The sequence below is a fragment of the Prevotella sp. P5-64 genome (assembly GCF_002251285.1).
Taxonomy (GTDB): domain Bacteria; phylum Bacteroidota; class Bacteroidia; order Bacteroidales; family Bacteroidaceae; genus Prevotella.
The window spans coordinates 1-57671 of record NZ_NPJK01000009.1 but is presented as its reverse complement, the minus strand read 5'-3'; the positions used below and the strand labels follow the sequence as shown (position 1 = coordinate 57671).

Sequence of the window (57671 nt, the reverse complement as noted above, 5' to 3'; positions counted from 1 at the left end):
GCAGAAGCGGTGCGCTACTTTTTTGCGAATTATTTGGCACTGACTGCCGATAATCCATCTTTTATCGTTAATTTTGCAGAAACATATATCAGTAGCATGAGAAAAATCTGTATTTTCCTATATGCCCTCCTGCTCTGTCTGTCGTCATACGGACAGGCCCGCAGGAACACGCTATACCAACAATATATCAACCAGTATAAGGACCTGGCGATACAGCAGATGCTGCGCTACCGCATCCCGGCGAGCATCACGCTGGCTCAGGGACTGCTGGAGAGCGGCGCCGGACGAAGCGACCTGGCCATCAAGGGCAACAACCACTTCGGTATCAAGTGTCACGACTGGACCGGTGCCACCACCTATCATGACGACGACTTGAGACAGGAGTGCTTCCGCGCCTACAACACGGTGCTGGAGAGCTACGAGGACCACAGCCGTTTTCTCTCTACCAAGCCCCGCTACCGCAAGCTCTTCTCGCTGAGCCAGACCGACTACCGCGGATGGGCACACGGACTAAAGGCAGCCGGATATGCCACCAACCCGCAGTATGCCTACAAGCTCATCAACATCATCGAACTCTACGGGCTCGACCAGTATGACCGTGCCAAGACCTACGACCGCTACATAGCCCGACACTCGGGTACGGAGCGCATCACTCCCGACAATCCTACGCTGCACCCCATCTACTATTTCAACAAGAACTACTACATCTACGCCCGTGAGGGAGAGACGTTCAAGATGCTGAGCAAGGAGATTGGCATCAGTGCGCGCAAGCTGGCCAAGTACAACGAGCGCGACAAACGCGAAACGCTGCACAAGGGCGACATCATCTATCTGAAGAAGAAGCAGAAGCGCGCGCCCAAGGAGTTCAAGCACCGTCCCCATGTGGTCAAGGCCGGCGACAGCATGTATCTCATAGCTCAGAAATACGGCATGCGCCTGGAGAGCCTGTACAAGAAGAACGGCCTCGGCCCCGACTACCAGATACGCGTGGGCGACACGCTGAGGGTAAGATAGCAGAAACGAATAAAGCGTGGCTCGGGCCACGCTTTATTCGTATATATCGTCGGGGGTTGTCATCGCGGTGCGCGGTCAGAGGGTCAGCCTCAACCCGTCGTAGGCAAAGGCGAAGCCCTCGGGCAACCGGGCATTGGCCTCGTCATGGAACCCTAACTGGTGGGTCATGTGGGTGAAGTAGGTATGGCTGGCGCCGACGCTGCGGGCAAAGGCTATGGCATCATCGACCAGCATGTGGCTGTGGTGGGGCTTCTCCCAGCGCAGGGCGTTGACCACGAGCGTCTCGACGCCGCTGAGCAGCTGTCGGTCTTCGTCGGAGATGGTCTTCATGTCGGTGATATAGGCCAGGGAGCCAAACCGATAGGCCATGATGGGCATCTTGCCGTGCATCACCCGCAGGGGCAGCACGTCGATGTCGCCCACGCGGAAGGGCTTGTGAGGCTCGAGCGTGTGTACGTTGAGCCGGGGCACTCCGGGGTAAAGATGCTCGGTGAAGCAGTAAGGCATGGCGCGATGGATGCCACCGACGGTGGTCTCGTCGGCATAGATATTGATGTCGCCAAAGGTGGAAAAAGGACGCAAGTCGTCGAGTCCGCCCACATGGTCGTAATGGACATGGGTGAGGAGCACCGCCGTGAGCGGGCGGAAGTCGAAGGGCATAAGCTGCTGGCGTATGTCGGGGCCACAGTCTATCAGTATGCGCGTATCGCCATGCTCGAGCAGCGCCGCACTGCGCAGCCGATGGTCGTGAGGGTCATGGCTGCGGCACACAGCACAGCTGCAACCCAACGAGGGCACACCACCCGAGGTGCCTGTGCCCAAGAAAGTGAACGTAAGAGGCTCGTTCATGGGCGTATACGGGGTTATTTCACATTGACTTCGGGGTGGATGTCAATGCCAAAGCGGTCTTTGACATCGCGCTGGATGGTCTGGTAGAGCGCCACGACCTCGGCACCGGTAGCACCGCCACGGTTGACGAGCACCAGAGCCTGGCATGCGTGTACCCCGACATGACCTACGGTACGTCCACGCCATCCGCACTGGTCTATCATCCATCCCGCAGGTATCTTGACATGGTCAGCATCGATGCGATAATGAGGCATATCAGGATAGAGTGCAAGAAGTTGCTCGAAATGGTGCTGGGAAACAATGGGGTTCATAAAGAAACTGCCGGCATTGCCCTCAACTTTTGGGTCGGGCAGCTTGGCATGGCGTATATCGATGATGGCCTGGCGCAGCTCGTGGGCTGTGGGCACGTCTATGCCCCGCTCGGTAAGCGTAGCCCTGATGTTGCCATAATCGAGACGCGGTGAGAAGCGGCGCGAGAGGCGATAGACGACAGAGGTGATGAGGTAGCGGTCGCGCCACTCATGCTTGAAGCGGCTCTGTCGATACCCATACTCGCAGTCGGCGGCAAGGATTTCGACCACGTTGCCCGTGGCTATCTCTACAGCCTTGACGCGCACGATGATGTCTTGGGCCTCGGCTCCGTAGGCTCCGATGTTCTGCACGGCAGAGGCTCCCACCTCGCCGGGGATAAGCGACAGGTTTTCGGCGCCGTGCCATCCGTGGTCTACGGCATAGGCCACCACATCGTCGAAGGTGGTTCCTGCCCAGCACTCTATATCTACGGTCTCTCCATCGGGGGCTTCGGCAACCACCTGCACATCAAACCTCGCCTCGGGGGTAATGACCGTGGCGGGATAGTCGGCAGTGAGCAGCAGATTGCTACCCTCGCCGATAATCAGCAGTGGATAGTCGGTGGCGGAGAGTTGGCGGCAGATGGTCTGGGCCTCATCTACACTGGCATATTCGAGGTAGCGACGACAGCGCGCATCGATACCAAAGGTATTGTGCGCCAAGAGTGAATGGTCTCTGATATCCTTCATCGGTATAGGGGGTATAAGAAGATTAATAACTGAAACTTGACAGACGCCAACGGCCCTGACGGCGGTTGAAGGTCATCTCCATCTCAAGCCCATTGGAAATGCCACGCACGACAAATATCTTGTGTCTGCTCTCGGTGTAATGCTGGCCGTAGAGAATGTTATAGATAGTACCGTGGGGGAAGAATGTAGGCTTGAAGGCGTCCCACTGCTCGGGGAGCATGGTGCCGGTAATGGTGGCAAAGTCGTCATCAGGGTCGGGGGCGGTAAAGGTAACCTCGTCTTCAAGGCTGCGGGCCTGGAAGAGGGAATCTGTGGCAAAATGGTTGTAGAAGGCCAGGAAGCTGGCGTTGTATCCGCGGCGCGCCGAGTGGTGGACAATCTTCGTAAGTTTCCACAGGCCGTTGATGCGGTCAAAGACATACTGCTTGACCTGCTCGTCGGCGAGATGAATCTTCTCGACCACAGCATGGTGGATGGTGGTATCCTTGACCAGGTTCATCTGGCTGCGCGAATCGAAAATCAGGGTGTAATACTCCTGGTGCATAAAGAAGTGGTCGATCTTCCACTGGCGCGCAGAGATATTGTGGAGAAACTCTTCCTCGGCATACACGGGCAGGGGGAAGACAATACGCTTGCGCTGGAGCTTCTTGTTTCCGGCAAAGTTGAAGAAGAAATCGTCGAAGAGTTCGTCGGCGGCCTTGGGCATAGGCTGCTCCTCTATCATGGTCACCAACGTGTCTTCGGGCACAGTGTCTATGGTATCAGACACAGCCACACTGTCAACAGCTTCAGGCTTCTTGTCTGTACATGCCGTAGTGGAAAAAGCGATTGCCAGAACGACAATCACCAACATCATCAGTAAGGAACACTTTCTCATGTTCAAAATCTCTTTTATAATAATCGTAAAACCATACGGGACAATAAGTACACTATCTCAGGTCCCGGGCTCTCAAATCGCTGCAAAAGTACAACTTTATTTCGATATATTTTTTATTTTCCACCAAAAATATTACCTTTGCAACGAATTTATAATATATTAATGTAATTATGATAACCGACAAGATAGAAGAACTGCTGAAGGAGGTGGAAAACCTGAGCGCAAAGAGCGCCGAGGAGGTTGAGCAGCTAAGGTTGAAATACCTGAGCAAGAAAGGCGCCATCACCGCCCTTATGGCAGAATTCAGAGATGTCCCCGCCGACCAGAAAAAGACGGTGGGTATGAAAATCAACGAACTGAAGCAGACCGTACAAGGCAAGATAAACGAACTGAAAGAGCAGATTGAGAATACTGAGGACAGCTGCTGTCATGTAGACCTCACCTGTACTCCCTACCCCATCGCCCTTGGCGCGCGCCACCCGCTGACTATCGTCAAGAACGAAATCATCGACATCTTCTCGCGTATGGGCTTCACCCTTGCCGACGGTCCCGAGATGGACGACGACAAGCACGTGTTTACCATGCTCAACTTTGCCGCCGACCACCCCGCCCGCGACATGCAGGACACTTTCTTCCTGGAGCAGCATCCTGATGACGTGACCAAGAATATCCTGCTGCGCAGCCACACCTCTGGCGACCAGTCGCACTATATGGAGTGTCACGAACCTCCAATCCGCATCATCTGCCCTGGTAGAGTGTATCGCAACGAGGCTATCTCTGCCCGCGCCCACTGCTTCTTCCATCAGGTCGAAGGCCTGTATGTCGACAAGAATGTCAGCTTCACCGACCTCAAGCAGGTGTTGCTCACCTTCGCCCGCGAAATGTTCGGCGCCGACACCAAGATTCGTCTCCGTCCCAGCTACTTCCCCTTCACTGAGCCCAGTGCAGAGATGGACATCAGTTGCCACATCTGCGGCGGCAAGGGATGCAGCTTCTGCAAGCACACAGGATGGGTCGAGATTTTGGGATGTGGCATGGTCGACCCCAATGTCCTCGAGGCGTGCGGCATAGACAGCAAGGTCTACACCGGCTACGCATTCGGTATGGGTGTAGAGCGCATCACCAACCTCAAATACCGTGTGAGCGACCTGCGCATGTTCTCCGAAAACGACACCCGTTTCCTCGAAGAGTTCACATCGGCACACTCATAACGCCGAGAGAAACAATAGATTCAACAAACCGCCAGACTGAAGAGCAGAGATACGCTACAGTCTGGCGGTTTTGGTTTTGGGCTACTTCGCATGCACCTCGGCTCACGCCTGCGAAGCCATGAAGAATAGATAGTCTGAAAGGCGGTTGATGTAGATTATCACGGTGGGGTGCAGAGGTATGACGGCATTGACGGCACATAGCCTGCGCTCCACTGTGCGTACCTTCGCGCGAACCAACTGCATCAATGCTTCTATGGGCGAGTGTCCCGGAAGCACAAAACGGAAACAACCCTCTGTGGGAGTCTCGTTCATGTAGCGTTCCATATCGTCGATGTCGGCCTGGAGGATGTCGACCTGCGTAGCACCCGAACTCGCCACATGCTTCATCACTGCCATCAGCATCATCTGGATATGCTCTATCTTGATACGCATACTCTCGGGCAACTCAGGCTTAGCTTTGAGCATTCCCAGGAGAGCCATGAGTTCGTCTATCTCGCCGTTGGCCTCGATGCGGCAGTCGGTCTTGTTCACACGCTGGTGGTCTAACAGGTCGGTCTGACCCTTGTCACCACGTCGGGTGGTTATCTTGTTCATAGTCTAAAGGTTTATCGTTTACGGATGATGACATATATGATTACCGGAGCACCGATGAGCGGTGTCACGGCATTGAGGGGCAACATGCCTGCCTCTCCGGGCACAAAGCAGAGCAGATGACAAGCCATGGTGACCACCGCCCCAGTGAGCATGGTTATGGGCAGCAGCCGGCGCATATCGTCGGTAACCGTCAGGAGCCTCGCGATATGCGGCACAGCCAGTCCTATAAACGCGATAGGACCACAATAGGCTGTCACCACAGCCGTAAGCAGTCCGGTGAGCAGTAGGGCATAGTTGCGGGCACGCCGCGTGTTGAGCCCGAGATTGCGGGCATAGTTGTCGCCAAGCGAGAGGAGGTTGAGGGGCTTCACCATGAGCAGACTGAGCACGAGTGCCGCCAGCGTGATGGTGACATAGAGCGGCAGAAGCAACGGGGTGACGCCATCCAGACTGCCCATGCCCCACAACATGAACGAGCGTATGCCCTGTTCGGTGGCGCTGTAGTTGAGCAGAGTGACGACCGACGACGACAGATAGCCCACCATGATACCGATGACGAGCAACATCACGCCGTCGCGCACCAAGGTAGAGCTGAACAGGATAATCGCCATCACAGCCATGGCTCCGGCAAAGGCGGCAGCGAGTATCGCCACATTGCCCGTGACTCCGAGCGTACCCAGAGTCACACTGCCTCCAGCCAGAAGCATCACCAGCGCCACGCCCAGTCCGGCACCACCATTGATACCGAACACGTCGGGGCCAGCTAATGGGTTGCGGAAGACGGTCTGCATCATCAGTCCGGCAGTGGCCAGACAGGCACCGCTCAGCATGGCAGTGACCATCTGGGGCAGACGCGACTCAAGGATAATGAACCTCCAGCTCTCGCTCACGGCTGCCTTGTCGCCCACGAGTACATGCCACACCGCCGAGCAGGGTATAGACACGCTGCCCGTCATCAGTCCGGCCATGAAGAGACATGCCATAGCCGCTGCCAGTCCTATGTAGATAGTCTTAGTCAATGCGCTTATAGTATCTTAGCCCGCCCTTTCCCGCTCCGGGATGGACTATCTGTATATAGTCGCGCAGCAGGTAATCGGGACGGAAGGGAATTTCCTCAAAATAATTGACGCTGTCGGTATTACAGCCATAGACCTCGCCGTGGCGGAAGGCGTCGAGGATTTTGTAACCCGCATACTCGCCCGCCAAATCACGCAGCGTGATGGGCTTGCCCGAATAGACAAACATCCAGGCATCGGTATGGGCGCCGCGCTCTACCACCTGCTCGGGAGCGAGCGTGAGCGAACCGCTATGGTCATCGCCCATCCAGGGATAGCGTCCGTGGGCGTCGGCGATGAGCGTGCCCACCGTACTCCGGCCACCAGGACAATACCACACGCTGCCCGTCTTGCGCTCTATAAGTAGAGAACGGCCCTCGGGGAGTTTTATTGCCTCGCGACGCAAACTATTATACGTGCTGTCAACGACATGGAAGAGCGAGTCGGCCTGCTCTTCGCAACCGAAGAGGATGCCATAGAGCCTCATCCATTCAGCCCGAGCCAGCGGCGAAGGCTCCATATAGTCGGCGGCTTCGATGATGGTCACGCCGGTCTTCTCCAACCGCCCGTAGCCACCGCTGTGCTCAAAGGGCGATACGATGATGGCATCGGCGCCTATCTCTGCGATGCGCTCCACGTCGGGGTTCATCGAGTTGCCACAGTCGACAGTCTTGCCAGCGGCCAGTCTCTTCCTCACTTCGTCCACTCCGATATAGCGGCTGTCACACACACCGGCGATGGCCGCGGTCTTGCCCAACCACGTCAGCAACTGGCAATGTGCCGTGGTGGTCACCACCGCCTTACCCAGCGGGCGGGATATGTCATAGCTCCGCAGCACGCTTCCCTTGACCCACGGGTTGGCTATCTCCACATGGGTATGGTCGCTATAGCGTACCACGGTGAGCAGAGTGGCGTAGTCAAACCTCACCGTGTCGCCCTTCTCGAGAGTCGCAACACGATTGTTGCCGCCTTGACACGACGTCAGGACGGCAACAATACCTATTATATATATTATAGAGCGCAAAGGGTTCATCGCGACAGTTTTAGTTGTCGAATATGGTCTTCACACCTACATTGAAGAACACAGCACAAGGACCTACGCCAGTGTCATAACTGTACATATAGCTTCCGTTCTTGCTGTATCGCTTCACATAACCATTGCTGTAATAGTCGGCATAACCATTCTCACCCTGGTTGTAAGAGAGAACAAAGATTTCACCTGTGGCAGGGTCAACATCGATGCCGGCAGGAGAGAAGACGCCCTCAGAGAGGTTGAGCGGAGTGGTAGTGCCCTGATAGGGATTGCTGTTGAGGTCGCATACGCTGTATTTGGCCTCACCGTAGGGATTGCTGATGATATACAGCTTGCCGTTGAGCATGCTGGCATAGTAGGCATCGGTCACCTTGGTAGCCTTGTTTCCGGCGAGATACTTTATGGCGCTTTCGCCCTTCTCTACTGAGTTGGGATACTCACCCTCATAGTACACCCAGTCGAGGATATAGACATTGCCGTTGTTGATGAATACCTTCTGGGGATTGTTGATGCCCTCTACATTGCGGGTCTCCACTTCGCCGGTACCGAGGTTGATGATAGAGATATTGCCGTGACCCTTGGCATAGTCAGAGTTGGCCACGACGATGCTGCTGGCATAACCAGCCAGACCCTCGGGAAAAGAGCCAACCTTGTACTTGGCTGTGAGCTTGAAATTGACAGTATCGACAGCAGCCACATAACCGCCATAGGTGGTGAAGAAGATGTGGCCGTTGCCAGCGATGATGTGGCGGGGCGACTTGCCTTCAGCGGCACCCAGCAGTTCGGTAGTCTTGATCTGCTTGATACGCTGCATGGTCTTCTTGTTGATTACCTCTACAGTATTCGAGCCATCGACTACTACATACATCTTGTCGCCATACACCAGTCCGTCGTTGGGGGTTGAGCCGAGGCTCTGTCCACCGTTGTTGGCAGCAAACACCTTCTGCACCGCAACATTAGAGGCATAATTGATGCCTGTCAGCGAACCGTCAATAGATGAGTACATATTGCCGGAGTTGACGATAAAGGCACCGTCAGATACTACCTCGTAGTGAAAGGATGGGCCGTTGTCGTCGTTACATGATGTGAAGAACAGCGGAGCGCTTACGAGGAGCGCCACCATAGCTAAGAAACTTTTTTTCATTGTCATTGTTGTTTATAGTTGTTGTTATAATTCCATTTTGACACTCATGCGCCAGTGGGTACGGGGCATGGGGTAATGCGCCACTATCTCATACTGATGGCCCAGGATGTTTTCGACATCGGCGCGCAGCTGGAGGCGTGTCTTACCAACCATCATATTGCGATAGGCGGTAAGTCCCACGTCGGCATAACCACCGATGTGCGTACCCTCATAGTGGTTGGGCGTAGCCCATCGGCCGCTGGCGGCCTGACCGTGCAGGGAGAGCGAGATCCAGGGGTTCTCCCATCCCACCGAAGCGCTGCCCTGATTGAGGGGCTGGTAGGGAACCTGCTTGCCATAGTGTGGCGACGACGCATCGGTGCGGTTGGCCACACGCTGATAGGTGTACGATGCCGACAGGTCTATGCGGTGACCGGCAGAGGGAGTCCACTCTACTCTCGCTTCGCCATCGACGCCCATACCACGGGCTTTGGCCATATTGATGGTGCGCCAGATAAACATATTGTAGGGCACCGCCACTATCTTGTCGCTGATGCGGTTGAGATAGGCGTCGGCTGCCACCTGGGCGACGAGCTTGGGGCTCCAGGCGTGGCGCCATGTGAGTCCTATGTTATACTGCCGCGTGTTTTCCGGCCTTACGTCGGGGCTGCCGTAATGGTGGAAATAGCACTCATTGAACGTGGGCACGCGGAAGATGTCTTTCATCGACGCGCGCAGATAGAGTTCCTCGTCTTCCATCAGCCGATACGAGAGCGAGAGCGAAGGCGACCACCGCCGCATGTCGCTCTGGGCCTCGCCGCGATGGGCTCCGTTGAGACAAAGTGTCCACAACACGCGAGCCAGAGCCGTAAAGCGCTGGCGCTGAAACTTCACCGCCGCCGTCTGCCATAGTGTATGGCGATAGGGTCTGCGGTCGGTGGCCAGACTGCTGCTCAGGTTGTTGTAGCAGTAGTCTGCCGCATAGTTTATCTCCACATCTCTGCAGGGAGCATAGAGCATGGATGCCGAGCCATAATACTCATGCTGCTGGTAGGTAGCATCATCACGGCGGTCGGGCAAGAGTGTATCGCGATACGCCGATGAAGCCCAGTTGGCCTTGGCTGTCAGCCGGAGCGACAGCCGCTGTGATGCCTGGTACAGCCAGCGTGTCTGGGCAAACCAGTTGCGGTCGTGCAACTGCTGTCCGCACACATTGGTGTAATATTGCACGATGCCGGGCAGCTGGCGGTCGTTGTCATAGTAGTATATCTTGGCCCAGAGACTGCTGCGGTCGTTGGGCGTCCAGAGTCCGCTTACCTCGGCATGACCGCTGCACATGCGGCTGTTGGAGCGCCGCTCTATGGTGGTCACATTGCCGTTGCGCAGACGGAAGGGATAGTCGTTGTCGGCATAGACATAGTCGCCCACGGCGCTGAGTGCCACGCTGCGCCCCATGCGTTGGGTGTAGCGCACAAAGGGGTTGGCATAGCCCCACGAGCCCAGCCTCATCTGCGCCGTGAGATGGGGCTTGAGGTCGGCTGGCAGCCGCGTGAGACTCTGGATGGCAAGCACAGCAGGCGTGGTGGCTTGGCGCGCGGTGACGAAGATGTCGTCGCCATCGCCTATGGTGAGACTCAGACTCTGCACATTGTCTATCGAGTAGCGCGACACATCGATTTCGCCGCTCTGAATCTCGCTAAGCATCACGCCGTCATAGCTTACTCCGGTATGTTGCGCTCCATAACCACGCACCGACACGGTCTTCATGCCGCCAGCACCGCCATAGTCGCGCAGCGTGACACCAGCCAGACGGTTCAGGGCATCGGCGACATCGGTGACACCAAGGCGCAGATAGTCGGCACTGCCAATGACGCGCACGGGAGCCGAGTTGTCTATGCGACGCTGCTGGCCGTCGACCACCACGTCGGGAAGCCGATGCACACGCGTCGTATCCTTCGGCTGGGCATACACCGAGGTGGCTCCTGTCATCAGGAGCACCGTCAGGATTAGAGCCAAGTTGCGTTTCACTGTCATTGTCATTACTGTCGGTATGTCGCCTGTCCTCGCAGACCATACACCTTATTATATATATAGCAACGGCAGGTATTCTGACTCACACCTCTGTCATCGCAGTGATGACCACTGGCAAACCGTCTTCCCGAAAAAATGTCAGTGACGTGATGGTTTGCCTGCCTCGCCTGCCGAGGCCGGAGGTGTTCACAGCAGCGGGACTGTTCGGGAGTTTCACCCGATTCCCTTTTTAATCAATCTATGAACCAATTGCTTGTGCAAAGTTAATGCAAGTCATAGACAATACAAAGGAAAACCGTAGTTTTTTTTCATTTTCCATTGTCCACACCCCGACAGCCTCTGCCCAAGCCATTGTTGTCCAGCCTTTCACAGCATACGCCGCCAGTGCGTCAATTGCCGTCACCGCCCGCATGGTCACAGTCGCAGAGACGCATATTGGCCATATTCTCCACATAGGAAACGGCTTTATTGATGTCTATCATTATCGCCTCGAGCTCTATATGGATTTCCACAACGCTGATGAAGAACAGCTGCAGGTCGGCATCGTCGGTCAGCGACTCGCAGCATGTCAGGAAGTCTTCGTCAGATAGGGTTAGGCTAAAGCCTTGGTCTGTATAGGGCAGCAGGGTGAGCATTGCCTTGCAGGTCTCGCGGCGTATGGCGGCAATGGCACCAAGCGGACTCATGGCACTCGTGGCCTCACCGGCAGCGCCTGCCAACGGGCTGCCAGGACACAGCGCCTGTATTGCTTTGCTGGCATCCATAGGACTGAGCTCGCTATCTGCAAGACTTGCCACATACTTGTTGTACGACATACACAGGTTGGCATAGGCATTGACGAGGTTTTTCACTTCATCTTCATCAACCTGGCCCGACGCAAGGGACTCTTGCTGGTGCTGGCGGGCCAGACTGTAGAGGCGCCCAAATGCCGGGGATGCACCAGAGAATACATCCACCCACACCAGCGGGCAGTAATACTGGAGATAACGCTGGACAGCCGACGGCTGCCTCCACGAATACTCGACTCCTTCGACCTCTCTCACCTCATCGGGAGAGGCCAGGCTCCGGCAGACTTTATCTATGCTGGGCAGATGGGCAAAGGTGAGTCTGTCCTTGATGTCATCAAACTGCCGTTGATCCTGCTCGCGCCACCAGTGAGATTGCGGGGCGCCATCCAGCACTTGATGTCATGTTGTTCGAGCAGATGGCAGACGGCTTGGGCTGCGTCAGACTGAGCCGACGAATAGCTGATGAATATATCGTGGGTCATAGCGGCAAAAATTGTGGTTGATAGTTATGGTTCTACAAAAGTAAAATTTTTTCAGTAGAAACAGGCTTAAACGGAGAGAAATATTACAACGCGGGTGAAAATAATTGGAATGACGGCAACCGCTGTTACAGCAAGAGGGGTGGCAATGACGGTGGCTGCCAGTCTTTTTTTCAGCAAATCACTTGGTGCATACGCGCATAATCACTACCTTTGCATAGACAATAGACAACGGCAAGAATGATGAAAAGTAGAATTGCGATAATCGGCATAGCCCTGGCAACGATGGCCATCATGGCCTGCTCGGGCAACAGTGACAACGGCACCAAGGGAGCCAAGTTGGGCGCCTCTACCGACGAGCTCAAACTCAGCGGCGACAAGACCGTATATGGTCTGGCGTGCGACGGATGCACCGACTCGGTGGTGCTGCTTCTGCCCAACGACGGCAGCGACCCCATACGTTTCAACGTGATAGAGGCCACACGCCGCGGCAAGATTATGGGACAGCTCAAAGTGGGCGACTGGATAGGCGTGGTGACCAACAAGGAAGACTCTACCGTGGCAGACATGGTGATAGACCTGGACCAGCTCAAGGGAATATGGTGCTATATCGTCATGCCCAAGCTGAAGGACTATGAGCAGATGAGCCCTCGCCTGCAGAAGCGTATCATGAGAGATATGCCCGATTCCATCAAGAAGACTTACCTTATACCACGTGAATACGGGTTCTGGATGAAGCGCCAGTGGTCGTGCATGAGCGTGGGATATGTGCGCGAACAGACTTCGCTCGAAGAGGAGAGCCCCGTGGTCTATCCGCCATTGGGTTACTTCACCGCATGGCACATCTGGAACGGCTATCTGGTCATCACCGCCGGCACGCCGAAGATGGGCAAGGACAACAAACTGGAGGTGACAGACCTGGTCAATGACACCTGCACCATAGACTACTTCAAGGGCGACTCGCTGGTGCTGACCAGCGGCGGAGTGACGCGCAGCTACTATCGCAAGAACAACATTGAGGACATCAACAAGAAGGCCAAGGCGATAGCCAGCATGCAGGCCAAGAAGGCGCTGAAGGAGGCGACCACAGCACAATAGACTGGGCACAGGGAGGCCATCTCCCCTACCCCCGCAGCCTCATCGCAATCAGAGCACTACCCATCGGGTGGTGCTCTGATTGTTTATGGCGCGGCAGAGACCGTCACGACGCATAAGGAGCACGCAGACTGCGGCGTAGAGGGCGCGGTTGCCGGCTCGTAACGGAAGGTACGTGGGCTCGTGACTTACGATACGTAAGCACGTGCCGTAAATCACGAGCCCACGTAACATAAGATACGAGCCAGCCGATGCCACTGCCACGCCGCCAGCGCGGGTAGCGAGAAGAGGCAGAGACGCCCCAGCCACAAACGACAATCGCCGCAAGCAATATGAAGAATGCTTGCGGCGATTGGGATAGTGTGGTTGGCACGCTGTTATTTATCACCCATGTCGTGATGGATGAAGCGCTGCTCGGCCAGTTGCTCATACTTGGTGCCGGGCTTGCCATAGTTGGCATAGGGATAGATGCTTATGCCGCCACGGGGAGTGAAGAGACCTGTCACCTCGATATACTTGGGCTCCATCAGGCGGATGAGGTCTTTCATGATGACATTGACACAGTCCTCATGGAAGTCGCCGTGATTGCGGAAGCTGAAGAGATAGAGCTTAAGGCTCTTGCTCTCTACCATCTTGATATCCGGGATATATGAGATGCGTATCTCTGCAAAGTCGGGCTGCCCTGTAATGGGGCAGAGTGATGTGAACTCGGGGCAGTTGAACCTTACCCAATAATCATTGCCCGGATGCTTGTTGACAAAGGTCTCCAACACCTCTGGGGCATAGTCGTCGGCATACTTGGTAGCCGATCCCAGCTGTTTCAGTCCGTCTTTAGTCCTGTCCATTAGAAATTGAAAATTTTTAATACGTTATAGTCTACGCCCTCGTCATAGACATCCTCGCCCTCATAGGCCTTGACCCAGCGCACCACGCGGATGGTAAGAGGCAGCACCACAATCTCGTAGGCAGTCTTGAGCACCACCTGCATAAGCATCAGCACGGGTATCTCGCTCAAGGGTATCACGCCCCAGAACGCCAGCGGGAAAAAGATGAGGGAGTCGGCACTCTCGCCAGCCACCGTGCTCAGGATGGCGCGCAGCGAGAACCGATGGCCGTTGGAACTAATCTTCATGCGGCTCATCACATAGGCGTTGGCAAAAGAGCCCACGATGAAGGCGGCAAACGAGGCCGCTGCCACGCGCGGAGCCAAGCCGAAGATGGCATGGAAGCCCTGGTCATTGGTCCAGTAGGGTGCGCCGGGTATCCAGTCGCACAGGGCACCCACCAGGGTAAAGAAGAAGTTCATGGCGAAGCCTATCCAGATGAGGAGGCGAACCTTGCGGTAGCCCCACACCTCGCATACGCAGTCGTTGATGATATAACTGATTGGGAACACAAGCAGTCCACCGGTAACGCTGAACTCTCCCATCGCTATCTGCTTTGTCGCAAACACGTTTGACGCAATCAGGCAAACGCAGAAGAGTATGCCGAAAAGCATAAAGAGCATACTCACACTCTGTCTTTTATTATTCATATTCTTGTTTTGATAAAGGGGGTTGAGCAAGTACCCCTGTCTGTTACGGAGTGCAAAGTTACGAATAAAAGATTGGACTGTCAAGATTTCGGCCTACTTTTTTCATTCGCTATAGCAAACTCTGATAGAAGTCTTCGTACTGGCGCGCCACCTTAATATAATCATGGTGGCGGTGGATATAGTCTACGCTCTGCTCTCTGAGCCGGACAACCTCGTGGGGATGGGTGACGAGATATTCGAGCTGTTCGACCACACTCTCGTAAGTGGGCTGGACATTGACGATGGGTCGCAGCTGGGTCTCGCCCAGTATCTCGTAGTGTTCGGGTTCGCCTCCGCCCACGCACACCACGCCGTGGGCCATCGCCTCAAGGGGATTCATCGACGGCGTGTAGCTGTAGAGCTGGTCGAGCAGCACATCCTGGTCGTGCAGAAGGCGCACATACTCGTCGAAAGGCAGGCTCTCGGCCACGGTCAGCGTCATCTCCTCGGGGTGACGGGCAGCCACGTCCTGCGCAGCACGCAGCATGATGTCGGTGCCCTTATAGACCGAGCGGCTGCGGTTGATGCCGATAAAGACCTTGAGCCTGTCGTGGGGGTGCAGAGCAGGCTGAGCGTCGCAGCGTATGGGGTAAGGGATGAAGGAGAGTTTATGGGGGAAGTGGGGATGATAGCATACCCAGTCTTCATAGAGACCGGCGACGATGCCGTCGCAGTCTGCGGCTATCATCTGGTTGAGCCGCCCCTTGGCGGTGTCTATCCAGTCGTCGATATGCACCTGTGCCTCGGGGTCTGTACGCACCTGGTCGCCGAAGTTGAAGTCACTATAACGCAGCGGCTTGCGGGTAATGCACTCGTGGACCCAATAGTAATCCATGCCAAAGGCACCGAGGACCACCCTACGGTTATGGCGGCGCAGATAGCGATAGACGGGCAGGATGCGCTCGGCCTTGAGCTCAAGGAACATGGGGTTGATAAGCTGCACCACATCATAGCCCCGCAGCCGTGGCAACAAGGTGCAGAGTCGCATAAGGTAACAGAGGCCTCCCCACCAGCCCGGACGACGCACGAGGGAGAGGTCGCGGGGATAGTCTTTCCAGAAGTCGCCGTTGGACAAGACGGTGACCTGATGGCCCAACTGGCGCAGGCCGCAAGCCAGGGTCCAGTGTACATTGCTGTATTCGCCGATGAGGAGTATGCGCATAATCGTTATCTTACTATATGTAACAGCAGGCTGCGTCCCATCTTGGACTGGACGAGCCGGCGGAACATCCAATACTTGCGGGTGTAACGCTTGTCGGGCAGCGGATAGAGTCCCTGCTGCTCGAGCGTGGCAATGGCGTCGTCGAGGCGCTGGCGGCTGTGGGTAAGCTGGATGGTATTGTAGAGGTAGTCCATCGTGAGCTGGGCGACGCGACGGGCGAGAGCCTGGCGGTCGGTCTCGGGCATGGTGGCAGCCATCTGCTGCAGGCGCAGGATGACAGCCAGCGAGTCGGAGAGCCGCTTGTCGATGTGGTTGGCGGCATCGGCGTGCATGATGGAACCTCGGCGCTGACGGTAGTAGTATGCCTTGGCGTCGGTATAAAACAGGCGCTCGGCACGGAGGATGAGCTGGGGCGTAAATTCCTCGTCTTCGTGCAGGATGCCGGCTGTGAAGCGCAGAGAGCCCAACAGCTCGCGGCTGAAGATATAGCCACAGGCTGTGCCGTGGAGGTTGTGACCCTGCATATACTCGCTGCCCGACATGGGACCTTCATAAGAATAAGGTGTAGCTACCGAGGAGCGGGTGGAGAAGTCGAACAAGACCATGTCGGGGTTATGATAACGCACGAGGTCGAGGCAATGCTCGTAGGGAATACGCAGAAGATAGTCGTCGCCATCGACAAACTGGATGTAGCGGCCGGTAGCCACTCTGATACCCATATTGCGGGCGCAGGCAAGGCCGCTGTTGGGCTGGCGCAGATAGATAATCTGGTCTTTTACGTCATCGATATCGGTGATGGCGGGCAGCTTGGAGCCGTCGTCGATGACGATGACTTCGCGCTCGCCAGGCTGGAAAGCCAAGGAGAAGATGGCGGTGACGCACTCGCGCAACATATCGGCGGGCAGGTCGTAGCAGGTGATGACAAAGGTCATCAGTGGCGTGGCCGGAGCAGTTGGTGTAGTCGGCATAAGAATCTGAATCCTAATAATCGGTTAATCAATAACTTGGGAGTATGCCAGTAAGGCAGCCGGGGCAGCAAAGGCACACGCCCGGTGGCGTGGTAAACATCGAGGGCGACATTGACCACATGGGCATAATAGTCAGCGTTGCTCACCAGGGGCAGCACATAGCAATGGGCAGCAAGCAGCAGGGAGAGGTCGGCACCGGTGGCGGTGCGGGTGATGCCCTGCGGATTGTCGTAGTAACGATAGAGGCCCGTGGTGACGGTGGCTATCGCGCGGCAATGGGGCAGCAGGCGCGGCAGAAGCCAGGCGTCTTCAAACGTAAGTCCTTCGGGGAAGAGGCAATGGTCGAAGAGGCTGCGGCGGAACACCTTGTTCCAGGCGTATGTATGGGTATAGGCACGGGCGTCAAGCCAGTAACGGCGCCAGTCGGTATAGACGGCATCGGACAACGCAAGCTGGTGGCAGCGCGGCGAGCCATAGTGTATCTCTACGGGATATTCGACGAGGTCGTAGTCGGGATGGGCGGCGAGCAGGGCAAGCAGCGGGGGCAGCGTATGGGGCTGGAGCACATCGTCGCTGTCGACAAAGGTGACGTAGGGCGCATGGCTGCGGGCGATGCCGGAGTTGCGGGCGGCACTGAGACCGCGATTGGGTTGGTGGACGACGCTGATGCGGTCGCTACGCTCTGCCCACCGGTCGCAAAGGTCACCACAGGAGTCGGGCGAACCATCATCGACGAGGATGAGTTCACAACCGTCAGCCTGGCTGAGCACGCTCTCGACACAGCGGTCAAGGGTGGCAGCGGTCTTGTAGACGGGGATGATGACTGTGAGGACAAGGGGTGTCATGGGCGTATGTATGTGAGCTGTATATATCGTCGTGTGTCGGCGGTGATGCGGCCACGGTGGTCGGGGCGTTCGCCCACAAGCCACACCACACGGTCGCGGGCATCGGTAACGACCAGCTGGCGCCGCTTCTCGATGAGATTGCGCTTGCGGTCGGTGAGGTAGTCGCTTACGAGCTTGCTGCCGCGCATGCCAAGGGGCGTGAAGCGGTCGCCCTGGCGCACTCGGCGCAGGGTGAGGGGCAGTTCGACGGCTGTGGCATCGAGCATCACGCTCAGCGGGTCACGGGAAATGGGCATATCGGGGGTGTAAGGCGCCAGCTCCAGCCTCAACCGCTCGCCCGAAGAGATGAGGTATGTACCTGCCTCGGGCATTACCACGGACTGGGGAGCCTGGGGTTCGAGCGGGGCGATGACCAGGGCGTCGCGAGAGGTCACCACGGTGTGTGTAGACGACTGCCACTCCATGCCGGGGCGGCCGTCGATGGCTGCCGCCATATCCTCGACCTGCACGGGGGTAAAGCCGAGTGGTGCCAGGCGATGCCAGAGCACATACTCGGCAGACGCCTCGCTGCGCAACATGGCAAAGGGGAGCGTGTCGCCCTGATAACGGTCGTGGATGACAGGGGAATTGGCCATGCGGGCAGCCTCGGTGAGGCGGAGCGAGGTCTGGTAGATGCTGTCGACGACCGAGGGGTTGATGGTCTGCAACAGGGGGATGACATCGAGTCTCACCTTGTTGCGCTTGACGTCGTTGACGAGATTGGTGCTGTCGGTGACATATCCCTCACCCTGCTCGCTGAGCCACGCTTCGATGTCGCGGCGGCTCACGGAGAGCAGCGGACGCACCACATGACCATTGCGGGGAGCGATGCCGGTGAGTCCGTCGATGCCGGTACCCCGGATGAGATTGAGGAGCACGGTCTCGACGCTGTCTTCGCGATGGTGGGCCACACACACGGTGGCGGCACCGATGGAGAGGCGCAACTGCTCGAAATAACCATAACGCAAATCGCGTGCAGCCATCTCTATGCTCACCTTATGGAGGTCGGCATAGGCACGGGTGTCAAAGTGGGCAAGATGAAGAGGGATGGCGTGACGGCGACAGAGGTCGATGCAGAACTGCTCATCGCGATTAGACTCATCGCCACGGAGGTGGAAGTTACAGTGAGCCGCCTCAACCTGATAACCCAGCCGTCGGAGCACCAGCAGCAGACAAACACTGTCGGCGCCACCCGAGAGGGCTATCAGATGTGTGTCGCCCGGAGACAGGAGGTCATGGGCGGCGATGAATTGGCTTACTTCTTTATTCAACATAGAGTACCAGTCCCTTCAGGTATTCACCCTCGGGGTGATAGATATTGATGGGATGGTCGGCAGGCTGGTGCAACTGATGCAGGATGCGCACCTTGCGGCCGGCTTGGGCGGCTGCCGTGAAGACAGCGTTGCGGAAATTATCTTTGGTAACGACCTGCGAACAGCTGAAGGTGAACAGGATGCCACCTGGCTTTATGCGTTCGAAGCCCTTAACGTTAAGTCGGGTGTAGCCTTTCAATGCATTATGGAGCGCAGCACGATGTTTGGCAAAGGCAGGAGGATCAAGAATGATGAGGTCGTACTTCTTGTCGTTGGCATCGAGATACTTGAAGGCGTCATCGCAGAATGCCTCGTGACGGGCGTCACCAGGGAAGTTGAGGGCGACATTGCGGTTGGTAAGCTCGATGGCCTTGGCGCTGCTGTCGACCGAGTGGACGGCTTGCGCACCGCCTCGCATGGCATAGACAGAGAAGCCTCCAGTGTAGCAGAACATATTGAGAACCGTGCGGCCACGGGCATACTGCTCGAGAAGTGAACGGTTTTCGCGCTGGTCGACAAAGAAACCGGTCTTCTGGCCCTTGAGCCAATCGACATGGAAGCGAAGGCCGTTCTCGACAGCGGTATTGTCGTCGCTGCCACCATATATAAATCCGTTCTCCTGACGCAGGTCGGCCTTGAAGGGCAGCGTGGTCTCGCTCTTGTAATAGACATTCTCGATGCGGTGGCCCATCACGCGGACCAAGGCGTCGCACACAGCCTGGCGGCTCACGTGCATACCCACACTGTGGGCCTGCATCACGGCGGTGGCACCATAACAGTCGATGACGAGACCAGGCAGATTGTCGCCCTCACCGTGTACGAGTCGGTAGGTATTGTTGCGCTCGTTGTCGGCTATGCCTATGGCTATACGCATCTGCAGCGCCGAAGCCAAGCGGCTCTCCCAGAACTCGGCGTCAATCTCGACCTGACGGAAGGACAGCACTCTGACGGCGATGGAACCTATCTGATAGTGGCCACAGGCGAGGAAATCGCCCGATGAAGAAAAGACGTTGACGATGTCGCCCTCGCCTATCCCCTCGTCCATGCGCATGATAGCGCCCGAGAATATCCAGGGATGGAAACGGCGCAGGCTTTCTTCCTTGCCTCGCTTGAGTATGACGGATGGGTATTGTGGCATTATGCTTCTGTATTTATGGGTTTGCGTTCTTGTTTCGGAGCGGGCTCTTCGACGGTCACCAGCTCATAGTCGCCGGTCTCGGCGAGACGGCAGATTTCCTCGTAGAGGCGGATGCAGGTCCAGGCGTCGGTGGCGGCATAGAGACACTGGCGGTTGGTAAGCGCGTCGGCCTCCCAGTTGGTGAGCCGCTGGCGCTTGCTGATCTTCTCGTGGAAGAGGTTGGCATAGAGCTTCTGCAGCGACTGGTCCTGGATGCCCAGGCGACCTACCTCATTCTGCAAATCGACAAACATACCTGGCTTGAAGTCGGCGCGGTGGTGCAGAGACAGCAAGTCGTTGCTCAGCGACAGTCCCACCATGGGCACCGTGGTATTCTCCAACAGACGAATGATAGCTGGCGTCACGCCGATGCGGTTGAGACGAAACAGAAAACAGGTGTCGTGGGTCGAAACCTGAAGCAGCGCCACCTTGTAGGTCTTTCCCTTGCGGAAGGCGGGGCGTGTCTCGGTGTCAATGCCCAATATGGGCTGCGTCAACAAATAATCGACGGCGCGCTCGGCCTCACCCGCTGTGAGGATGGTGATAATGCGCCCTGGAAACTCGACCACGGGAAGAGCCATAATCAGAGTTTTGTCAAACTTGGTATAAATTGTTTTCTTCATTCTTGGTTTGTCTGTCAGTTATGTAAGACTCTGCCGCCACCCTGACAAGGGAAGACGAGGCGTTCCTCATCTGCGGCACTCTCATGGATAAAGGGATGCCCACGGCAAAAGTCGCCGCAAAGTTACTCATAAATTATGAGAAACAGGGAGGAAGCGACTATTTTTTTATAAATAAAGCCACGGCAGAGGGCGACAGCGAGGGCAAGAAGGGGGATAACCCGCCTGCAACGCGGCACAATGGGGGCGCTGACGATAACAAAAACAAGGAGAAAAGAAAGCCAAATGAGCGGGCTGGAAGTCAACAATGGAAGCGAAATGGGACAATTAAATTCCACCAAAGAACAAAAAAAAGCAGCAATCATGAGCTAATTGGTTTTTTTTGTATAATTTTGCACCTTGAAATATAGTGATATTAAAAATATTATCGATAATATGAAGAAGAAAATTCAGTTCAGTCTCGTGTATAGAGATATGTGGCAGAGCTCTGGTAAGTTCCAGCCACGCAAGGATCAGTTGGAGCGCATCGCTCCGGTAATCATTGAGATGGGTTGCTTCAGTCGCGTGGAGACCAACGGTGGTGCCTTTGAGCAAGTGAACCTTCTGGCCGGCGAGAATCCTAACGACGCCGTGCGCGCATTCTGCAAACCTTTCAATGAGGTGGGCATCCAGACCCACATGCTTGACCGCGGTCTCAACGCGCTGCGCATGTATCCCGTGCCCGACGATGTACGCGCTCTGATGTACAAGGTTAAGGCCAAGCAGGGTACCAACATCACCCGTATCTTTGACGGTCTGAACGACGTTCGCAATATCAAGCCCTCTATCAAGTGGGCCAAGGAGGGCGGCATGATTCCCCAGTGCGCTCTGTGTATAACTACATCTCCCGTACATACTCTTGAATATTACAACAATATCGCCGATGAGTTGATAGAGGCTGGTGCCGAGGAAATCTGTTTGAAGGACATGGCCGGTATCGGTCAGCCCGCATTCCTGGGCAAGCTCACCAAGATGATTAAGGACAAGCATCCCGAAATCATCATCCAGTATCACGGCCACTCTGGTCCCGGCCTGTCTATGGCCAGCATCCTTGAGGTCTGCAACAACGGTGCCGACATCATCGACGTAGCCATCGAGCCGCTGTCATGGGGTAAGGTGCATCCAGACGTAATCTCTGTCATCAGCATGCTCAAGAACGAGGGCTTCGAGGTACCCGAAATCAACATGAGTGCCTACATGAAGGCTCGCGCTCTTACCCAGGAGTTTATCGACGAGTGGCTCGGCTACTTCATCAACCCCGGTAACAAGATTATGTCTTCGCTCCTGCTCGGCTGCGGTCTGCCCGGCGGTATGATGGGTTCTATGATGGCCGACCTCGGCGGTATGCGCACCACCATCAACAACGTACGCAAGAAGAAGGGTGAGGACGAGCTGTCTATGGACGACCTGCTCATCAAGCTCTTCGATGAGGTTGAATATGTATGGCCTCGCGTAGGCTATCCTCCACTGGTTACTCCTTTCAGCCAGTATGTCAAGAACATCGCGCTGATGAACCTGCTGACTATCGAGCAGGGCAAGGGCCGCTTTGTGATGATGGACGAGGCTATGTGGGGTATGATTCTCGGCAAGAGTGGCAAGATTCCTGGCACCATCGCTCCCGAGCTGGTAGAGCTGGCTCAGAAGCAGGGCCGAGAGTTTACCGATGTCGACGCCCACACACTGCTCACCGACGCCCTCGATGACTTCCGCAAGGAGATGGACGAGAACGGTTGGGAGTATGGTCAGGACGATGAGGAGCTGTTCGAGTTGGCTATGCACCCCGAGCAGTATCGCAACTTCAAGAGCGGCCAGGCCAAGAAGAACTTCCTCGCCGACCTGCAGAAAGCCAAAGATGCAAAGATGGGAAGCCAGTTGAGCGCCGAGCAGTTGGCTGCTTTCAAGCACGCAAAGGCCGATGCAATCGTATGTCCGGTCAAGGGACAGCTGTTCTGGGAATTCCAGGGCGACGGCGAGGCTGCTCCTGCTGTTGAGCCATTCATCGGCAAAGAATACAAGGAAGGCGACGCATTCTGCTACATACAGGCTCCTTGGGGCGAGTTTGTTGAGGTCAAGGCAGACCTTGGCGGCAAACTCGTAGAGATTAACGCCAAGCAGGGCGCCAAGGTTCGCAAGGGCGACGTGATAGCTTATATTCAGCGCCCCGAGGCAGATGCATAATCAGATAATAGACAAATACTATCCGGAGGACAACGACCTCCGGAATATACTCATTACGCACAGCACGCTCGTTATGCAGCGTGCTGTGCGCATTTGTGATGCCCATCCCGAACTGCACATCGACCGCCAGTTTGTCATCGAGGCTGCCATGCTCCACGACATCGGCATCTTCCGCTGCCATGCGCCGTCGATACACTGCATGGGCGACGAGCCCTACATCTGTCATGGACGGATAGGAGCCGAACTCATGCGCGCCGAAGGTTATCCGCGACACGCCCGGGTATGCGAGCGCCACACCGGAGCCGGACTTACCAAGCACGACATCATCAGCCAGAAGCTGCCGTTGCCCGAAGAGGACTTTCTGCCCGAAACCATCGAGGAGAAGGTCATCTGCTATGCCGACAAGTTCTACTCCAAGACCCGTCTCAACCACGAAAAGAGTTTCGAAGAGGCCCTTCGCAGTCTCCAGAAGTTCGGAGAAGAGGGCGTTTTGCGCTTCCGCGAATGGAAAAATCTCTTCGAATAGCGTTAAAATTGAGAAAACAGATAGTAATTAGTCATTAATTCTTTAACTTTGCAGTCTTAATGAAGACTAAAACGCTTATAGTAATCTTCCTGTTTGCCATCATCTTTGTGATGGCCAAGACCACCACACCCTCGGGTCAGAAGCGAAACAGGAAGGTGAAAAACGACACCATCGCCCTGAAAGACTCCATTAAGAAAGACATCACCCCCACCCTTCCCGCCATTGATACCACCAAGATGGACTCGCTCCAACTGGCCATATATCACCACAACAAAGCCATCGACGACTCGATACGCCTCGACTCTATCAACCGAGCCAAGAAGAACGGTATCGACGCACCGGTAAGCTACAAGGGCAACGACTCGCTGGTCTACGACGCCAAAGCCAAGCGTGCCTATATCTACGGCGAGGCCAATGTGAAGTACGAGAACATGGACCTGACCAGCGACCGCATCGCCTTGAGCATGGACAGCAGTCTGGTACACGCCGTGGGTACCCCCGATTCGCTCGAGAAGGGCGGCATACGCAACAAGCCGGTATTCAAGATGGGCGACACCGAATACCAGAGCGATACCATGGCCTTCAACTTCAAGACCAAGAAGGGCTTTATCAATAATGTGACCACCCACCAGGAGGAAGGCTATCTCAGCAGCCAGTTGTCCAAGCGCAACGACAAGGGAGAAATCTTCCTCAAGCATGGACGTTACACCACCTGCGACGCCGAGCACCCCGACTTCTACATCGCGCTGTCGCGAGCCAAGGTGCGCCCCGGCAAGGATGTGGTGTTCGGTCCCGCCTATCTCGTGGTGGCCGATGTGCCTCTGCCGCTGGCCATCCCCTATGGTTTCTTCCCCTTCAGCAAGAGCTATTCTTCAGGTTTCATCATGCCGAGCTATGGCGACGAGCAAGACCGTGGTTTCTATCTGCGCGATGCCGGTTACTACTTCGCCATGAGCGACAAGTGGGACCTCAAACTCTTGGGTGAGATTTATACCAAGGGCTCATGGGGACTCAGCGCAGCCTCCAACTACCGCAAGCGTTACAAATACAACGGTAGTTTCTTAGGTAGCTTCCAGGACACACGTACCGGCGACAAGGGAATGCCCGACTACTCCCGACAGACCAGCTTCAAGATACAGTGGAGTCACCGTCAGGATGCCAAGGCCAATCCGTTCAACACGCTGTCGGCAAGCGTCAACTTCGCCACAAGCAGCTATGAGCGCAACAACCTGTACAGTATGTACAATCCGCAGACCATGACGCAGAGCACGCGTACATCTTCGGTCAACTGGAGCACCACTTTCTCGAGCATAGGCATGACGCTGAGCTCGACAGTGAACCTCAACCAGAACATGCGCGATACCACCATCGCACTGACGCTGCCCGACATGAACATCTCCATCAGCCGCTTCTATCCCTTCCGTCGCAAGAACGCAGCCGGAAAGCAGCGCTGGTACGAGAAGATTTCGATGAGCTATACCGGACATATCACCAACTCCATCGACACCAAGGAAGACAAACTCATGTCGTCCAATCTGGCCAAGGACTGGCGCAACGGTATGCAGCACAATATCCCTATCCAGGGTACCTTCACCTTATTTAATTATATAAACGTCACCCCGGCGTTCAACTTCACCGACCGTACCTACCTGCGTAAGGTCAACAAGTCGTGGGACGAGGCCACCGGCACCGTGGTCAACGATACCATCAACGGACTGCACAACGTCTACAACTGGAACTTCGCCATGAGCGCCAGCACCAAGTTGTATGGTTTCTATGTGCCCAGCCGCAAGATTTTCGGTGACAAGGTACAGGCCATCCGCCACGTCCTCACCCCACAGGTCAGCTTCAGCTACGCCCCAGACTTCGGTGCGGCGCGCTACGGCTATTACCAGACCTACCAGCGCACCAATGCCGACGGTAGCGTAGACCTTGTCGAGTATTCTCCTTACGAGGGCTCGGCCTTCGGATACCCCACACGCGGAAAGACCGGCAACCTGTCGTTCAGCCTTGCCAACAACGTCGAGATGAAGATGAAGAGCGACAAGGACAGTACCGGCTTCAAGAAGGTGAGTATCATCGACAACTTTGCCCTGCAGATGTCTTACAACATGGCAGCCAAGGAGAAACCCTGGAGTGACCTGGGCATGGATATCCGTCTGAAATGGTGGAAGAACTATACCTTCAACATGCACGCAGTCTTCGCCACCTACGCCTACGAGCTCGACAAGAACGGCCGGCCTTACGTGGGCAACCACACAGAGTGGGGCTACGGACGCTTCGGACGCTTCCAGGGTATGTCGCAGAACTTCTCATTCACGCTCACACCAGAGAAACTGCGCAAACTCTTCAACGGCGGTGACGACGAAGAAGACAGCAAAGAAGAGAAGGAAGGCATCGACACCGGCATCGAAAGCAATGTCGACGACGACATGATAGAAGGACAGCGCGGAGCCAAGAAGCGCAAGGACACCGGAAAGGCTGCCACCGACGACGATGGCTACATGCTCTTCTCCATGCCCTGGTCGCTCACCGTGGGCTATGGTGTCACCATGAGCGAGAACCGCGACATCAAGAAGTTCAACTACAACAAGATGCGCTATCCCTACAAGTTCACGCAGACCGTCAACATGAGCGGCAACCTTCGCATCAGCGACGGGTGGAATATCAGCTTCTCGTCGGGTTACGACTTTGAGAACCACAAGATAAGCATGACCACCGCCTCGTTGCAGCGCGATTTGCACTGCTTCAACATGAGCTGTCAGGTGGTGCTCGCGCCATACACCAGCTATAACTTCTCGTTCCGTTGCAATGCCGCCACGCTTACCGACGCGCTCAAATACGACAAGCGCAGTGGTTATTCCAACGCCGTGCAGTGGTATTGATGTCACATTGACACCCCATAAGCATACACAATGCCTGTTCAGAAGAAAGGACATTATCCACGCGTTTTTTCTTCGGAACAGGCATTATAAATATCATCAAATACAAAAAAGCAGCTATTATTCAAAATTTTTTACTGATTTGGTATAGAAAGTATATAAATAATCGTATATTTGCAGTTGACTATAACCAAACTAACTCATTATGCAAAAGAAATCTTTACTCATTCTGATGCTTGTGCTCTTTGTGAAGCTGGCGGCTATAGCCGGTCCACGCTCATTCGTACAGGCGCAAAAGATTGCCGAGAACCAGGCTTCCCGACTCGGCATAGTGATAGACAGCAAGGCACGAGCCAAGGCCAGAGCCATCAATGGCGTTGACAGCCACCTCAAGCAGGTAGTCGACTACTACGTATTTCCCAACGGCGCCGACAAGGGTTTCACCATCGTGTCGGGCGATGACCGTATGCCCGAAATCGTGGGCTATGCCGACAGCGGAACCTACGACGAAAACCAGATGACCGAGGGTATGGCCATGTTTCTCGATAGTTACAAAGCTATGGCCGAAGCCGTCAAGGCTGGAGCCCCCGCCGCACTGAGTTTGCTCAACGAGCACCGCGCCATGACCGCCTCACCCAAGCGCGCGTCAGCAAAGGTAGCACCTCTGTTGGGCCAGATACAGTGGAACCAGGGCTATCCATACAACATGATGTGTCCCAAATACAACGGCAACGACCGTTCGGTGACAGGATGTGTAGCCACTGCCATGGCGCAGATTATGGCGTTCTGGAAATATCCCAAGAAACTCATGGCCGACATTCCCGCCTACACCACCAGAACCAACAAAATCAACATGCCAGGTATCTCCCAAGGCGCGACTTATGACTGGGACAACATGTTGCCACGATATGTAGAAGGCAACTATAATAATACACAAGCAGAGGCAGTAGCCAAGCTGATGCTGCATTGCGGCGCAGCGGTAGAGATGGACTACGGCAGTTCGTCGGGAGCCGTAGTGAACTACTACCATTTGACCAAATACTTCGGTTACGACGTCGACCTGATTGCCAATGTTTTCCGTGCCAACTACAGCATAGCCGAATGGGCCGACCTCATAGACCGTGAGCTCAGCGCCGGACGTCCTATACTCTATGGAGGTTTCTCTTCCACCAGCGGCCATCAGTTTGTATGCGACGGCAGCAACGGTTCAGGACTGTACCACATCAACTGGGGCTGGGGCGGCTATCAGAACGGATACTTCGACATTACCATCCTCAATCCCAAAAAGGGTGGCGCCGGTTCGGGCAATGCCCCCGACGGATACAACCGCAACTGCGATATGATTATCGGCATCCAGCCCGACAATGGCATCGTAGACGAGCCATTGGTATTTACACCCTCGTTGGAGATAAACAAATATACAAGCGAAAACCTAAACACGTACTTCAACATCACCAAGGACACACGTGCCAATGAGTCAGAGGCATTCAGCCTGTCTTTCGGCGATGCGTTGTTCTCCACCACCACAAATCCATTTAACGGCAAGTTTGCCTACGCCATCAACGACGGCAAGGGCGGATATACCTTGATTTGCAATCCCAGGAACCTGAGCATTCCAACCGGTGAATTTGTCGAGACCAACTTCAACTTCGCACCCAAGAACGGCACCTACACCATCTACGGCGTCTATTGCAAAAAGGGCGAGACCACATGGCACAAGTGTTTATATACCAACGGCATGAAGCCCATTACCCTAATTGCTACAACCGACAAGCTGGTCAAGGCCAACTCCTTGCTCAGCGCCACCATAACACCCGCAGGTAAAATAGTCGGTCTGAAAAGGCCACCTTCAACGTGGAGGTGACCAACAATGGCAACGAAGACTACATCGGACTTATAACGCTACATTCCGGCAGAAACGACCAGGATTACAATAACACCCCCGGAGGCGACTGCTACATCAGTGTGCCTGCCCACTCGACGATTACACGCCAGATCACTATACTTGTAGAAGTACCAGAAGGCGACTTCTACCTCAGGGTCAAGGACGATGCGGGCGAAGAAATCTCTGCGCCCCAGAAAATCACCGCCGAAATGACCACAAAGCCAGTCCTGGTACTTACGAACGTGGAGACCAACGTCACACCGGGCGACTACGAGACCGAGAACGCTTTCCGTTTCGGCAATAGGGTCAAAGCCCCCAAGATAAATGATGACTACGCCCTATTCAGGTATAAATTCAAAAATATAGGTGGTGCCGGTAAGGTGCAATACTTCATCTATTGCGAGGATGCAAGCGACGGCAGCAAAAAGTATTGGAAAGGTGGCTACAAGCAAATTGATGTGCCCAACGATGGTAGCGAACTCTATGTAGAAGAGACATGGAGCCCAGCAGAGGTAGGGTTTAACTTCATGATGGGCGGCATCGAGATGTCATATATCGACAACAACCTCAGCCCATTAATGTACGTAAACATGGAGAACTACTTCTATAATTTGGTGCTTGTAGAGGACGAGAGTCGGGGGTACAGACTGCCAGCCAATCTCCAGATTGTCTATGTGGCAGGCAAGCCCGTAGGCATCGACCATGTTGAGACCACCGGCGGCAAGGCAATCACTGGCGGCGAAGGCGAGATTATCATCCGTGCCGACAAGGCCGAGACCGTGGCCATCTACGGTATCGACGGCCGTCTGGTGCATCGCGTAAGTACCGAGGCTGGTGACACCAAGCGCGTAAGCGTGCCTGCGGGCATCTACATAGTCAAGGGTGCCAAGGTGGTGGTGCGCTGACCACATACGGCAAGACCATAGGCAAGAATCGAGGGCACCAACAGCAGCCCTCTCACAAACATAAGACAACAGCAGGCTCACCCGCCAATCAGGGAGAGCCTGCTGTTTCTGTTTATAGTAAGAGACGCCACCGTCGCCATGACCTCCGCACGAGCCGAGGGTACCTCGGCAACTCTGCTGACCATCTCTGCAGATGCGTATCGGACGATGCGGATATACGTATCGGACGGCACGGATGCGAGTTTCAGCCGATACGGATGTGAGTATCGGCCGGTTACAAGCAGCAAGGATAATGAGCATGAATGTGTAGGCTATAATGGCAAACCAGTAATAACACCTTAGGCTAAACGCAACCCTTTACCTTTACAGCAACGCACATCTCCACGCCATCAGGCTTGGAGCAGACGGTCAATACTGTCTCGCTCGCCCACCACCCAGATGACGTCGCCCTGCTCGAAGGGACGCTTGGGATTAATCATCGTAAGGTTCTGCTGCCCCTCTTCTACTCCCACGACCATGCAGTCATAGTTCTCGCGTATGCCGCTCTCGCTGAGCGTCTTGCCGACAAAGGCGCTACCGGCGTGGATGACGAGACTGTGCAGCCCCATCTCCCGCTTCTCTATATTGGGGTCTTCGGGCACAAGATTGCTGCTGAGTTCTATGCCGAAGGCATGCAGCTGCTCGTCGTTGCCGATGACCTGTATCTTGTCTTTGGGGAAGAGGATGGTGGAGCCACCGGGGATGTTGATGCGACGGTAACCGCGCAGGATGCTGCTCACGAGGACGCCGAAGCGCGCCCCCCACTGCAGACGGGCGAGGCTCTTGCCGGCGAAGGCGGAATTGAGGGGAATCTCAAACTCGGATATATGTAGGTCGCGGTCAAGCAGATGACCCTCAAAGAGCGGCCGCTTGCGCCCGCGCACCTGTGCCTCGATGTCGCGAGAGCGTAGGTTCTGCACAAAGAGTCGCTCCAGATGTATGCTGCTACGCTTCAGATTGCGCGACATCACAAAGATGGCTATCACGATGAGCGCCAGAGTGATTACGATGGCATTGGCAAAGCGTGCCAGATAGTTGCAGATATAGAAGAGGAACGCCGCGGCGATGAAGATACGCGCCACGATGGTAAAGAGCAGCGGCAGACGGTTGATGCGGTTGCCCGTCCAGAGCGCCTTGAACTCGTCGCTGTGGTTGTGCTTCATCACGATGGCGCGCAGGAAGGGCGAGATGAGTACCACCGTGACCAGGCCGCACACGCCGTTGGCCCACCAGTGGGGCAGTATCTGCCGGATGAAGGGCAGGAAGAAGGTAAACATGAGGGTGATGGTGGCGGTGGTGAGGATGCTGTAGATGAGCGCCGTGGTGAGCAGCTTGCGCATCAGCAGTCGCCAGTTGCCGCTTTCCACCGCACTCGAGTGGGTGGCAAGACCCAGATGGCCCAGCCGCCGCAGCCACCGCTTGGGCAGCCGCTTCTCCAACTGGTGGTAGGCGGGGTCGGCAGCCTTGATCATATAAGGTGTAAGGAAGGTGGTGATGACCGATACCGCCACCACGACAGGATAGAGGAAGTTGCCGATGACGTGGAGCGAGAGTCCCAATGATGCTATGATGAACGCGAACTCACCTATCTGAGCCATAGAGAAACCGCAGCGCATGGAGTTGCGCAGTGTCTGACCGCTCAGGAGAAATCCCATCGAGCCCAGCACACTCTGGCCCACGAGGATGGTCAGCACGAGGATGACGATGGGCACGGCATAAGCGACAAGGATATGTGGGTCGACCAGCATGCCCACCGATACGAAGAAGATGGCACCGAAGAGGTTCTTCACAGGCTCTACCAGTTGGATAATCTTGTCGGCCTCGATGGTCTCGGCAAGGATGCTGCCCATGATGAAGGCTCCGAAGGCGCTGCTGAACCCCACCAGCGTGGAGATGCACGCCATGGCGCAGCAGAGTCCGAGCGCCACGATGGTCATGGTCTCGTCATTCATGAGCAGACGCGTCTTGCGCAGGAACATGGGGATGAAGAAGATGCCTACCACCAGCCATACCGTGAGGAAGAAGCCTATCTTGACGACCGAAGCCACCATCTGCTCGCCGTCGGGGTTGGCCCCGGTGGCAAAGGCCGAGAGCATCACCATCATGACGATGGCCATGATGTCTTCGAGGATGAGCACGCTCATCACCAGCCCGGCAAACTTCTGCTGCCTGAGCCCCAGGTCGTCGAAAGCCTTGTAGATGATGGTGGTGGACGACATGGCAAGCATGCCGCCAAGGAATACGCAGTCCATGCGCGCCCACCCGAAGAGGTGGCCCACCACGGTGCCGGCAAACATCATGCAGAGGATGATGGTGATGGCGGCTATCATGGGCGCCATGCCCATCTTGAGTATCTTCTTGAACGAGAAATCGAGGCCCAGAGAGAACAGCAGGAAGATGACGCCGATGTCGGCCCACATCTGCACGTCGGCCTTGTCTATCACCGACATGGTGTAGGGCATGTGGGGCGACACGAGAAAGCCCGCCACGATGTAGCCCAAAACGAGGGGTTGGCGCAAGCGCTTGAAGAGCAGTGTGACGCCGCCAGCCACGATGAGTATGAGTGCAAGGTCCTTGACCAGAGCCGGAAGTTCAGCCATAAGCGTATAGGATAAAAGCGAAAAAGCTGCTCCTCAACAAGGAACAGCTTCTATCGCTATTGGGGATAATCAGTCGTTGTATGCAGCGGTGATGGCACAGATGCGGGTGATGACCTGCACAGCCTTCTGCATGACCTGGATGGAGACAAACTCGTGGGGGCCATGGAAGTTGACGCCGCCGGCAAAGATATTGGGGCAAGGGAGACCTCGGAAACTCAGCTGGGCACCGTCGGTTCCGCCACGGATAGGTTCAACCTTGGGGGTGACGCCTGTCTCCTGCATGGCTTTGAGCACAATGTCAATCACATGCATGTTGGGGTCTATCTTTTCCTTCATGTTGTAGTACTGGTCGCGCAGCTCAACCTTGACCGTGCCCTCGCCGTACTTCTCGTTCATACGGGCAGCGATAGACTCGATGAAGTCCTTGCGGTCTTCAAACTTCTCGCGGTCGTGGTCGCGGATGATGTAGCTCAGCTTGGCTTCCTCGCAGTGGCTGTCGATGCCCAGCAGATGGTAGAAGCCCTGATAGCCGTCGGTGGTCTCGGGGATGTCGGTCTCGGGAATGAAGGCGTTGAACTCGCAAGCCAGACGACTGGCGTTGACCATCTTGCCCTTGGCATAACCCGTGTGTACGCTCATACCCTTGATGATGACCTTGGCGGCAGCAGCATTGAAGTTCTCATACTCCAGGTTGCCCAGGTCGCTGCCATCCATGGTGTAGGCCCACTCGCATCCGAACTTCTCGACATCGAAGTGATGGGCACCCATGCCTATCTCCTCATCGGGATTGAAAGCCACACGGATGTCGCCGTGCTTGATTTCGTCGTGGTCGCGCAGATAGCACATCGCCTCGACAATCTCGGCGATACCCGCCTTGTCGTCGGCACCGAGCAGCGTGTGGCCGTCGGTCACGATGATGTCCTCGCCCTTGTGGTCGAGCAACTCGGGAAACTTGGAGGGCGACGACACGATGCCCTCGCTCAGCACGATGTCTCCACCGTCATAGTTCTCGACGATGCGGGGCTTGATGTTGGCGCCAGAGCAGTCCATACTGGTGTCGTAGTGGGCAATGAAGCCGATGGTGGGCACCTCCTTCTTGGTATTGGCCTTGAGGGTGGCGTAGATGTAGCCCATCTCGTCCATCTCGACATCAGAGAGACCTTCGCGCTCCAACTCTTCCTTCAGGTATTTGGCAAACACGAGCTGCTTGGCCGTGCTTGGCACAGTCTGAGAGTCTTCGGCAGACTGGGTGTCAAACTGTGTATAATTGATAAACCGTTGTACTAAATCCATATTCTACTTCCTATTACATTATGATATATGAGACAAAGTTAGCACAATTCACCCGCAATTCAAAGCGAATGTCCAATTATTTTGCAGTTAAGCCGAAAAGTTTTCAGCAATCTGCAATGATGTCGGCGATGGCAGAGATGAGGGCCGTGATGACAGACAACATCTTTGCGGGGTGCGAAATGGTTATTTCGTGGTTGGAAATAATGGTATAAAGACGGGAAATAGTCGTTTCGTGGTTTGCAACAATATTATGGATGGCATCGGGAGAGACGGGGCGAGACGGCAGACAAAAAAGCAATGGGCCTAATCTGACAGACAGACCAGGCCCACGGCAAAGGGTTATCTCAAATGGCGCTTAGGGATTGACCACATTCTGGGGATGGCCATCCTGGAATGCGCGGATGTTGTCGAAGGTGGCGTTGAGCAGTCGCTGGCGCGCCTCGACCGATGCCCATGCGATGTGGGGCGTGATGAAGGCGTTGGGCTGGGCGAAGAGCGGATTGTCGGCAGCCGGCGGTTCGCTGCACATCACGTCGGCACCATAGCCGCCAAGCTGTCCAGAGGCAAGAGCCTCGGCCACATCAGCCTCATTGACCAGAGGGCCTCGGCCGGTATTGACCAGCAGGGCGCCACGCTTCATGCGGGCGAGGGTGCGGGCGTTGATGAGCTCGTGGGTATCGGGGGTGAGCGGGCAGTGGAGAGTAAGGATGTCACTCACACCGAAGAGTCCCTCAAGGGTGGTCTTCTGGATATAGTCGGGGAGGTCGATGGAGTTCTTGCTGGTGAAGGCAAAGACATCCATACCAAACTCGCGGGCTATGCTTGCCACCTTGGCACCGATATGGCCGAGGCCCACGATGCCGAGGGTCTTGCCGGCGAGCTCGCTCACGGGCAAATCCCAGTAGCAGAAGTCGGGCGCTGCCGACCAACGTCCCTCGCGGGTCTGGCGGGCATAGTGGGCCACGCGGTTGGTCATGTTGAGTATCTGTGCAAAGACCATCTGCGCCACACTGTCGGTGCTGTAGGCAGGCACGTTGCACACGGTGATGCCCAAGTCGCGGGCCGCCAGGGTGTCGATGGTGTTGTATCCCGTGGCCAATACGCATATCAGCCGCAGGTTGGGCAGCTGCTCAAGCGTCTGCCGCGTGAGTGTCACCTTGTTGGTTACTATGATTTCTGCATCATGCGCACGCTCGACTACCTCTGAAGGCTGCGTGCGGTCGTACACCGTTACCTCGCCCATCTCTTTGAGGGGTTCCCAGGTAAGATCGCCCGGATTGGACGCATATCCGTCTAATAATACTATTTGCATATCCAATAATACTATATTCATTGTTGGTTTACTTGTCATCTTTATATCTGTCGCCCCAGTATTGCAGCATGCGCTGATAGAGTTTCTCCTCGGAAGGACTGTGCTGGGCGTGCCAGAAGCGGCGGCTGCCCAACTCGGAGGGGAGATAGGACTGGGCAACGAAGTTGCCGGGATAGTCGTGGGGATAGAGATAGCCATCGTGATAGCCCAGCTCCTTCATGAGCGCCGTGGGGGCGTTGCGTATGGGCAGCGGCACGGGCAGATTGCCAGTAGCGCGCACGGCAGCAAGGGCTTCGTCGATGGCGAGATAGGCAGAATTGCTCTTGGGACTGGTGGCGAGATAGACCACAGCCTCGGCAAGCGCAATGCGGCCCTCGGGCCATCCTATCTTGTTGACCACATCAAAGGCGGTGTTAGCCATAAGTAGGGCATTGGGGTTGGCGAGTCCCACATCTTCGGCGGCGCTTATCACCACGCGGCGGGCAATGAACTTGGGGTCTTCGCCTCCCTCTATCATGCGCGCCATCCAGTAGAGGGCGGCATCGGGGTCGCTGCCACGGATGCTCTTGATAAAGGCAGAGATGATGTCGTAGTGCATCTCGCCGTCCTTATCGTAGGCCAAGGGGTTCTGCTGGAGCCGCTCTTCGACCATCTCGTCGGTGATGGTCACCTCGTCGTCGGTAGAGGCACTGATAACGAGCTCGAGGATGTTGAGCAGTTTGCGCGCATCGCCACCGCTATAGCGCAGCAGCGCATCGGTCTGCTGCAGATGGATATGGCGCTTGGAGAGTTCGACATCCTGGGTCACAGCACGATGAAGAAGCGAGAGCAGGTCGGAAGCCTCGAGCGACTTGAGGACATAGAGCTGGCATCGGGAGAGCAACGGGCGGATAATCTCGAAAGAGGGATTCTCGGTGGTGGCACCGATGAGCGTCACCACGCCACGCTCGACCGCCCCAAGTAGGCTGTCTTGCTGGGATTTGGAAAACCGGTGAATCTCGTCGATGAAGAGTATGGGTGAGGCGGAATTGAAAAAGCGCCCACTCTTGGCACGCTCTATCACATCGCGCACATCCTTGACTCCACTGGTCACGGCACTGAGCGTGTAAAAAGGCACCTGCAACATGTTGGCAACAATCTGGGCAAGAGTGGTCTTGCCCACGCCAGGAGGTCCCCAAAGAATAAACGAAGAGATATGCCCCGTATCAATCATCTTGCGAAGCACCGCTCCCGGACCCACCAAATGCTGCTGTCCTACATAATCATCCAAGGTGCGCGGACGCATCCTTTCAGCTAACGGTTCACTCATAATTATTGCAAAGTTAATGATATTTTTCATATTGATACGATTTTTTTTGCATAAAAATTTGCAACTTAACGATTTGTTGTATACATTTGCAGCCAATACAAACTCCAAACTTTACACAAACAATGAAGCAAGACCATAAAGTTCTGACACTCAAAACTTTGAACAAGAGTAATATCTGGGACGCCCAAGAAAACGACATTTTCCGCCTCTGGGAAAGTGGCGAAAAGGAAGCCGATTTCAAAGACAACCTGCAGCATTACATGGATATTATCAAGAGTGGCTTTGAGCTGGAAGAGATAAAGATTGACAACCCCAAAGTCTTCGAGAAATACGAAGAGCGCGGATTCAAAATCGGACAAATCAAGCTCGATGACAAGCACATACAGAAGTGGGCTGTCAAGAAGCGTCCTATCAACAGAGTCACCGACCTCACCTATGAAAATATACGCCACATCTCGGCTGCCAAGCTCATGGAGGTGCTCGAGCGCAACTTCGGCGGTGGTTGGGAATCGCTCTCACAGAGCATTCAGGATATCATCCTCAGCGGTTTTGACATCAGCACCACTACCCTACCCGCCAACCGTCTGCACAAGCCCGGCGGCATGTATGAGAAGAAAGTGAACGACGGTTTTGAGGTGCTCGAGATACCCAAAGGCTCATGGGTGGAGGCCATCTTTGCCAAACTGAAACCCGAAGTGGAGAAGCCCCGCTACAAGTCGGAATTTGACGAGGACGACAAGAAAATGCGTGACTTTGACGAGGATGAGGACGACGAGGAATTGGACGATGTCAACGAGGACTGCGGTGAGGACTATGACGAGGACGACGATAGCTATGACGAGGACAAGCTCACGGAAGAAAGCTATCGCACCACTTTCGACACCGACCCCGAAGACCTGAACATGGAGGCTGAAGACGTAGCCGAAGAAGAGTATTAATACATCTTATCATATAAAAGGAGGAAAGCCATTCTGACATCATCACGGTGTCGGAATGGCTTTCTTCGTTAATCGCCAGATAACCAAAGGCATGAATAGCGAAAGCGAGGACAGTGCCGGCGGATAGGCAGGCTTACTCGGCACTGGCAGAGACATGCTCGGCACCGGCAGAGACATGCTCGGCATCGACAGAGACATGCTCGGCATCAGCAGAGACATGCTCGGCACCGGCAGAGACATGCTCGGCACCGACAGAGACATGCTCGGCATCGGCAGAGACATGCTCGGAAGTCGGACATGCAGAAACAATAATCCCCATAGAGGCAGGCAGTACCTACATCTATGGGGATAACGGTATAGGGTGAAACCTAAAGACGGCTATTCGCTCACTTCAAAGTAGCTCTCCAACTCGCTCTCGGCGCTACCGCCCTCATTGGGCAGGTCCTTGATAATCTGGCCATGCTCCAAGAGAGCCACTCGCGTAGAGATGTCGATGGTGTGCTGCAGGTTGTGGCTGCTCACCAGTATGGTGGCATGCTCCTGGGCGGCGTAATCGACGAGGAGTTTCTTGAGCAGTATCTGGCTCGACGGGTCGAGGAAGTTGAACGGCTCATCGAGAATGACGGTCTTTGGGCGGCTGAGCAGGGCTGAGACGATGCCCACCTTCTGCTTGTTGCCGGCAGAGAAATCGCGTATGTACTTCTTCTGCCCCATCACCTCGCCAGCCATAAAGCGCTCAAAGACAGTCAGCCGTTCGGCAACCTGGTCGCGGCTCATGCCGTTGACCTTGCCGACAAACTCGAAATACTCTTCGGGTGTGAGGAAATCGATAAGGAAACCCTCGTCAATATAAGCTCCTACACCCGCTTTCCAGTCTTCGCTCTCGGCAGGGTTGGCTCCGTCGATGGTGACCGACCCCCGGTCGGCGTCGAGTAGGTCAAGGATGAGTCGGAAGAATGTGGTCTTTCCGGCACCATTGTTGCCGACGAGTCCGAGGACATCTCCGTCGTTGATAACAAACGACGGGATGTCTACAGCTGTCTTTTCGCCGAATTGCTTCAGCAGGTCTTTGGCTTCAATCATATTATCGGAGATTGCGTCCGTGGCAGTTCTTGAACTTCTTGCCCGAACCGCAGGGACATGGGTCATTGGGACGTGGCATCTTCTGAGCAACGAAAGGCGTGTGGTTGACCTGGTCGGCTCCCTCACGGGTATCGCGCTGGGCAGCGCTGCGCTGGGCCTGCTCGTCGAGGTCCATCTTCTGCTCATTGTAACGCTGAGAACGCTCCTCGGGGGCTGCCTCCTGTACAGGCTGCTGCAACTCGGGCACCTGACCACGCATAAGGACTGAGGCCACACGGTTGTTGAGGTCGTCAATCATGGCATCCCAAAGCTTGGCACTCTCGAGCTTGAACACGAGAAGCGGGTCTTTCTGCTCGTAAGTGGCGTTCTGCACACTGTGGCGCAACTCGTCGAGCTGGCGAAGGTGCTCCTTCCACTCGTCATCGATGGTATGGAGGACGATATACTTCTCAAACTCCTTGACCACCTCCTTGCACTCAGAGGTATAAGCAGCGTTGAAGTTGCAAGGTATCTGGTAGATATGGCGGCCATCGGTCACGGGAACGGCTATGCGCTCGATGCGGTCGCCATGGGCCTGATAGAGGTCGCTGATTACGGAGTAGGCAATGCTCTGCATACGCTCGTTCTTACGCTTGAATGCAGCCATAGCCTCCTGGAATGCGCGCTCAGCCAAATCATCGCGCTTGCCGGCGAGAAGTTCTTCCTCGGTGAAGGGGCACTCCATGGCAAGAACCTTAAGGAAGCCTTCCTTGCAGCCTTCGTAGTCGTTGTTCTCGATGATAGACACGCAACGATCCCAGATGATGTTGGCGACATCCATACCGATGCGCTCACCCATCAGTGCATGACGGCGCTTGTCGTAGATAACAGTACGCTGCTTGTTCATCACATCATCGTACTCAAGCAGGTGTTTACGGATACCAAAGTTGTTCTCCTCGACCTTCTTCTGGGCATACTCGATGGCGCGCGACATGATAGGCGACTCGATACGCTCTCCGTCCTCAATCTTCATGCGGTCCATAATCTTGGCGATACGCTCGGAAGCGAAGAGGCGCATGAGTTTGTCTTCGAGAGATACATAGAAAACAGACGAACCGGGGTCGCCCTGACGGCCGGCACGACCACGTAGCTGGCGGTCTACACGACGGCTCTCGTGGCGCTCGGTACCGATGATGGCAAGACCACCAGCAGCCTTGACCTCGGGGGAGAGCTTGATGTCGGTACCACGACCAGCCATATTGGTGGCAATGGTCACGGCGCCCAGTCCATTGACGCTCTGTCCGGCTTGGGCCACGATGTGGGCCTCACGCAAGTGGTTCTTGGCATTGAGCACCTCGTGGGGTATCTTGCGAAGGGTGAGCATACGGCTCAGCAACTCGGAGATTTCTACCGAAGTGGTACCCACCAGACAGGGACGTCCGGCGTTGCGCATCTCCTCGATTTCCTCGATGACGGCACGATACTTCTCGCGGTTGGTCTTGTAGAGACGGTCGTCCATATCGATACGTGCGACAGGACGGTTGGTAGGTATCTCGACAACATCGAGCTTGTAGATATCCCAGAACTCGCCTGCCTCAGTAGAAGCAGTACCGGTCATACCGGAGAGCTTGTGATACATACGGAAGTAGTTCTGCAGGGTGATAGTGGCAAAGGTCTGGGTGGCAGCCTCAACACGGACATGCTCCTTGGCCTCAACAGCCTGGTGGAGACCATCGCTCCAACGGCGACCCTCCATGATACGGCCTGTCTGCTCATCAACAATCTTGACCTGGCCATCGATAACGACATACTCGTCATCCTTGTTGAACATGGTGTAAGCCTTGAGCAACTGCTGGAGAGTATGCACGCGCTCACTCTGCAATGCATAGTGGGCAAGCAGCTCGTCCTTCTTGTCCAGGCGCTCCTGGTCGGAGATACCGGTCTGGCTCTCAAGCGCAGACATCTGAGAAGTGATGTCGGGCAATACAAAGAGCTTGTCATCATTGACCTGGGCGGCGAGCCATGCAGTTCCCTTATCGGTAAGGTCGGCACTGTTGAGCTTCTCGTCTACCACAAAATAGAGAGGCTTGACGGCCTCGGGCATACGGCGGTTGTTGTTCTCCATATACATCTCCTCGGTACGCTGCAAACCAGACTTGATGCCATCCTCAGAGAGATATTTGATAAGTGCCTTGTTCTTGGGAAGAGCCTTGAACGAACGGAAAAGAGCGAGGAAGCCCTCAGCCTGCAACTCCTGAGCCTTCTTGGCATCGGCCTCTTTCTCTGCGGCGCTGATTTTCTGGCGTGCCTCGGCAAGGAGTTCGGTAGCCTGCTTGCGCTGAACTTCATAGAGACGCTCAACGAGGGGCTGGAACTGCTCAAACATCTGGTCGTCGCCCTTGGGGATAGGGCCAGAGATGATAAGTGGGGTACGGGCATCGTCAATCAACACCGAGTCGACCTCATCGACGATGGCGTAGTTGTGGCGGCGCTGCACAAGGTCGGCAGGCGAAACAGCCATGTTGTCACGCAGATAGTCGAAGCCGAACTCATTGTTGGTACCAAAGGTAATATCAGCCTGATAAGCCTTGCGACGGGCCTCAGAATTGGGCTGGTGCTTATCGATACAATCTACACTAAGTCCATTGAACATATAGAGTGGGCCCATCCACTCGGAGTCACGCTTGGCCAGATAGTCATTGACGGTCACCATGTGTACACCGTTGCCGGTGAGCGCATTGAGGAATACTGGCAGAGTAGCCACGAGAGTCTTACCCTCACCAGTAGCCATCTCGGCAATCTTACCCTGATGGAGGGCGATGCCACCGAAAATCTGCACATCGTAGTGTACCATATCCCACTTCACCTTGTTACCTCCGGCCGTCCACTCGTTGTGGTAAATGGCCTTGTCGCCATCGATGGTGATAAAGTCGTTGGCGGGATTGGCAGCCAGTTCACGGTCGAAGTCGTTGGCAATAACCACAGTCTCCTCGTTCTCGGCAAAGCGGCGGGCGGTATCCTTGACGATGCTATAGGCAATAGGCATAACATCGTTGAGAGCCTTCTCATACTTCTCGAGCGCGTCCTTCTCAAGACTGTCTATCTTGTTGAAAATCTTCTCACGCTCATCAATAGGAGTTTCCTCGATGGTGGCACGCAACTTGGCTATCTGCTCTTTCTCAGTCAGGGCAGCATCCTGCACATACTTCTGTATCTCCTTGGTCTTGGCACGCAGTTCGTCGTTGCTCAAGGCCTTGATGGCAGGGTATGCTTCCTTTACCTTTTCTACAAGGGGCTGGATGAGTTTCATGTCGCGGGTGGACTTGTCTCCAAACAGCGACTTCAGAATTTTGTTGAAATTCATTGCTTATATTATTTTATTTATTATCTTGATAATCATGTGCAAAGGTACGAATATTTTCGTACAATTATGCACTATTTGCCGTATTTTAATCACACGCAGTGATGTCTGCAATCATTTTTGTGCCATACTGCAAGGGCTCAAGCGCCTACACTTACATATCTATCGATGCAGGCACCCGCAAAGGCACCTTGGGAATGGCTATAATAAACAAGGGAAAAACAAAGCCTGTAACCTCCGTCGACGTCACGGCATTGCCGCCGACAGAGGTTGCAGGAAAAACGTCAGAACAAGGGTTCTGACTTACAGGCATTGGGAGCCCGGATGCGTATGGCCTTGGCAATGGTGGGTGCGATATGCTCCACGCTTACCGGGGTATTGATGTGCTCTGCCGGGGTTCCGGCGCCATAGAATATGATGGGAAACGGCACAAACGAAGCACGACAAGTGTAGCGTTCCTGATTGTCTTCGTTATACAACTGCCAACCTGGAGCCACCTCGACCACAATGTCGCCGCTGATGGCGGGATGATGGCCGTTACGCAGTTTGCGTGTGTCTCCGCCCGCATTGAGAAGGCTGTTGGTAGTATAGACATCGCGCACTCCCGAGTTCTGGATAAGGAACTCCTGACAGCGCACCAGCACCTCGCTCTGGCTGATACGCTTCTGCTCTATCAGTTTGTGGTTCAGATAGATTTCGTTGTGATAACAGGCTTCAACATATCTACCCTGGCCATAAACAGCACCGAGATAGATGTTGAGCAGATTGGCGGTACGGTTGATGTAGAACGTGCCGGTGGGCACATTGTATTTGGAATAATCTACATTCTCTTCATCGGTATAGCCCGTGCTGGTCACCACAAACAGCACATGCTCCTTACCTACCTGTTTCTCGATGCCAGCCACAAGGTCGCCCAGCAGTTGGTCGAGCTTGATGTACACGCCCTCCATATCTGTCTGCCAGTTGGCTGCGCCGCGCCCTTTGGCAGAGAGCGTTACGGCGAGATAGTCAGTCACGGCATCGCGCCCCATAGCCTGCTCCACCACGCAAGCCTGAGCTGCATGGGCTACGGCAAGGTTCTTGGTGCGGTCATCCGACGCGCGCTGCGAATAGACGGCATTGTAGGCATTGAGCCACTTATGCGCCTTCTGCGGATAATAGGCCGAGGTGGCAAGCACGCCACGGTTGTCGTCGACCCACACGGCTCCGTCGGCAGCATGACCGGCAGAGAGGACGGCGGCATCACGGCTGAAAGCGAGGGCATAGACGAGCGCAGAGCCGCCAGTAGCCACCTTGAGCTCGTCGCCTATGGTAGAAGTGGAAAGCAGGCGCGGCGAAGTACCCACCTTGCTGTCTGCCACGCAATAGACGGGGCGCAGCGTGGCTCGGTCAAGCCATTGCGAGCTTACTATATTATTATAATAAGGTGTAGTGCCCGAACTGATAGACGCCACAGCCGAGGCACGGTCAATGGGAAGAAAGTCGTAGCTTGCGGCCTCATAGACACGCCCTTCGGACAGAAGTTTCTTGAATCCGTCGGGACCGTAGAGAGGAGCGAAAGCCTGTATATAATCAGTACGCAACTGGTCGATGGTGATATTGACCACGAGGCGGGGCGCCGGCTGCAGCCGCTGGGCCGAGGCGGTAGCTGAGAGTGCGAGCAATATCGCTGTCAGACATTTATTCATGCGGTTGTTTGTTTTGTTCGTTTACACCAGTTATAGAGTACTGCAACTCTAAACAGCAAAGATAATGCCAAAGTCCATATTGCTGCATCATATTTTTGCCAAATGCCCATAAAAAGTGACAATGCCAGTGACCCGGCTATCACCCACAGCCATCTGCCGAACTGGCGGCGTCGCAGTGAACGCACTACGGGCCAGAGGGCTATAAGGCAGAGCGGAGAGAGTATCAGTATCTGGAAATTAAGGCTCACCGTGGGATGCTGCGAGAAAATCATGGCTGTCAGGATGATTCCTCCCACACCCGTAGCGAGAAGCCACAGGATGTCGAGCCCATAGAGGATGCGGTGGGTGCGCCACTCGATGATGGTGACGACAATCATGACCATCAGCACCGCAAGGGCCACTGCCATAGGAGGCATCGCAGCCGCAAAGCCAGACCCTGCATCTTGCTTTTCAGCCAGTTGCGACACCGATGGTGCGAAGAGCATACGACTGTCTGAGACCAGCTTGCGACGCTCGCCAGAGGGAAGCCGCAGATAAGCATCTTCAAAATCCTCGCGCAGACTGTCGGGCAGGAACTGACGCTCAGCCATAGAGACTTGACGGTCGGCTTTAACACCGAGGAGCAAATCATTGCCCAATCGGCTCCAGGGATAGCCTTCATTCCACTGGTGAAGCATAGTGCGGAAGGTCACACCGTCAAGGTTGCGCTGAGGATATTCTATGTCGCAACCCAACTGACCCACAATGACATCGCGGGCCTTGGTGGTACAGTTGTTATAGAAGAAATTATAACGATAGGTACGGTTTTCAGGCAGATAATTGTGGGCAAGGGCTTCACTGATGGCACGCTTCTGCTCAGCGGTGAGGTTGAGAGTCTGCTGGTAGACCCACCGGCCTTCATACTGATACTCGCGCATGAAATAATCAAAAGGCGTGATGCCCATCTGATAATCAGTAAGTCCGAAGACAAACCTCAGGACAAAATAGTCCTGATTGAAAGAGAACATACCGTAATTGATGACCATATCCTCGCCCGTGCGATGGTCGGTATAACGGATGGCTGTATGGCCGTAGAGCGAATAGACCTCGTCGCCCGGCCCACAGGTAAGCAGCGCGATGACCACGGAGTCGGCAGACTCTGTAGCCCTACTGGTAACGCATGTCAAAGACACCAAAAATGTCAACAACACGGTCTTCAAAAATGTATTAAAATGTTTCACAGTGCAAAAATAGCTTGTTTTTTGGACTTTTCGTATCATATTTCAATTTTTTTCGATAATTTTGCACGCTATACAACACATACGTTAATGAAAAGAATAATTCTTAGCATAGCCCTTATGGGTTTAGCGGTACTGAATATAACGGCACAGAGTGGCACCAACTCTCCTTATAGTCAGTTTGGATTGGGCTTGTTGGCCGACCAGTCGAGCGGATTCAACCGCGGTATGAACGGATTGGGCCTGGGATTTCGCGAGCACAATCAGGTCAATTATCTCAACCCCGCCTCTTACTCTGTTATCGACTCACTTTCTTTTATCTTCGATGTGGGAATAACAGGCCAGATAACCAACTTCAATGAGAATGGCAAGAAGCAAAATGCCAACAACGCCGACCTTGAGTACATCGTGGCCGGTTTCCGCGCGTTCAAGAACCTCGGCGTCAGCTTCGGTATCATTCCCTTCACCACCGTGGGTTACAACTACGGAACTTCCTCCTATGTAGGCAACCAGATGACCGTGATGTCTTCCAATACCTATTCGGGTAGCGGCGGTGTACATCAGGCATATTTTGGTGCAGGTTGGCGCCCCATCAAGTACTTATCCATCGGTGCCAACATCTCTTATCTGTGGGGCAACTACGACCGCTCGCTCGTAAACCGCTACAGCGACTCGTATGCCAACACCTTGGCACGTTATTTCTCTGCCGACATACGCAGCTACAAGCTCGACCTGGGCGTGCAGGGCATACTGCCGCTGAGCAAGAAGAATACCCTCACCGTAGGTGCCACCTATAGCCCCGGACACAAGCTCAACGCCGACCCCGAGTGCATGGTCATCTCGACCAACACCCAGCAGGCCGTAGCCGACACCACCCGCTATAGCATCACCAATGGTTTGTCTATCCCCGACATGTTCGGTGTAGGTATCGCCTTCAACCACGACAACCAGTGGAAGGTGGGTGTCGATTATACCTGCCAACTCTGGGGCGACATCCAGTTCCCCGAGTTCTCTGTAGAGAACGGCGTGTCTCAGTTCACGCTCAAGAATTCGCTCAAAGACCGCCAGAAGATTACCGTTGGTGGCGAATACTGCAAGGCTGAGTATGGCCGCAGCTTCTTCCAGCGCATCAAGTATCGCGTCGGTGCATCCTACGCCACACCCTATGTCACCGTCAACGGCCAGGACGGCCCCAAGGAGGTCAGCGTCAGTGCTGGTTTCGGCTTTCCCATCGTCAACGCCTACAACAACCGTTCTTACCTGAACATCAGTGGCCAGTGGGTTCGCTCCACAGCACCAGGTTACATCAAGGAAAACATCTTCCGCATCAATATCGGCCTCACTTTCAACGAGCGTTGGTTCGCCAAGTGGAAGGTTGATTAATATAGAGGTATAAAAAGACTTACAGTGTCAAGACGCTTAACCATCATCTCGCTGCTTGCAGCCCTTTTCTGCATCTCCTGTCAGGAACAGCAAGAGCACACAGCTCCCGCCATCAATCCCCGCGATTCGGTGGCGATGATGATTTCCTATGGCGTCAACACGCTCATTTCCGACTCGGGCGTCATCAAGTACCGCATTGTCACTGAGAGATGGGAGGTCAACCAGAACCGCAAGCCCTCGCGATGGATATTCGACAAGGGACTGTTTCTGGAGCAGTTTGACCAGCGTTTCCATGTAGAGTCCTACATCCAATGCGACACTGCGTATTATTATGATGAAAGCCGACTGTGGGAACTGCGCGGTAGAGTACACATTCTTACCAACGACGGACTGCGTTTCTCCAGCGAGCAGCTCTATTGGGATGAACTCAGACACGAGCTCTACTCCCATGTCTACTCCAAGTTGGTTACCCCCGAGCGCGAGATTGAGGGCAGCTACTTCCGCAGCGACGAAAAGATGACGAAATACTACATATCCAACAGCAAGGGTTCGTTCGTGAAAGGCGACTTTGACAGCAGCGAGAGCGACACAGTGACGACAGCCAAAGACTCGGTGGCTCCACAACTACGCCCGGCTCCGATGCCACAGCGCCGCAACACGTCAATACCAATTATGCACTAAATCATGTTAGACAACATAGACATACCGCTACTTATAGGCATCCTGATTTCCATGGTTCTTTCAGCATTCTTCTCAGGCATGGAAATCGCTTTCGTCTCCAGCAACAGAATGCGCGCAGAGATGGACAAGGAGAAGAATGTATTCACCCAGAAGCTACTTTCGGTATTCTATAGCCACCCCAACGGCTTTGTGAGCACCATGCTCGTAGGCAACAACATCGTGCTGGTGGTCTACGGCATCTTGTTTGCCAAGTTCTTCGACAAGACGCTCTTTGAGCCGCTCGACGTCGGTATGCGCGTAGCTGCCGACACCATACTCTCGACCATCGTGGTATTGTTCACCGGCGAATTTCTGCCCAAGACGCTGTTCAAGAACAATGCCAACAAGCTGCTTACGCTCTTTTCGCCCATAGCCTATTTCTTCTATATTATCCTATGGCCCATCAGCAAATTCTCTACCCTGTCTGCCAAATTTCTGCTCAGACTGATAGGCAAGCGCATGGAAAAGGAAGACGACGACGAAGGGTTCTCCAAGGTCGACTTGGACTACCTTGTCCACTCGTCGCTCGACAACGCCAAGGCCGACAGCCCCATCAATGACGAAGTCAAGATATTCCAGAACGCCCTTGAATTTTCAGACATCAGGGTGCGCGACTGCATGGTGCCACGTACCGAAATCAATGCCGTAAGCATAGACTGCAGCATCGAGGAACTCCAGCAGAAATTCATCGAGAGCGGCAACTCCAAGATTATCGTTTACCGCGATGATATCGACAACATTATAGGCTACATCCACTCGCTCGAGCTGTTCCGCAACGCTGCCGAGTGGAAAGAGCATGTATGCCAGATGCCGTTCGTACCTGAGAGCATGGCAGCGCAGAAACTGATGAAGACATTCCTGCAGGAGAAGAAATCACTGGGCGTGGTGGTCGACGAGTTTGGCGGTACCAGCGGCATCGTGGCGCTCGAGGACATCGTCGAGGAAATCTTCGGCGACATCGAAGACGAGCACGACAGCACCAAGTATATCGCCAAGCAGCTCGACAACGGAGAATATCTGCTCTCTGCCCGACTGGAGATAGACAAAGTCAACGAGATGTTTGATCTGGGACTCCCCGAAAGCGACGAATACATGACCATCAGCGGACTCATACTCCACTACTACGAAAGTTTACCCAAACTCAACGAGATAGTGACCATCGGCAAGTTTGAGTTCAAGATTATCAAGAATACAATGACCAAAATCGTCCTTGTACAACTAAAAGTTAATGCCTGAGAGCAAATTTTCGGCGAAAAGTGCCGTGGTTTGCTTTCTTTTTACTATTTTTGTAGGCATTTAGAAAAAACGAGAAAACAATAATAATAAAAACTATAATAATAATGGCAGCATTAGGAAAAATTAGAAGCAGAGGCGGCCTGCTGATAGGTATTATCGCACTGGGCCTTTTTGCATTCATCGCCGAAGAAATGGTTCGTTCGTGCGAAACTACTAAAAACGACCAGCGTCAGCAGGTCGGTGAAGTATTGGGAGAGAAAATCAATTTTCAGGAATTCCAGAAGCTCGTTGACGAGAACACCGAAATCATCAAGATGCAGCAAGGTACTGAAAACCTGAATGAAGACCAGCTCAACCAGGTTAAGGATATGGTTTGGAGCACTTACGTTCAGACCAAAATCATCGAGAAGGAAGCCAAGGAACTGGGCCTCACCGTTACCGACGGCGAGTTGCAGAACATCCTGAAGCAGGGTACCAACCCACTGCTCATGAACACTCCGTTTATCAACCAGCAGACTGGACGCTTCGACGTCAACCAGCTGCAGAAGTTCCTCGCCGAGTACAAGGCCCAGCAGGGTGTAAATCCCCAGATGGCACAGCAGTACAACAGCCTGTACAAATACTGGAACTTCATCGAGAAGACTCTGCGCCAGCAGACTCTTGCACAGAAGTACCAGGCACTGCTCGGCAGCTGCTTCATCTCCAACGCCATCGAGGCCAAGGCTTCATTCAAGGAGGAGAACGAAGAGGCTCAGGTTGAGCTCGCCGCTCTGCCCTACTCTTCTATCGATGACAGCAAGGTGACCATCGAGAAATCAGACCTCAAGGCCAAGTACAACGAGCTGAAGCCCCGCTTCGAGCAGTTTGTTGAAGCCCGCGACATCAAGTATATCGACATCGAGGTAGTACCTTCGGCAGCCGACCGCGCCGCTATCAAGAAGGATTTCGAGGCTTATCACAACGACATGGTTGCTGCCGCTGACCCCGCAGAGGTGGTACGCAAGAGCGCATCGCTCATCCCCTATCTGGGTCTGCCCGTGACCAAGGCTGCATATCCTATGGACATCGCTGCCCAGCTCGACTCTATGGCTGTAGGTCAGACATCACGCGTCTTCAACAATGCTCAGGACAACACCATGAACATCGTGAAGCTCGTGTCTAAGACCCAGATGCCCGACTCTATCCAGTATCGCCAGATACAGGTGGCAGCCGAGACACCCGAAGCATCCAAGGCTACTGCCGACTCTATCTACCGCGCACTCGCAGCAGGTGCCGATTTCGAGGCACTCGCCAAGAAGTACAACCAGACTGGCGAAAAGCTGTGGATAACCACTGCCCAGTATCAGGCAGCTCCCTCTATGGACAAGGACACCAAGAACTTTATCAATAGCCTCAACACTCTCTCTGCCAATGAGACCAAGGTCATCAACTTCACTCAGGGCAGCGTAGTGCTTCAGGTCATAGACCGCAAGGCTATGGTCAACAAGTATGTTGCAGCCGTTGTCAAGAAGACCATCGAGTTCTCTAAGGATACTTACAGCGCCGCTTACAACAAGTTCAGTTCGTTTGTAAGTGCCAATGACACCGAGGAGAAGATTGTCAAGAATGCAGCCAAGGCTGGCTACACCGTAAGAGAAGCCAACGACATCACTACCGCTCAGCACAACCTCGCCGGCATCCACAGCACCCGCGACGCTATGAAGTGGTTGTTCGAGGCCAAGGAGAAGGAAGTATCTCCTATGTATGAGTGTGGTGACAACAACCACCTGCTCGTAGCCGTTCTCGACAAGGTTCACGCCAAGGGCTACCGCGGTCTCGACGATGCTCAGGTAATGGACATGGTCAAGGCAGAGGTGATGAAGGACAAGAAGGCAGAGATGCTGATGGAGAAGGTTAAGGGCGTGAAGTCTGTCAACGAGGCTAAGGCCAAGGGCGCTACCGTAACCGCTATCAACCAGGTTACCTTCGCTGCTCCTGTATTCGTTACAGTTACCGGTTCTACCGAGCCCGCTCTGAGTGGTGCCATCGCAGCTACAGCCAAGGGCAAGTTCTGCAAGACTCCCGTGAAGGGCAATGCAGGTGTATACCTCTTCAGCGTTACCGGCAAGACCATGCGTCCCGGCAAGCTGGATATCAAGACCCAGGAGGCCAAGCTCAACCAGAGAGCCATGCAGATGGCTGCAGGTTATATGAGCGAGCTCTACGCCAACGCCAAGATTGTTGACAACCGCTACCTCTTCTTCTAAGCGATTACACCTTATTAATATATATAATCCCGATGTCCTCAACCAGGGCATCGGGATTTTTCATGCGCGAGGATTACGCCCCCGCTCCTAAGCAAACCGTGGTGAGAGTGTGCGGTTTTACCCAGAAAAGAAATATATCCATTCATACAATTGTATAGAGCATGTTCTTCATCCCGCAAACCAGCTTAGCCAGCTCGTACCGTTTGAAACGAGCCCACGTACCTTACGATACGTAGGCACGTGACATTTGATACGGACTCACGTTTCAATCGTTACGCACCAGCAACCACAACCTCAAGACAACCAAATGGCTCGATAATGAGCTGAAAGGCCATCAGAAAACTCGCAAAAACTGTAAAATAAGGCGTTCTAAGAGCAAGAAATTTGTAAAATAAGGCGTTCTGGAGACGCAAAAACTGTAAAATAAGGCGTTCTAAGAGCAAGAAATTTGTAAAATAAGGCGTTCTGGAGACGCAAAAACTGTAAAATAAGGCGTTCTAAGAGCAAGAAATTTGTAAAATAAGGCGTTGGATAAGCGTATTTTTCGTAACTTTGTGCCGAAACATATGCACTTTGCATAGGCGAATGTGCTAATGACAATTGAATGCTTGAATAATTATACAAAAAACAACTATCCTTATGGACAAAAGGGCTCTTGAAGTAATACTGACCGACCAAAAAGCAGAAATAGATAACTGGTCAAGCGTGTATCTGTGTTCCCGCTACGAAGAAAGACTTGTAGATTTGAACAGTCCACAAGCCCAAGTTGTCATAGGTGTACGTCGAAGTGGCAAATCAACACTCTGCCTACAAACACTTGCAGATGCAGGGTTAGTATTTGCATACGTAGATTTTGACGACGAACGTTTGGTTGATATAGAGGCAAATCAATTAAATGACATACTCGAAGTATTGTATAAGATTTATGGTGATTTCAAGTATATCTTTCTGGATGAAATCCAAAATATAAAGCAATGGCCCCTCTTTGTCAATCGGCTCCTGCGTACCAAAATGCATGTTGTCTTGACAGGAAGTAATGCCAAGCTGCTGAGTAATGATTTGGCCACTCACCTTACTGGACGAAGTAGTGAAATTGCCTTGTATCCCTTCTCGTTTGCCGAGTATTGCAGGATAAAAGGCATCAACACCAAACTCCATTCCACAAGGGCCATCGCCGCTCAAAGGAGTGCCTTCGACGACTACACGAAACAGGGTGGTTTCCCTGAGTTACTCCAGGTGAGAGATGGTAGGAAATATATTAGCAATCTCGTTAACAACATCTTGAAACGAGATATAGAGCAACGCTATAAGATTGCATATCCAGCCCAATTTGAGAATATGGCACACCACCTACTCAACACATCGCCATGTATAGTTTCTACCAAGGACTTAGTTGAGCTATTTGATTTCAAGTCTCCCCATACGGTGCAAAACTATATCAAGTACCTCAAGGAAGCATACATTCTCATTGGCGTAAAGAAGTTCTCTTCAAAAAGCAAGTTACGCATCATAGGAGAGAAGCTATATGCCATCGACGTAGCGATGATGAATCAAAGAGACAATGCTTTTGCGGGCGAAAACTTAGGATGGCGCCTTGAGACCATAGTATTGCTCCACCTGATACGCAAGTGTAAAAACGAAGGCTGGGATGTCTATTATCTCAACGACCGTTCTGGAGAATGTGACTTTGTCGTGTGTGATGGCAACAGAGTACTTCAATGCATTCAAGTGTCTTATGACATTTCGTCTGAAAAAACCCGCAAGCGTGAAATTAATGGTTTGCTCCTTGCCCACCGACAAACCAAATGCGAGAACTTACTTCTACTGACAGACCACCAGTATGAAGAATTGGAGATAGACGGACTCCATATTCATATCAAACCTGTGTATGAATGGAGTGCCGGTTTCTTCGATGATAATTCTTATTAGCAACAATGATAACACCAGTGAAGAGCATGGAAACATACAAATCCATGCTCTTTGCGTATACAAGAATGGGGTAAACATGTAATATAAGTTACCACGCCACATTGCCATTCCTCCTATAGCTTCCCCTAAAGGTGGCGTGCTACTTTCCGAGAGCTACCAAGGCGAGCAAAGAATGGACGACGGTACAATCTGCACCTGCCATTCTTCCCCATTCCTCTCCCCCAGCCATCCCACGGCATCGGCAGGAGAGTCGGCACCTTGCTGAGATTACGTTGGGATGGCTTAGTTTTTTTGACTGGCACAAATAAAAACAAGGGCAGATTCTTTGTGTTACACACTACTTTGAGTAACTTTGCATCAGATTAAACCAATAGTAGAATGAAACTTTCAGAACTTAAAACCGGTGAGAAAGGCGTTATCGTCAAAGTGCTTGGACACGGCGGCTTTCGCAAACGCATCGTAGAAATGGGATTTATCAAGGGCAAGAAAGTGGAGGTGCTGCTCAATGCGCCGCTCCACGACCCAGTGAAATACCGTATTATGGGATATGAGGTTTCTCTGCGCCATAGCGAGGCCGACCAGATTGAGGTGGTTACCGCCGGAGAGGTCGCCAAGACACAGACCAATATCAAGCCCGAAATAGAAACCAACGCAGGCACAGACACCCATACCGCCGAGGCGCCCACCGACCAGCAGCTGGAAGACGCTGCCATCCGCAAGAGCCACGACATCAATGTGGCGCTCGTGGGAAACCCCAACTGCGGCAAGACATCGCTCTTCAATTTCATCTCGGGTGCCCATGAGCATGTGGGCAACTACAGTGGCGTGACGGTAGACGCCAAAGAGGGCGTGGCAGAGATGGACGGCTACACCTTCCATATCGTCGACCTGCCTGGCACCTATTCGCTGTCGGCCTATTCGCCCGAAGAAATCTACGTGCGCAGACAGATAATCGACAAGACGCCCGATATCATCATCAACGTGATAGACAGCAGCAACCTGGAGCGCAACCTCTATCTCACCACCCAACTCATAGACATGCACGTGCGCATGGTATGCGCTCTCAACATGTTTGACGAGTCCGAGAAGCGAGGCGACCATGTCGACGCCGACCGTCTGGGACGCCTCTTCGGTGTGCCCATGGTACCCACCGTCTTCACCAACGGCCGTGGTGTGAATGAACTCTTCGAGACCATCATCCGCATGTATGAGGGCAACGAGGACGACGACCCTCACTACCGCCATGTGCACATCAACCACGGCCACGAGATAGAACATGGCATCGAGGAAATCCAGGAGCACCTGAAGAAGGCAGCCAATCTGCGCCACCGCTACTCTACCCGCTATCTTGCCATCAAGTTGCTTGAAAATGACAAGGAGGCCGAACGCTATATCCGCACGCTGCCCGATGCCGAGGAGATACTGCGCCATCGCGACGAGGCGGCACGGCGTGTGAAGGAGGAAACGGGCGACGACAGCGAGACAGCCATCATGGACGCCAAGTACGGATTTATCAACGGCGCGCTGCAAGAGGCCGAATACTCTACCGGACACAAGAAAGACACCTATCAGGTGACCCACCTCATAGACCGCATCATTACCAACCGCTTTGTGGGCTTCCCCATCTTCATCCTGCTCTTGCTGGTGATGTTCTCTGCCACCTTCCTTTTGGGACAGATACCCATGGGATGGATAGAGGACGGCATCGCCTGGCTCGGCACGATGGTGGGACAGTATATGCCCGACGGCCCGCTCAAGGACATGATAGCCGACGGCATCATCGGTGGCGTGGGAGCAGTGATAGTCTTCCTGCCTCAGATACTCATTCTCTACTTCTTCATCTCCTATATGGAGGACAGCGGCTACATGTCGCGCGCAGCGTTTATCATGGACCGTCTGATGCACAAGATGGGGCTCCACGGCAAATCGTTCATCCCGCTCATCATGGGCTTTGGTTGCAATGTGCCGGCAGTGATGGCCACGCGTACCATCGAGAGCCGCCGCAGCCGTCTGGTCACCATGCTCATCCTGCCGATGATGAGCTGCTCGGCGCGACTTCCCATCTATGTCATGATTACCGGCACCTTCTTTGCGCTGAACTACCAGCCGCTCATCATGTTGTCGCTCTATCTCGTGGGCATCGTGATGGCGGTGATACTGAGCCGCGTCTTCTGCCGCCATGTCATCAAGGGCGAAGATACGCCCTTTGTGATGGAGCTGCCACCTTACCGCTTCCCCACCTGGAAGGCCATTGGCCGCCATACGTGGGAGAAGGGCAAGCAGTATCTGCGCAAGATGGGCGGCATCATCATGGTGGCGTCGATAGTGGTCTGGGCTTTGGGTTATTTCCCTCATCATGAAGGACTTACTCCCCAGCAACAGCAGGAGCAGAGCTACATAGGACACATCGGCAAGGCCATCGAGCCCGTTTTCCGTCCACAGGGTTTCAACTGGAAACTCGATGTGGGACTCGTCTCGGGCATCGGCGCCAAGGAGATAGTGGCATCTACCATAGGCGTGCTCTACGCCAACAGCGACGAGATGGGTTCCGACGACGGCAACACCCGCAAGTACGAACTGCTGCACCAGATGATGGCCGCCGACGGCATCACCCCGCTCACGGCCTATTGCTTCCTGCTCTTCGTACTGCTCTATTTCCCCTGTCTTGCCACCATTGCCGCCATCAAGTCCGAGACGGGCTCATGGCGATGGGCGCTCTTTGCCGCCGGCTACACCACGGTGCTGGCCTGGGTGGTATCTGCACTGGTTTTCCAGATAGGTTCACTCTTTGTCTAATTACCCCATTACTATATCTATAATGAAATCACTTACTGAGTTATACAAGATTGGTAAGGGCCCTTCATCGAGCCATACCATGGGACCACAGAAGGCCGCCAAGATTTACGCCAAGCGCCACCCCGACGCCCACCTGTTCGACGTGACCCTCTATGGCAGTCTGGCAGCTACGGGCAAGGGCCACATGACCGACACCGCCATCATAGAGGTGCTCTCGCCCATCGCCACAGTCAACATACATTGGGAGCCCAACATCTTCCTGCCCTACCACCCCAACGGCATGAAGTTCACAGCCGACGGCGCCGACGAGTGGATAGTCTACAGCGTAGGCGGAGGTGCCCTCTCTGAGGGTAAGGCCGAAGATATGTTTGATACACCTGAAGTCTACGAGATGAACTCGCTCAACGAGATTCTTGCCTGGTGCGACCAGAACGGCCGCTCATACTGGGAGTACGTCGATTTGTGCGAAGGCGATGTGGTATGGCCCTATCTGCAGGAGGTATGGGAGACTATGCAGGAGTGCGTGGAGCGTGGTATCAACCACGAAGGCGTACTGCCCGGCCCGCTCAATCTGCCCCGCAAAGCCCCGACCTATTATGTCAAGGCCACAGGCTACAAGCAGTCGCTGCAGACACGAGGCCTGGTCTATGCCTATGCTCTTGCCGCCAGCGAAGAGAATGCCTCGGGTGGCACCATCGTCACCGCCCCTACCTGTGGTGCCTGTGGCGTAGTGCCAGCCGTACTATACCATCTTTCCAAAGGCCACAAGTTCAGCGACACCCGCATCCTGCACGCTCTTGCCACGGCTGGAATCATCGGCAACGTGGTCAAGCAGAACGCCTCCATCTCCGGCGCCGACGTGGGTTGCCAGGGCGAGGTGGGCGTAGCCTGCGCTATGGCCAGTGCCGCAGCCTGCCAGCTTTTCGGTGGCAGCCCGGCACAGATAGAGTATGCGGCAGAGATGGGATTGGAACACCACCTGGGTATGACCTGCGACCCGGTATGCGGATTGGTTCAGATACCCTGTATCGAGCGCAACGCCTTTGCCGCAACCCGCTCGCTCGACGCCAACCTCTACTCGGCGTTCTCCGACGGCAAGCACCGCGTGAGCTTCGACCGCGTGGTACAGGTTATGAAGCAGACGGGCCACGACCTGCCTTCACTCTACAAGGAAACGAGTACAGGTGGACTCGCCAAGACTTTCAAGAATATCAAGTAGACCATGCAGTATATCGCGACATACATCATCCTCGCCCTATGCGCCATATTTGTGGCGTATAGGGTGTACAGGGTGTTGAAATGTCACAAGACTTGCTGTGAGAACTGCGCTTTTTACGACAAATGCAGCAGCAAACACAAAAAACATGGCTGAAAATTTGGACAGCTCGATTATTTGCACTATCTTTGCACTCGCAATTTAGCACAGGGTACCTTGGCCGATCGGTTAGGTAACGGTCTGCAAAACCGTGTAGAGCAGTTCGACTCTGCTAGGTACCTCAAAGACAAAGGACATAAATCTTATGATTTATGCCCTTTTTGTATATACCCTCGAAAGGCTATCCCGCTCTTCCAGTACCGTTACATCTGCCACAAGTTCTGGTACACGAACCATAACAGATGCCACATCTGATAGTACCCTTGTCATTACTGTTAATACAACGAGGCTTCTTTGATGAATATGGATTGTATCCTTTTCCACTACGTCCGCCACAAACCTGTCGACCTGAGCCATTTGACCACAACGGGAGGCAGCAGGCTGCATCATACGATTTTCTCCCCCAGCCATCACTTTCCTGCCGATTTTCTTTGCGCGTGTGCACATTATTATTATATTTGCACAAAGAACATCTTAACCCCAGTCCATGCGCCACCAAATTGTCATAATGCTGTTGGGGCTCATGACCACTCTGAGCCTCCCTGCTTTCGCCATTGCCGGAAGCAGAGAGAGCAGACACGCCACCCAACCCTACAAATACATCGGCAAAGAGCTCGACCGCACCCACGGCCTGGACTGGTTACATAAGGGAGGAGTGACTACACGAGAAGATTTTTTAGTGAATAATAAAGAGGTTATATCCGAGTTCAATATTTATATAACAGGAAATTCAAATGAAACATTAATAACTGGGAATGCATTAAAAATGAGAATATTTTACGTCGAGAATTAGGAAAGGAAGAAAGGAAAGAAGATGAACACCAAGGGTAAATGTTTTGCAATAGTAATTTGTTGGTTGCTTTGCACGCCGGCACTAAGCAATTTGCAGACTATAGAGAATAGGAAATGCGAAATAACCAATGTTATATGGACAAAAGGCATGGATGTCGTAATAGAAAGAATGCCAAATGGCAGACAAAAAAAAACAACATATTATGTGGGAAATGGATGTTTCCCGACATTTATACTTTCCAATATTTTTATTGGAAAGTATTGGATGGAATCATGCCAGGATGAAGAGCCTATATTTTTTAAGTGGCATCACATTCTACCAGATTCTCTTTATATAGATGGAAAAGGGGATGCATCTTTCCCGAAAGGCAAATACAGATACAAACTGGTTCCCAAAAATAAGAAACAACACTATACTTATTTGTATTTGTATTCCAACCCATTTAACTATACTATATATATCACAAACGACTCCATTTTTAATCAGACACCAATATTCTCTTTACAAAGCCGGCAGCAGGGTCTATGAGGACGGCGTGCTCAGCCGCCTGCTCTTCGACGGGGGATATGTGTCCTTCAGGGACTCCGTCCCCACATACCACTATTACATCAGGGACTACTTAGGCAACAACCGCGTAGTGGCCGACGCCCACGGAAACGTGGAGGACGTGAACCACTACAACCCCTATGGCGCACTCATGGGCGACAGCCGCAACACCGGCCGGCAGCCCTACAAGTACATAGGAAAGGAGCTGGACCGCACTCACGGCCTGGACTGGTACGCCCACGGTGCCCGCCACTACGCCCCGTGACCCCCTATCCCGGGTCAGCGGATTTTTCCGGTTGGTAACACCGTATGTTAGGAATAAAGTGTTGCCAGCCTGTACATGAAGAACCTGATATCCCCTACACCTCTGAACTGTGTTCTAAAAGCCTTGATTTTAGCATTGAACGATTCTGCCGATGCATTGGTAAGCCTTTCCTCAAAATAGTTGATGATGGTATCGTTGTGGTTCTCAAAGGTTTCAATAACCTTGTTGAAACCTTCATACCCGAAATCTTCGACATCATTGT

General features: G+C 54.0%; 48 protein-coding genes, 1 tRNA gene and 1 riboswitch. Of the genes, 21 read left to right on the top strand and 28 right to left on the bottom strand.

Annotated elements, in window-relative coordinates; translation table 11 throughout:
* Positions 1-96 precede the first annotated feature (96 nt).
* Positions 97-1014: a glucosaminidase domain-containing protein gene (locus tag CIK87_RS02130; RefSeq protein WP_094385054.1), complete on the top strand. Its 918-nt coding sequence runs from the start codon at positions 97-99 to the stop codon at positions 1012-1014.
* Between the two features lie 75 nt (positions 1015-1089).
* Here the strand turns inward: CIK87_RS02130 and CIK87_RS02125 are convergent, their stop codons facing one another.
* Genes CIK87_RS02125 through CIK87_RS02115 form a run of 3 tightly spaced genes read right to left on the bottom strand, consistent with a single transcriptional unit; the run spans position 1090 to position 3780 of the window.
* Positions 1090-1863: an MBL fold metallo-hydrolase gene (locus tag CIK87_RS02125; protein ID WP_094385052.1), complete on the bottom strand. Its 774-nt coding sequence runs from the start codon at positions 1861-1863 to the stop codon at positions 1090-1092.
* Between the two features lie 14 nt (positions 1864-1877).
* Entirely contained in the window at positions 1878-2903 is a 1026-nt protein-coding gene (murB, locus tag CIK87_RS02120; RefSeq protein WP_094385050.1) for a UDP-N-acetylmuramate dehydrogenase, read from the bottom strand.
* A gap of 22 nt (positions 2904-2925) precedes the next feature.
* Positions 2926-3780, bottom strand: coding sequence for a DUF4348 domain-containing protein (locus CIK87_RS02115; protein WP_022311610.1), 855 nt, complete (start codon positions 3778-3780; stop codon positions 2926-2928).
* Between the two features lie 170 nt (positions 3781-3950).
* Between CIK87_RS02115 and pheS the strand changes: the two genes are divergently transcribed.
* On the top strand, positions 3951-4991 hold the full coding sequence (pheS, locus tag CIK87_RS02110) for a phenylalanine--tRNA ligase subunit alpha (RefSeq protein WP_022311611.1): 1041 nt from the start codon (positions 3951-3953) through the stop codon (positions 4989-4991).
* Positions 4992-5093: 102 nt separating this feature from the next.
* Here the strand turns inward: pheS and CIK87_RS02105 are convergent, their stop codons facing one another.
* The 6 genes from CIK87_RS02105 to CIK87_RS02080 all read right to left on the bottom strand — a co-directional run bounded on the left by CIK87_RS02105 (position 5094) and on the right by CIK87_RS02080 (position 12008).
* Complete coding sequence (locus CIK87_RS02105) at positions 5094-5585, bottom strand: cob(I)yrinic acid a,c-diamide adenosyltransferase (RefSeq protein ID WP_022311612.1); 492 nt, start codon at positions 5583-5585, stop codon at positions 5094-5096.
* Positions 5586-5596: 11 nt separating this feature from the next.
* The gene (locus tag CIK87_RS02100) at positions 5597-6568 is read right to left on the bottom strand and encodes an iron ABC transporter permease (protein ID WP_094385048.1); all 972 of its coding nucleotides are present in this window, start codon (positions 6566-6568) and stop codon (positions 5597-5599) included.
* 28 nt (positions 6569-6596) lie between these two features.
* Positions 6597-7664: an ABC transporter substrate-binding protein gene (locus CIK87_RS02095; RefSeq protein WP_254046190.1), complete on the bottom strand. Its 1068-nt coding sequence runs from the start codon at positions 7662-7664 to the stop codon at positions 6597-6599.
* A gap of 19 nt (positions 7665-7683) precedes the next feature.
* A complete protein-coding gene (locus CIK87_RS02090; protein WP_094385043.1) occupies positions 7684-8817 on the bottom strand; it encodes a YncE family protein in 1134 nt (377 codons plus the stop codon).
* 24 nt (positions 8818-8841) lie between these two features.
* On the bottom strand, positions 8842-10830 hold the full coding sequence (locus tag CIK87_RS02085; protein ID WP_094385174.1) for a TonB-dependent receptor: 1989 nt from the start codon (positions 10828-10830) through the stop codon (positions 8842-8844).
* A gap of 46 nt (positions 10831-10876) precedes the next feature.
* A riboswitch (cobalamin riboswitch) is annotated at positions 10877-11092 on the bottom strand.
* Between the two features lie 124 nt (positions 11093-11216).
* Positions 11217-12008 (bottom strand): hypothetical protein, encoded by a 792-nt coding sequence (locus CIK87_RS02080; protein WP_094385041.1) that lies wholly within the window; start codon positions 12006-12008, stop codon positions 11217-11219.
* Between the two features lie 326 nt (positions 12009-12334).
* On the opposite strand from CIK87_RS02080, the gene CIK87_RS02075 reads away from it, so the two are divergent.
* Positions 12335-13192: a hypothetical protein gene (locus CIK87_RS02075; protein ID WP_336385641.1), complete on the top strand. Its 858-nt coding sequence runs from the start codon at positions 12335-12337 to the stop codon at positions 13190-13192.
* A 48-nt stretch (positions 13193-13240) separates the two neighbouring features.
* On the opposite strand, the gene CIK87_RS14530 is transcribed toward CIK87_RS02075, so the two are convergent.
* From CIK87_RS14530 to CIK87_RS02035, 9 genes are all read right to left on the bottom strand, one after another.
* Positions 13241-13423, bottom strand: coding sequence for a hypothetical protein (locus CIK87_RS14530; RefSeq protein ID WP_144008073.1), 183 nt, complete (start codon positions 13421-13423; stop codon positions 13241-13243).
* Positions 13424-13566: 143 nt separating this feature from the next.
* Positions 13567-14034 carry a preQ(1) synthase gene (queF, locus tag CIK87_RS02070; protein ID WP_022311619.1) on the bottom strand — a complete coding sequence of 156 codons (468 nt, stop codon included), beginning with the start codon at positions 14032-14034 and terminating at the stop codon, positions 13567-13569.
* Positions 14034-14723 (bottom strand): queuosine precursor transporter, encoded by a 690-nt coding sequence (locus CIK87_RS02065; protein WP_094385172.1) that lies wholly within the window; start codon positions 14721-14723, stop codon positions 14034-14036. The genes queF and CIK87_RS02065 overlap by 1 nt, the downstream gene beginning before the upstream one ends.
* Before the next feature lie 109 nt (positions 14724-14832).
* Positions 14833-15924 carry a glycosyltransferase gene (locus CIK87_RS02060; RefSeq protein ID WP_022311621.1) on the bottom strand — a complete coding sequence of 364 codons (1092 nt, stop codon included), beginning with the start codon at positions 15922-15924 and terminating at the stop codon, positions 14833-14835.
* 5 nt (positions 15925-15929) lie between these two features.
* Positions 15930-16892: a glycosyltransferase gene (locus tag CIK87_RS02055; RefSeq protein WP_094385039.1), complete on the bottom strand. Its 963-nt coding sequence runs from the start codon at positions 16890-16892 to the stop codon at positions 15930-15932.
* Positions 16856-17737 carry a glycosyltransferase gene (locus tag CIK87_RS02050; protein WP_094385037.1) on the bottom strand — a complete coding sequence of 294 codons (882 nt, stop codon included), beginning with the start codon at positions 17735-17737 and terminating at the stop codon, positions 16856-16858. Before CIK87_RS02050 ends, CIK87_RS02055 begins: the two co-directional genes overlap by 37 nt.
* Positions 17734-19050 carry a tRNA lysidine(34) synthetase TilS gene (gene tilS / locus CIK87_RS02045; protein WP_094385034.1) on the bottom strand — a complete coding sequence of 439 codons (1317 nt, stop codon included), beginning with the start codon at positions 19048-19050 and terminating at the stop codon, positions 17734-17736. Before tilS ends, CIK87_RS02050 begins: the two co-directional genes overlap by 4 nt.
* Positions 19040-20227 (bottom strand): class I SAM-dependent rRNA methyltransferase, encoded by a 1188-nt coding sequence (locus tag CIK87_RS02040; protein ID WP_022311625.1) that lies wholly within the window; start codon positions 20225-20227, stop codon positions 19040-19042. The genes tilS and CIK87_RS02040 overlap by 11 nt, the downstream gene beginning before the upstream one ends.
* Positions 20227-20889, bottom strand: a complete 663-nt coding sequence (locus tag CIK87_RS02035; protein WP_094385032.1) for a 3'-5' exonuclease — start codon at positions 20887-20889, stop codon at positions 20227-20229. Before CIK87_RS02035 ends, CIK87_RS02040 begins: the two co-directional genes overlap by 1 nt.
* Positions 20890-20972: 83 nt before the next feature.
* Here CIK87_RS02035 and CIK87_RS02030 point away from each other — a divergent pair, with 83 nt between their 5' ends.
* From CIK87_RS02030 to CIK87_RS02005, 6 genes are all read left to right on the top strand, one after another.
* Positions 20973-21296, top strand: a complete 324-nt coding sequence (locus CIK87_RS02030; protein ID WP_094385030.1) for a hypothetical protein — start codon at positions 20973-20975, stop codon at positions 21294-21296.
* 25 nt (positions 21297-21321) lie between these two features.
* Positions 21322-23103 carry a biotin/lipoyl-binding protein gene (locus tag CIK87_RS02025; protein ID WP_094385028.1) on the top strand — a complete coding sequence of 594 codons (1782 nt, stop codon included), beginning with the start codon at positions 21322-21324 and terminating at the stop codon, positions 23101-23103.
* The gene (locus tag CIK87_RS02020) at positions 23096-23629 is read left to right on the top strand and encodes an HD domain-containing protein (protein ID WP_094385026.1); all 534 of its coding nucleotides are present in this window, start codon (positions 23096-23098) and stop codon (positions 23627-23629) included. Before CIK87_RS02025 ends, CIK87_RS02020 begins: the two co-directional genes overlap by 8 nt.
* Before the next feature lie 59 nt (positions 23630-23688).
* A complete protein-coding gene (locus CIK87_RS02015) occupies positions 23689-26514 on the top strand; it encodes a putative LPS assembly protein LptD (RefSeq protein WP_022311630.1) in 2826 nt (941 codons plus the stop codon).
* Between the two features lie 202 nt (positions 26515-26716).
* A complete protein-coding gene (locus tag CIK87_RS02010) occupies positions 26717-28375 on the top strand; it encodes a C10 family peptidase (protein WP_094385024.1) in 1659 nt (552 codons plus the stop codon).
* The gene (locus tag CIK87_RS02005; RefSeq protein WP_094385022.1) at positions 28366-29301 is read left to right on the top strand and encodes a hypothetical protein; all 936 of its coding nucleotides are present in this window, start codon (positions 28366-28368) and stop codon (positions 29299-29301) included. Before CIK87_RS02010 ends, CIK87_RS02005 begins: the two co-directional genes overlap by 10 nt.
* 389 nt (positions 29302-29690) lie before the next feature.
* On the opposite strand, the gene CIK87_RS02000 is transcribed toward CIK87_RS02005, so the two are convergent.
* The 4 genes from CIK87_RS02000 to CIK87_RS01980 all read right to left on the bottom strand — a co-directional run bounded on the left by CIK87_RS02000 (position 29691) and on the right by CIK87_RS01980 (position 35854).
* On the bottom strand, positions 29691-31940 hold the full coding sequence (locus CIK87_RS02000; protein WP_094385020.1) for a cation:proton antiporter: 2250 nt from the start codon (positions 31938-31940) through the stop codon (positions 29691-29693).
* A 69-nt stretch (positions 31941-32009) separates the two neighbouring features.
* Positions 32010-33233, bottom strand: coding sequence for a peptidase T (gene pepT / locus CIK87_RS01995; protein ID WP_022311634.1), 1224 nt, complete (start codon positions 33231-33233; stop codon positions 32010-32012).
* Positions 33234-33588: 355 nt separating this feature from the next.
* Positions 33589-34545 carry a D-2-hydroxyacid dehydrogenase gene (locus CIK87_RS01985; RefSeq protein ID WP_094385016.1) on the bottom strand — a complete coding sequence of 319 codons (957 nt, stop codon included), beginning with the start codon at positions 34543-34545 and terminating at the stop codon, positions 33589-33591.
* A 28-nt stretch (positions 34546-34573) separates the two neighbouring features.
* Complete coding sequence (locus CIK87_RS01980; RefSeq protein WP_094385014.1) at positions 34574-35854, bottom strand: replication-associated recombination protein A; 1281 nt, start codon at positions 35852-35854, stop codon at positions 34574-34576.
* Between the two features lie 122 nt (positions 35855-35976).
* On the opposite strand from CIK87_RS01980, the gene CIK87_RS01975 reads away from it, so the two are divergent.
* Positions 35977-36792, top strand: coding sequence for a hypothetical protein (locus CIK87_RS01975; protein ID WP_094385012.1), 816 nt, complete (start codon positions 35977-35979; stop codon positions 36790-36792).
* A 133-nt stretch (positions 36793-36925) separates the two neighbouring features.
* Here the strand turns inward: CIK87_RS01975 and CIK87_RS01970 are convergent, their stop codons facing one another.
* The 5 genes from CIK87_RS01970 to CIK87_RS01945 form a co-directional block, all read right to left on the bottom strand.
* Positions 36926-37111 carry a hypothetical protein gene (locus CIK87_RS01970; RefSeq protein WP_094385010.1) on the bottom strand — a complete coding sequence of 62 codons (186 nt, stop codon included), beginning with the start codon at positions 37109-37111 and terminating at the stop codon, positions 36926-36928.
* Between the two features lie 59 nt (positions 37112-37170).
* Positions 37171-37875, bottom strand: a complete 705-nt coding sequence (locus tag CIK87_RS01965) for an ABC transporter ATP-binding protein (RefSeq protein WP_022311638.1) — start codon at positions 37873-37875, stop codon at positions 37171-37173.
* A gap of 1 nt (position 37876) precedes the next feature.
* A complete protein-coding gene (gene secA / locus CIK87_RS01960; protein WP_094385008.1) occupies positions 37877-41218 on the bottom strand; it encodes a preprotein translocase subunit SecA in 3342 nt (1113 codons plus the stop codon).
* A 281-nt stretch (positions 41219-41499) separates the two neighbouring features.
* Positions 41500-42903 carry an alkaline phosphatase family protein gene (locus CIK87_RS01950; protein WP_094385003.1) on the bottom strand — a complete coding sequence of 468 codons (1404 nt, stop codon included), beginning with the start codon at positions 42901-42903 and terminating at the stop codon, positions 41500-41502.
* On the bottom strand, positions 42900-44069 hold the full coding sequence (locus CIK87_RS01945; protein ID WP_254046493.1) for a DUF4105 domain-containing protein: 1170 nt from the start codon (positions 44067-44069) through the stop codon (positions 42900-42902). The genes CIK87_RS01950 and CIK87_RS01945 overlap by 4 nt, the downstream gene beginning before the upstream one ends.
* A gap of 141 nt (positions 44070-44210) precedes the next feature.
* Here CIK87_RS01945 and CIK87_RS01940 point away from each other — a divergent pair, with 141 nt between their 5' ends.
* From CIK87_RS01940 to CIK87_RS14210, 11 genes are all read left to right on the top strand, one after another.
* The gene (locus tag CIK87_RS01940) at positions 44211-45503 is read left to right on the top strand and encodes a hypothetical protein (RefSeq protein WP_094384999.1); all 1293 of its coding nucleotides are present in this window, start codon (positions 44211-44213) and stop codon (positions 45501-45503) included.
* 24 nt (positions 45504-45527) lie between these two features.
* Positions 45528-46184 carry an LPS export ABC transporter periplasmic protein LptC gene (gene lptC / locus CIK87_RS01935; protein WP_022311643.1) on the top strand — a complete coding sequence of 219 codons (657 nt, stop codon included), beginning with the start codon at positions 45528-45530 and terminating at the stop codon, positions 46182-46184.
* 3 nt (positions 46185-46187) lie between these two features.
* Complete coding sequence (locus CIK87_RS01930; protein ID WP_022311644.1) at positions 46188-47459, top strand: hemolysin family protein; 1272 nt, start codon at positions 46188-46190, stop codon at positions 47457-47459.
* A 104-nt stretch (positions 47460-47563) separates the two neighbouring features.
* Positions 47564-49705: a peptidylprolyl isomerase gene (locus CIK87_RS01925; RefSeq protein WP_094384997.1), complete on the top strand. Its 2142-nt coding sequence runs from the start codon at positions 47564-47566 to the stop codon at positions 49703-49705.
* Positions 49706-50344: 639 nt separating this feature from the next.
* The gene (locus CIK87_RS01920) at positions 50345-51634 is read left to right on the top strand and encodes an ATP-binding protein (RefSeq protein WP_022311646.1); all 1290 of its coding nucleotides are present in this window, start codon (positions 50345-50347) and stop codon (positions 51632-51634) included.
* Positions 51635-52012: 378 nt separating this feature from the next.
* Complete coding sequence (gene feoB / locus CIK87_RS01915; RefSeq protein ID WP_094384995.1) at positions 52013-54430, top strand: ferrous iron transport protein B; 2418 nt, start codon at positions 52013-52015, stop codon at positions 54428-54430.
* Between the two features lie 22 nt (positions 54431-54452).
* Complete coding sequence (locus CIK87_RS01910; protein WP_094384993.1) at positions 54453-55649, top strand: L-serine ammonia-lyase; 1197 nt, start codon at positions 54453-54455, stop codon at positions 55647-55649.
* Positions 55650-55856: 207 nt separating this feature from the next.
* Positions 55857-55927: transfer RNA gene (locus tag CIK87_RS14215), tRNA-Cys, on the top strand.
* A 401-nt stretch (positions 55928-56328) separates the two neighbouring features.
* Positions 56329-56598 (top strand): hypothetical protein, encoded by a 270-nt coding sequence (locus tag CIK87_RS01900; RefSeq protein WP_144008072.1) that lies wholly within the window; start codon positions 56329-56331, stop codon positions 56596-56598.
* Positions 56599-56619: 21 nt separating this feature from the next.
* Positions 56620-57126 carry a hypothetical protein gene (locus tag CIK87_RS01895; protein ID WP_094384987.1) on the top strand — a complete coding sequence of 169 codons (507 nt, stop codon included), beginning with the start codon at positions 56620-56622 and terminating at the stop codon, positions 57124-57126.
* Positions 57127-57265: 139 nt separating this feature from the next.
* Entirely contained in the window at positions 57266-57409 is a 144-nt protein-coding gene (locus CIK87_RS14210) for a hypothetical protein (protein WP_158216178.1), read from the top strand.
* Between the two features lie 47 nt (positions 57410-57456).
* On the opposite strand, the gene CIK87_RS01885 is transcribed toward CIK87_RS14210, so the two are convergent.
* Positions 57457-57671, bottom strand: a 215-nt coding sequence (locus CIK87_RS01885; RefSeq protein WP_254046492.1) for a transposase, incomplete at its 5' end; no start/stop codon positions are given.

Coding starts and splice junctions, on each gene's coding strand:
- CIK87_RS02130 (WP_094385054.1), top strand. CDS start 97: ATGAGAAAAATCTGTATTTTCCTATATGCCCTCCTGCTCTGTCTGTCG.
- CIK87_RS02125 (WP_094385052.1), bottom strand. CDS start 1,863: ATGAACGAGCCTCTTACGTTCACTTTCTTGGGCACAGGCACCTCGGGT.
- murB (WP_094385050.1), bottom strand. CDS start 2,903: ATGAAGGATATCAGAGACCATTCACTCTTGGCGCACAATACCTTTGGT.
- CIK87_RS02115 (WP_022311610.1), bottom strand. CDS start 3,780: ATGAGAAAGTGTTCCTTACTGATGATGTTGGTGATTGTCGTTCTGGCA.
- pheS (WP_022311611.1), top strand. CDS start 3,951: ATGATAACCGACAAGATAGAAGAACTGCTGAAGGAGGTGGAAAACCTG.
- CIK87_RS02105 (WP_022311612.1), bottom strand. CDS start 5,585: ATGAACAAGATAACCACCCGACGTGGTGACAAGGGTCAGACCGACCTG.
- CIK87_RS02100 (WP_094385048.1), bottom strand. CDS start 6,568: ATGGCATGTCTCTTCATGGCCGGACTGATGACGGGCAGCGTGTCTATA.
- CIK87_RS02090 (WP_094385043.1), bottom strand. CDS start 8,817: ATGAAAAAAAGTTTCTTAGCTATGGTGGCGCTCCTCGTAAGCGCTCCG.
- CIK87_RS02085 (WP_094385174.1), bottom strand. CDS start 10,830: ATGACAGTGAAACGCAACTTGGCTCTAATCCTGACGGTGCTCCTGATG.
- CIK87_RS02075 (WP_336385641.1), top strand. CDS start 12,335: ATGATGAAAAGTAGAATTGCGATAATCGGCATAGCCCTGGCAACGATG.
- CIK87_RS14530 (WP_144008073.1), bottom strand. CDS start 13,423: ATGTTACGTGGGCTCGTGATTTACGGCACGTGCTTACGTATCGTAAGT.
- queF (WP_022311619.1), bottom strand. CDS start 14,034: ATGGACAGGACTAAAGACGGACTGAAACAGCTGGGATCGGCTACCAAG.
- CIK87_RS02065 (WP_094385172.1), bottom strand. CDS start 14,723: ATGAATAATAAAAGACAGAGTGTGAGTATGCTCTTTATGCTTTTCGGC.
- CIK87_RS02060 (WP_022311621.1), bottom strand. CDS start 15,924: ATGCGCATACTCCTCATCGGCGAATACAGCAATGTACACTGGACCCTG.
- CIK87_RS02055 (WP_094385039.1), bottom strand. CDS start 16,892: ATGCCGACTACACCAACTGCTCCGGCCACGCCACTGATGACCTTTGTC.
- CIK87_RS02050 (WP_094385037.1), bottom strand. CDS start 17,737: ATGACACCCCTTGTCCTCACAGTCATCATCCCCGTCTACAAGACCGCT.
- tilS (WP_094385034.1), bottom strand. CDS start 19,050: ATGTTGAATAAAGAAGTAAGCCAATTCATCGCCGCCCATGACCTCCTG.
- CIK87_RS02040 (WP_022311625.1), bottom strand. CDS start 20,227: ATGCCACAATACCCATCCGTCATACTCAAGCGAGGCAAGGAAGAAAGC.
- CIK87_RS02035 (WP_094385032.1), bottom strand. CDS start 20,889: ATGAAGAAAACAATTTATACCAAGTTTGACAAAACTCTGATTATGGCT.
- CIK87_RS02030 (WP_094385030.1), top strand. CDS start 20,973: ATGGATAAAGGGATGCCCACGGCAAAAGTCGCCGCAAAGTTACTCATA.
- CIK87_RS02025 (WP_094385028.1), top strand. CDS start 21,322: ATGAAGAAGAAAATTCAGTTCAGTCTCGTGTATAGAGATATGTGGCAG.
- CIK87_RS02020 (WP_094385026.1), top strand. CDS start 23,096: ATGCATAATCAGATAATAGACAAATACTATCCGGAGGACAACGACCTC.
- CIK87_RS02015 (WP_022311630.1), top strand. CDS start 23,689: ATGAAGACTAAAACGCTTATAGTAATCTTCCTGTTTGCCATCATCTTT.
- CIK87_RS02010 (WP_094385024.1), top strand. CDS start 26,717: ATGCAAAAGAAATCTTTACTCATTCTGATGCTTGTGCTCTTTGTGAAG.
- CIK87_RS02000 (WP_094385020.1), bottom strand. CDS start 31,940: ATGGCTGAACTTCCGGCTCTGGTCAAGGACCTTGCACTCATACTCATC.
- pepT (WP_022311634.1), bottom strand. CDS start 33,233: ATGGATTTAGTACAACGGTTTATCAATTATACACAGTTTGACACCCAG.
- CIK87_RS01985 (WP_094385016.1), bottom strand. CDS start 34,545: ATGCAAATAGTATTATTAGACGGATATGCGTCCAATCCGGGCGATCTT.
- CIK87_RS01980 (WP_094385014.1), bottom strand. CDS start 35,854: ATGAGTGAACCGTTAGCTGAAAGGATGCGTCCGCGCACCTTGGATGAT.
- CIK87_RS01975 (WP_094385012.1), top strand. CDS start 35,977: ATGAAGCAAGACCATAAAGTTCTGACACTCAAAACTTTGAACAAGAGT.
- CIK87_RS01970 (WP_094385010.1), bottom strand. CDS start 37,111: ATGGGGATTATTGTTTCTGCATGTCCGACTTCCGAGCATGTCTCTGCC.
- CIK87_RS01965 (WP_022311638.1), bottom strand. CDS start 37,875: ATGATTGAAGCCAAAGACCTGCTGAAGCAATTCGGCGAAAAGACAGCT.
- secA (WP_094385008.1), bottom strand. CDS start 41,218: ATGAATTTCAACAAAATTCTGAAGTCGCTGTTTGGAGACAAGTCCACC.
- CIK87_RS01950 (WP_094385003.1), bottom strand. CDS start 42,903: ATGAATAAATGTCTGACAGCGATATTGCTCGCACTCTCAGCTACCGCC.
- CIK87_RS01940 (WP_094384999.1), top strand. CDS start 44,211: ATGAAAAGAATAATTCTTAGCATAGCCCTTATGGGTTTAGCGGTACTG.
- CIK87_RS01930 (WP_022311644.1), top strand. CDS start 46,188: ATGTTAGACAACATAGACATACCGCTACTTATAGGCATCCTGATTTCC.
- CIK87_RS01925 (WP_094384997.1), top strand. CDS start 47,564: ATGGCAGCATTAGGAAAAATTAGAAGCAGAGGCGGCCTGCTGATAGGT.
- CIK87_RS01920 (WP_022311646.1), top strand. CDS start 50,345: ATGGACAAAAGGGCTCTTGAAGTAATACTGACCGACCAAAAAGCAGAA.
- feoB (WP_094384995.1), top strand. CDS start 52,013: ATGAAACTTTCAGAACTTAAAACCGGTGAGAAAGGCGTTATCGTCAAA.
- CIK87_RS01910 (WP_094384993.1), top strand. CDS start 54,453: ATGAAATCACTTACTGAGTTATACAAGATTGGTAAGGGCCCTTCATCG.
- CIK87_RS01900 (WP_144008072.1), top strand. CDS start 56,329: ATGACCACTCTGAGCCTCCCTGCTTTCGCCATTGCCGGAAGCAGAGAG.
- CIK87_RS01895 (WP_094384987.1), top strand. CDS start 56,620: ATGAACACCAAGGGTAAATGTTTTGCAATAGTAATTTGTTGGTTGCTT.